Here is a 57,370-nt window from a genome sequence, read left to right as displayed (position 1 = left end):
GTTTGCAATGGCATACTTGCTCAGCCCCTGGGCGCAACCCAGCCAAATCGGTTAGCCTCGGGGAGCAGATTGGCCAGTTGGGGGATTGCTATGGCAAACGATCTGAGAGTGGACCCGGGGGCGCTTCGTGCGGGGGCCACTAGCAGCGAGCTGATCGCTGCCGAATTGGGGGTATCGCCTACCCGTCCGGATGCCGGGGGCTACCCGAGCAGTACTGGTGTCTCGGCGATGGATGACGCGGTGATCACCGCGCGAGCTTCCCAATCGGGTCGCGTCAGTGCGCAGGCGGGGCACCTGTCTGCGGCTGCACATCGATACGCCGCGATCGACGAACAACACGCCGGGGGCCTGGCGGAGTTGATGTGAATGATCTGCCCGTCGCGGGTCAGCCTGGTAGGGCGCTGACCCGTTCTCAGTTAGAAGCCTGGGACACAAGCTATCTCGCGGACGCTGCCGCACGCTGGCGTCAGCTGGCGGCCGAATCCGAGGAGCTGTTCGAGTGGCATCGGCGAAACGTTCACGCGCCCGGTGGGGCGGAGTGGTCGGGTACCGCCAGTGAGGATGCCGGTGAACAGGTCAGCGCCGACGCCGTGGTGGTCCGCAAGCAGGGGGACATTCAGCGGGAGGCGTCCGAGATCGCCGAGAACGGCTGCCGTGACATCCGCCTCGCCGTGGGGCAGGTGCTCGAGGCCATCACGGCTGCCGAGGAGGGCGGGTTCCAGGTGTCCGAGGACCTCACGGTGCGCGACACCCGCCGCATCGACGTCAGCACCATGGCCGTGCGCTACACGGCGTCTCGGGAACATGCCGAGGACATCCGGTGGTACTGCGAGCGGCTCGTCCAGGCCGAGATCTATCTGGGCCAGCGGCTCGAGGGCAAGGCCCTTGAGCTCGCCGCCATCCGCTTCTCGTTGTGACCGAGGGTTGTTCAGTTACAGCTGCGCCCAGATCGACTTGGTCTTGAGGTAGCCGTCGATGCCCTCGTAACCGAACTCCTTGCCGATGCCTGACTGCTTGTAGCCTCCGAACGGCACGTTGTGGTCGAAGGTCAACTGGCAGTTCAGCCCCACCATGCCGGCCTGCAGACGCTTGCCCAGGCTGTGCGCGCGAGCCAGGTTGGTGGTCCAGACGGTGGCGGCCAGGCCGTAGCTGGTGTCGTTGGCCATCGCGATGGCTTCGTCGTCGTCGTCGAACGGCAGGATGGTGACGACGGGGCCGAAGATCTCTTCCTTGTACAGGCGGCTGGTGGCGGGGTCGATGTTGGTGACCACGGTGGGCTTGACGAAGTAGCCCTTGCGGTCCAATCGGTATCCACCGGAAACGATTTCGGCGCCGTCGCGCTTGCCCTGGTCGATGTACCCCAGCACGCGGTCGAGCTGCTTCTGGCTGACCAGCGGGCTGATCATCGAGCCCTCGTCCTTGGGGCCGCCCAGCACCAGGTTGTCTCCAATCATCGCGATGCCCTGCACCACGCGTTCATAAACGCTGCGCTGCACAAAGATTCGTGACCCGCACACGCAGCCCTGCCCGGAGTGCACGAAGATGCCCATCGAGGCCATCATGATTGCCATGTCGAGGTCGGCATCTTCGTAGATCAGCACCGGCGACTTACCGCCCAGTTCCAGGGTCACCTTCTTAAGGTTGTCCGCCGAGTCCCGCATAATCTGCTTGCCGACCTCGGTCGAGCCGGTGAATGCCACCTTCTCGACGTCGGGGTGCGCGGTGATCGCGGCACCAGCGGTAGCGCCGTAGCCGATCACGAAGTTTGCCACGCCGTCCGGCACCCCGGCTTCACCGATCAGGCGTTCCAGCAGCACCGCCGACAGTGGGGTCTCTTCGGCGGGCTTGACGACACTGGAGCAGCCGGCGGCCAGGGCCGGGGCGATCTTGGCGCAGGCGTTGAACAGCGGGCCGTTCCACGGGTAGATGAGGCCTACCACGCCATACGGCTCCGTGGTGGTGTAGGCGTGCAGGTTGGAGTAGTTGCTGTTGACGCCGCCCTCCATCTGCACCTGGTAGCTGCTGCCGTTGAGTTTGGTACACCAGCCCGCGTAGTAGCGGAAGAACTCCGCGCAGGTGGAGACGATCATCTCGGCCTGCACCGGGGGCATCCCGGCGTCAAGAGACTCCAGTTCGGCGAATGCCTTGGCGTGCTCGTCGATCAGGTCGCCCAGCTTCCACAGCACCTTGGCGCGCTGACGGGCCGGGATGTCAGTCCAAACCCCGGACTCGTAGGCGGTTTTCGCGGCGGCCACGGCCTCGTTGACCGCGTCGGCCCCGCAGTCGCGGAACTCGGTGATCTGCTCCTCGGTCGCGGGGTCGATGACCGGAATGGTCTCGCCTGTGCCGGGTCGGTTGCGGAGTTCTTCCAAAACCGTCTGCAGTGCCATAGTGTCCCCTTCGTCGTCGAAATGCTGAGCACCTGCTTAGCAGTCGCAGTGAGGGGCGGTCAAGACCGCACATGCGGATTGAAGCGGGCAATACTCCTGTGTTTGCGGTTGTTGAGCCGATGTCGTGTCGATACGCTGTCGCGGTGCCAGACATTCGGGTCCGCGAGGCGGCCGAACTGCTCGGGGTCAGTGACGACACCGTGCGACGCTGGATCGACGACAGGTCGCTGCCGGCGCATCTCGACGGTTCCGGGCGCAAGGTGATCGACGGGGCCGCATTGGCCGCGTTCGCGCGCGCCAACGCCGCTGCGGCGCCCCGAGATCCGCTCGGCATCGGCAGCTCCGCGCGCAACCGCTTCGCCGGACTGGTCACCAACGTCGTCGCCGATGGGGTGATGGCCGAGGTGGAGATCCAGTGCGGGCCGTTCACCGTGGTGTCACTGATGAGCAGCCAGTCAGTACGTGAGCTCGGCCTTGCCCCCGGCAGCGTCGCTGTCGCGGTGGTCAAGGCCACGACCGTGATCGTGGAAACCCCGAAAGGACAATCGTGAACAGAGTCCGGATGTGTGCGTTGGCGCTCAGCGCGATGGCCGCGACCGCCCTGATCGGCGGCTGCACCTCGGCCGAGAAAGCCGCGGCGCCCTCCAACACCGAGGGCGGCTCGATCACGGTGTTCGCCGCGGCCTCGCTGAAATCGGCGTTCACCGAGATCGGCGAGCAGTTCAAGACCGACAACCCGGGGAGCTCGGTGGAGTTCTCGTTCGGCGGATCCTCGGACCTGGTCACCCAGCTCACCCAGGGTGCCGACGCCGACGTGTTCGCCTCGGCCGACACCCGGAACATGGACAAGGCGGTGGCCGCGGGCCTCGTCGAGGGCGGCCCGGTCAACTTCGCCACCAATACCCTGACGATCGCCGTCGCGCCGGGAAACCCGAAGGGCATCAAGTCGTTTGCCGATCTGGCCAAGCCGGGTACCAGCGTCGTGGTGTGCGCCCCGCCGGTGCCCTGCGGCGGCGCGACCGAAAAGGTCGAGAAGGCCACCGGGGTGACGCTGTCGCCGGTGAGTGAGGAGACCTCGGTCACCGACGTGCTGGGCAAGGTGACCAGCGGGCAGGCCGACGCCGGCCTGGTCTACGTCACCGACGCCGCCGGAGCCGGGGACAAGGTCAGCAGTGTTGCCTTCCCCGAAGCGGCCCAGGCCGTCAACACGTACCCCATGGCCGTGCTCAAGGAGTCCGGGCACGCGCGGTTGGCGCAGCGGTTCGTCGACCTGGTGACCGGGGAGGCCGGTCAAAAAGCGCTCGCCAAGGCTGGATTCGCCAAGCCCTGACCGAGCCCGTGGCGGCGCCGTAGCCTGGGACCGTGGCCGATCTGACCGAGATCAGTGCCGACGACCTGGCGGCACTGGAATTCTTCGCCGGATGCCGGCCGTCCGTACTGGCGCCGTTGACCACCCTGCTGCAGCCGCTGTCGGCCTCGGCGGGGCAGGTGCTGATCCGGCAGGGCGACCCGGCGCTGACGTTCATGCTGATCGCCTCCGGGCGAACCCAGGTGGTTCATGACGGGCCCGACGGACAGGCCGTCGTCGCCGACCTGGAACCGGGTCTGATCATCGGTGAGATCGCGCTACTGCGCGACGCGGCGCGCACGGCCACGGTGACGGCTCTCGACCCGGTCGCGGGCTGGGTGGGTGACCGCGAGGCGTTCGAGGTCCTGCTGCACCTGCCGGGGATGTTCGACCGGTTGGTGCGCATCGCGCGCCAACGCCTCGCCGGGTTCATCACGCCCATCCCGGTGCAGGTGCGCACCGGCGACTGGTTCTATCTGCGGCCGGTTCTGCCCGGTGACGTCGAGCGGACCATGAACGGGCCCGTCGAGTTCTCCAGCGAAACCCTTTACCGGCGTTTCCAATCCGTGCGCAAACCGACCAAGGCCCTACTGGAGTATCTGTTCGAGGTCGACTACGCCGATCATTTCGTCTGGGTGATGACCGAGGGCGCACTGGGGCCGGTGGTCGCAGATGCCCGCGTGGTCCGCGAGGGCCACGATGCGACGACGGCCGAGGTCGCGTTCACCGTCGGCGACGACTATCAGGGTCGCGGCATCGGCACCTTCCTGATGGACGCGCTGGTGGTGTCAGCGGACTACCTTGGAATTGAACGATTTACCGCGCGGGTGCTGAGTGACAACTACGCCATGCGGCGCATCCTGGATCGGCTCGGAGCGGTGTGGGAGCGTGAGGATCTCGGGGTGGTGCTCACCGACGTCCCGGTGCCCGCGGTCGACACGCTGAGTCTGGAACCCGAGCTGGCCGCGAAGATCAAAGACGTTACCCGTCAGGTGATCCGGGCGGTGAGCCAGTGAGGCCACCACTCAGCAAGGACACGCTGATGTGCATCTCGCTGGCGGCCCGGCCCAGCAATATCGGCACCCGCTTCCACAACTACCTCTACGACGAACTCGGCCTGGACTATCTCTACAAGGCTTTCACCACAACCGATATCGCCGCGGCGATCGGAGGCGTGCGGGCGCTGGGCATCCGGGGCTGCTCGGTGTCGATGCCGTTCAAGAAGGACGTCATGGCCCTCGTCGACGAGATCGAACCGTCGGCCCTCGCGATCGACGCGGTCAACACGATCGTCAACGACCTGTCGGTGCCCGGCGGCCGCCTCGTCGCCTCCAACACCGACTATCTGGCCGTGCAAGAACTCGTCGAGCAGTTGGACCCGGCCGATGCGGTATTGATCCGGGGTAGCGGCGGCATGGCCAAGGCGGTCGGGGCAGCATTGCGGGACAAGGGATTTCGTAAGGGGACCGTCGTCGCGCGTAATGCCGAAGCCGGGCGCGCGCTGGCTGAGGCACTCAGCTACGACTATGCGCCAGAGGTCGGCACATTGACGGCGCCCATCCTGGTCAACGTCACCCCGATCGGGATGGCCGACGGGCCCGACGAACACCGCAGCGCATTCGAGCCGGCCACGATCGAGGCAGCGGGTGCCGTGGTCGACGTGGTGGCCATGCCCGCCGAAACCCCGCTGATCACCGCGGCCAGGGCTGCGGGCCTGTCGGTCATCACCGGCGCAGAGGTGATCGCGCTGCAGGCCGCAGAGCAGTTCGAGCGCTACACGGGAGTGCGGCCGACGCCTGAGCAGGTGGCCGCGGCTTCGGCCTTCTCGCGGCAGTCGGCTATGGCGTGATGACCGTCTGCTCGTCGATCAACGCAGTTGCGTCCATCAGCGGGCCCATCTGATCCTCGGTGCCATCGGCGTTGAACTGCAACACAAACAGCCCGTCGGCCCCGGGGATCACCACGGTCTTCTGGGCGATCAAGCGGGTGGCACCGTCCTTCACATAGGTGCCGCCGATCTGGTACGCCTCGAATCCGCTCAGTTCCCCCGCCGAACCGTCGCCCTGGTTCTCGTAGCCCGGCAGGTTCTTGATCTCGTTAGGGGCGTACTCCAAGATCTTGGCCGGGTCCACGTTGCCGGTCAGCTTGGACATCAGTGCGATGATCGAAGGCGGATCTGCGGCGAACTCCGGATCGGTGGATACGATTGCGCCCCATGCCCATTCGGGAGCCGACGAGGTTGCGTCCGCCCAGCCTTCGGGAATCGGCAGGTCGAACCGGGGTGTGCCCGGATCACCCCGGTGAACCGGGGTTTCGGTGATCTTGTTGTCACGGATGTAGTCGACGATCGTGTACTGGTGCCCGGCCGTCGGCCTGCCCGTGTCACCGGCTTTCGTCGGTTCGGTGCTGGTCTCGCCGGCCCCGGTCGCCTCGATCGCGGTACCGGACACCGTCTTGCCGCCGCAGCCGGTCAGCATGACCCCCAGCGCGACGGCAGCGATGGCGATTCCGCCGGCCCTCATTGAGGTGGTCATCGGTCTCCAATCGGTTGGACGCCCCGGTGAGGCGCAACTGATTTGCACGATAAACGCTTTCCTGGGTCATAGCTGGCAGAAGGCGCAGTCCGCCGCCGCAATCTTTTGCGCAGTGAAATGTTCGGGTCGCTGACGTTGGACGCCTTCAGCAATTCGCGGACAGGTACACCGTTCGTTCGAGGATCTGGGCCGGGCGCACCGACGAAACGGTGCACCGGTCCAGCGGAGCAGTCCCGGCGCGGTAGATCACGACGTCGAAGCCCTGGCGTTTCAGTTCGTTCGCCGTGTCCTGCGCGGATCCGACCCCCGACGGCGCGGCCAGTGTGGCGGCGGGAAAACCCAGAGCCAGGGCCGACAGTGCCCCGCCGGCCAGCGCCGCCCCCGCCAATCCGTACACCGTTCTGCCCTTCATCGTCCTGCACGTCCCGTGGGTGGCAACCAGACCTGCGACCATTAAATTCCGCTGTATCCCAACACTTGTCGCGATGTCGACGTCCAGAAATCAGTTGACAAACAGCGCCCCGGCCGTTCTCGACAGCAAACCCGGGCTGTGGTATCAAAACCCGTGCGCCTTTTCGTCGTCCCGGCGGTCCTGCTGGTCTGCACCCTGGCTTGCGGGGTGGCATGCGGACCGCGGTCGGCACCAGGACCGACGCCGGCGTCGTCAACGCCCCAGGCCTCCGGCGGTGCCGTCACGGTGAACCCGGCCCGCATCGACCGGGCGCGCCAGGACCTGCCGCCCGGCTACGAGGTGGTGGCTATCGAACCGCAGGCGACCCCCGTATCGCTGTGGGGTTTCGGCCCGGAGTGGACGGCCGACCCGGCGGCTTGCGGGGCGCAAGCTGCCCGCGAAATCGAGCCGACCCGGGGTTGGTCGGCCTCCGGGCCCGGCGGCATCGTGTATGCGGGCGTCGCGAAGCTGGGGCCGGGTGTACCCGTGGAACTGCGCCGCGACCCACAATGTGAGCAGTGGAGTGTGTCGGGCGGGCATTCCGTCGGAACCGTCACCGCCGTCACGGCCCCGCCGATCGAGGGTGCGGTGACCGCAGGGATGTCCACCGCCGTCACCACGACCGTCGAAGGGGGCACCGAAACCCGATCCCACGCCGACACGTTCACCGCGGATCTGGGCGGCGGCTACCACGTCTTCGTCAGTGTGATCACCGACCCCGGCTCACCGAATCCCGCGCTCGGCCCCGCGTTCGCCTCCGACCTGCTGGTGAAAACGGTTTCGGCATTACGCGGCTGAGTCGGCGGTGCCGGGTATGTTGACGAGCGATGTGGAACCGCAACGTGTTACTCGCCAGCGTCGGCGTTCTCGCCTGCGCCTCCGGATTGGTCGCCTGCGGTCAATCGGACCAGTCGAATTCCGCCCAGGCGGACATCGCCAACGTCGCCAAGGTGCGCTCCACCTTCGGCCCGGAATTCAAGGTCACCGATGTGGCCCCGACCGGGATCGACCCGAAAATGCTGGCGCCGCAGAAGATGCCGCCCGGGGTGAAGGTCGACCCTGCCGATTGTGCGAAATTCGCCGAGGGGCAGTCATTGCCGGAGGGGCTGAAAGGCAACATGGCCGCCACCACGGCCGAAGGGGCGGGCAACCGGTTCATCGTGATGGCCGTGGAGACCTCTGAGCCGGTCCCGTTGAACGACCCGGGCGATGCGTGCAAACAGGTGAAATTCCTGGGCCCGGGCATGCGCGGGCAGGTGGACGTGGTCGAGGCCCCGCAGATCGACGGGGCCCGTACGACCGGAACCCACCGCATCGTGCAGACCGTGGTGGGTGGCCAGCCCCGCACCGGCGAGCTGTACAACTATGTCGCCAGCTTCGACACGTTCATGGTGATCGTCACGGCCAACCCATTGGTGGAGCCGGGCAAGCCGGTGGCGCCGGTGGACGACAAGCGGGCCCGCGATCTGCTCAGCGCCGCCGTGGCCGATGTAAGAGGCTAGAGACCCTCAGCGCACGTCGTGCGGACGGAACTGGATGCTGATCCGCGGCCCGACCAGGCTGGTGGTCTTCGGTATCGAATGCTCCCAGGTGCGTTGGCACGATCCGCCCATCACCAGCAGGTCGCCGTGGCGGTGCTGTAGCCGCAGGGCGTGACCGCCGCCGCGTGGGCGCAATGCGAAAACCCTTGTCGCGCCGAGCCCGACGATGGCCACCATGGTGTCCTCGGTGCGGCTGCGCCCGATGGTGTCGCCGTGCCAGGCGACGCTGTCGTTGCCGTCGCGGTACAGGCACAGGCCCGCGGTGGTGAACGGTTCGCCGAGCTCACCGCCGAAGGTGTCGTTGAGCCTGCGGCGGATCTGTTTGAGCCTGGGGTGTGGCACCGGTTCGTTGAGCAGGTGGTGAAAGCTGACCAGCCGCGGCACCGCCACCACCCGGTCATACATCTCGCGTTCCTCGGACCGCCAGGGGATCCCGTCCATCAACTCCTCGAACAGCGAGTCGGCGTCGGGCAACCAGCCCGAGCGCAGTTCAACCCAGGCGTCGTTGCCGAGTCGACGACGTTCAGCGTGCTCGAACAGTGAGCCTTGCAACGCCAGCTCCATGCGCGCGAGTGTATCGCACAGACGTTCGAGTGCGTTAGAGGCGAGATGCGCCCGGACCGCTCTCGGCGAGGACGTCGCCCGGGTTGGTCAGCTGACAGGTCTTGAGGCTCAGGCAACCGCAGCCGATGCAGCCGGTCAGGTTGTCGCGCAACCGTTGTAGGTGCAGGATGCGGTCGTCGAGGTCCTGACGCCAACCGGCCGAGAGTCGGGCCCAGTCCTTGCTGGTAGGAACCCGGTCATCGGGCAGGCTGGACAGTGCCTCGCGGATGCGGGCCAGCGGTATGCCCAGGCGCTGCGACATCCGGATGAATGCCACGCGACGCAGTGTCTCGCGCGCGTAGCGGCGCTGGTTTCCCGATGTACGGCGGCTGGCGATCAAGCCCTCGCGCTCGTAGAAGTGCAGTGCGGACACCGCCACGCCGCTGCGCAGCGACATCTCGCCAGGAGTTAACTCGTGCGTCTCCATACACCTAAACCATAGTTGAGTTAACGTCATGACGTGGAGACTGCCGCGTTCGGTTCCAACTCTGAGGTAGGCACACTGCGTGCCGTCATCCTGCACCGTCCGGGCCCGGAGCTGCAGCGGCTGACCCCACGCAACAATGACGCCCTGCTGTTCGACGGCCTGCCGTGGGTGGCCAAGGCGCAACGTGAGCACGATGCCTTCGCGGCCGTGCTGCGCTCCCGCGGCGTGGAGGTGATGCTCCTGGCCGATCTGCTGACCGAGGCGCTGGCCAGCGGTGCCGCACGGATGCACGGCATCTCCGCAGCCGTCGACGCACGACGGCTGGGTGTGCCATTGGCCCAGGAACTTTCGGCCTATCTGCGTACCCTGCCGCCCGCCGATCTGGCGCACATCCTGATGGCCGGGATGACCTTCAACGAGGTGCCCTTCCACGGGGCCGAACTGTCACTGGTGCGCCTGATGCACCACGGCGGCGATTTCGTGATCGAGCCGCTGCCCAATTTGTTGTTCACCCGGGATTCGTCGTTCTGGATCGGCCCGCGGGTGGCCATCACCTCGCTCGCGCTGCCGGCCCGGGTACGCGAAACCTCGCTGACCGACCTGATCTATGCGCACCATCCGCGGTTCCTCGGCGTCCGGCGGGCCTACGAGTCGCGCTCGGCGCCCGTCGAGGGCGGCGACGTGCTACTGCTGGGGCCCGGCGTGGTGGCCGTCGGGGTGGGGGAGCGCACCACACCGGCCGGCGCGGAGGCATTGGCGCGCAGCCTGTTCGACGACGACCTGGCCCACACCGTGCTGGCGGTGCCGATCCGCCAGGAGCGTGCCCAGATGCACCTGGACACCGTGTGCACCATGGTCGACGTCGACGCGGTGGTGATGTACCCGAACATCGTGGACTCGTTGTCGGCGTTCACCATTCACCGCACCGAGGCCGGTATCCGGATCGATGACGAAGTGCCCTTTGTGCAGGCCGCCGCCGAGGCGATGGGGATCGAGCAGCTTCGGGTGATCGACACCGGGCTCGATCCCGTCACCGCCGAACGCGAGCAATGGGATGACGGCAACAACACCCTGGCCCTGGCGCCGGGTGTGGTGGTGGCCTACGAACGCAACTCGGAAACCAATGCCCGGTTGGCTGATTCGGGTATCGAAGTGCTGCCGATCGAGGCTTCGGAGCTGGGCACGGGCCGCGGCGGGCCACGCTGCATGTCGTGCCCGGCGGCGCGGGACCTGCTCTAGGTATTGCCGTTTGAGTGGACGCCGTTTTCTACACCACGGTCGCTAGACCAGGCTTTTGCAACCCTGGCGTAGAAAACGGCGATGGGCGGCCGCAATTTCAACGGGCGGCACGCACGGGGAACGCACACCTACCGCCAGCTCGGCAGCCAGATCTCCAGATTCCAGGTCGACTGTGAAATCGGGATGCCCGTCAGGATCGGGTACAGCCACGCGAAATTCGCGATCACGAGCGCCACGTAGAAGCACACCACCAGCAGCCCCAACGTTCGACGCTCGGGGTTCTGTCTGGGTTGGTACAGGATGTCGCCGAGGATCAGTGCGATCGCCAGCACCAGGAACGGTGCCATCACGGTGGCGTAGAAGAAGTACATCTGCCGGTCGATGTCGAAGAACCACGGCAGGAAGCCGGCCGAGTAACCGACCAGCACCACGCCGTAGCGCCAGTCCCGCCGCACCAGGGCCCGCCACAGTGCCCACCCCAGCACCGGCACCGCGATGAACCACATCGCCGGAGTGCCCACCAGCATCACGGCTTTGACGCAGGACTGTGCGCCACAGCCGGCCACATCGTGGTTGTCGATCGCGTAGAGCACGGGCCGTAGCGACATCGGCCAGGTCCACGGCTTGGATTCCCACGGGTGGTGGTTGCCGTCGGCGTTGGTCAGCCCGGCGTGGAAATGGTAAGCGGCATAGGTGTAGTGCCAGAGCGACCGCAGGGCGTCGGGCAGCGGGATGATGCCGTTCTCGCCGATGGACTGGCCGGCTTCGTAGCGGTTGATGCCGGTCTCGGAGGCGAACCACGGCCCGTACGACGCCAGGTATACGGCGAGTGGAATGAACCCGAACACGTATGCGGCCGGCCCCACATCACGGCGCAGCATGCCCCGCCACGGTGCCTGCACGTGGTACTGCTTGCGCGCGATCGCGTCGAGCACGAGCGTCATGACGCCGAAGAACGCCACGTAGTACAGCCCCGACCATTTGGTGGCGCAGGCCAGGCCGAGCAGCACGCCCGCACCGAACCGCCACCACCGCACGCCCAGCCGGGGACCCCACGGCGTCTCGGCGATGCGACCCTCCATGAACGCGACGTGCATGCGATGGCGCACGTCGTCGCGGTCCACCATCAGGCAGGCGAATGCCGCGACCACGAACACCACCAGGAACACATCCAGCAGGGCCGTGCGGGCCGAGACGAAACTGACCCCGTCGGCGATCAGCAGCAGTCCGGCGATGCCGCCGACCAGGGTGGAGCGGCTGATCCGGCGCGCGATCCGCACCACCAGCAGCACGATCACCACACCGCACATCGCCCCGGAGAACCGCCAGCCCAGCCCGTTGTAGCCGAACAGCGCCTCGCCGATCGAGAGCAGTTGCTTGCCCACCGGCGGATGCACCACGAGCCCGTAGCCCGGGTTGTCCTCGACCCCGTGGTTGTGCAGCATCTGCCACGCCTGCGGCGCGTAGTGCTTCTCGTCGAAGACCGGGGTGCCGGCATCGGTGGGCGAGCCCAGGTTCAGGAATCGACTTATGGCGGCCAGTGCGGTGATGATGGCCGTCATGAGCCAGCCCTGTAGCCGGTCCGTCGGCCCGAAATCCGGGGCCGGGATCAGCGGCGCCGGGCTGATCAACGGGACCGAGCGACCAGCCGTCGGCGATTCGGTGGCGGTGGCGGTCACGCAAGCGATCGTAGGCTGTCGGTCGTGACACCCGGCAAACTACTGATCGGCGCCACGCCGCTGGGCCGGCCCGACGACGCGTCCGCGCGGCTGGTCGAGGCACTGCAGACGGCCGACATCGTGGCGGCCGAAGACACCCGACGCGTGCGTGGTCTGGCCCAGTCGCTGGGCGTCCAGCCGACGGGCCGGATCCTGAGCTTCTTCGACCAGAACGAGGCGAGCCGCGTGCCCGGCCTGGTGGAGGAGATCGCGGCGGGTGCGACGGTGCTGGTGGTCAGCGACGCCGGTATGCCGTTGATCAACGACCCGGGCTACCGCCTGGTGGCGGCCTGCGCCGAGGCGGATCTGCCGGTGTCCTGCCTGCCGGGCCCGAGTGCGGTGACGACGGCGCTGGCGGTGTCCGGGCTGGCCTCCGACCGGTTCTGCTTCGAGGGCTTCGCCCCGCGCAAGCACGCCGCCCGGCTGGCCTGGCTGCAGACGCTGGCCGCCGAACCGCGCACCACTGTGTTCTTCGAATCCCCGCGCCGGCTCGCCGAGACACTTCGCGACGCCGTCGACGTGCTGGGCCCGTCGAGGCGCGCCGTGGTGTGTCGTGAGCTGACCAAGACGCATGAGGAGATCCGCCGCGGCAGTCTGGGCGAGCTCGCGGAGTGGGCCGCCGACGGCGTGCTGGGGGAGATCACCGTGGTGTTGGCCGGGGGCACCCCGACCGTCGAACTGCCCGATCTGGTGGCCGAGGTCGAGGAACTGGCGGCCGATGGGATCCGGGTCAAGGACGCCTGCGCCCAGGTGATCGCGGCGAACCCGGGGGCGCCGTCACGGCGCGAGCTCTATGACGCCGTACTGCGTGCCCGCGGCTGAACGATCGAGGCAGCCTTGTGCAGGCACTCCTCCCATTCCGCGTCGACTTCGGAATCGGCGGTGATACCGCCGCCCACCCCGAGAACCGCCGACCCGTCGGGGCCGAACTCCACGGTGCGGATCGCCACGTTGAGCTCACAGCCCGCCACGGGCGAAGCCAAACCGACTGTGCCGCAATAAACTCCGCGTCGTGCAGGTTCCCACTGCCGCAGCAGCTGGCGGGCCCGCCGCTTCGGGGTGCCCGTGACCGAGGCCGGCGGGAAGGTGGCGTCCAGCAGCGCGCTCATCGGGAGGTGCGCGGGCACCTCGGCGGTGACGGTCGAGACCAGGTGCCAGACCCCGGGCGCCGGATGCACTGCGAGCAGTTCGGGCACCGTCACGCTGCCGGTGGTCGCGACGCGTCCCAGGTCGTTGCGGACCAGGTCGACGATCATGACGTTCTCGGCGACATCCTTGACCGAGGCCAGCAGTGCGGCCGGATCAGCCGAGCACGGCAGCGTGCCCTTGATCGGGCTGGAGGCCACCGCGGTGCCCGCCCGGCGCAGGAACAATTCCGGTGACAGCGAGGCCACGGCACCCCAGTCCCCGGACACATACGCGGCCCGCGCAGGCGCAGTCCGGGCCACTGCCTCGGTGAAGAAATCGATCGGCTCGCCGTCGATGCGGCCGGTGAACCTGGTGCACACACAGGCCTGATACACCTCGCCCGCCGCGATGGCCTCCAGGCAGGCCAGCACGCCCCGACGGTGATCAGCGCGATCGGGGGCCACCCAGGTCAGGGTGGAGGCGTGTGGTGGCGCAGCCGCCGGCTCCAGTGCTCGGAGCCAGGTGGGAAGTGCTGCACCACTGAGACTTTCGAACCACCAGAGGCCGTCGGCGTCCTGGCGCAGCACGCAGTCCGACCAGCCGCCGGCCGCCACCGGGATGCGCGGCGGTGCGCCGTCGGCACCCGGGTCCGGGTAGCAGAGGTAGCCGAACCATCCGCCACCCACACTGCCTGCCGGTCCCGAGGCGTCCTGAGCTACATCGAAGACAGCCGCCGGCGCCACGGGGGCCACCGGTACCGAGGGCGCGATCACCGCACGTGAGCCGAACCAGTCGCCGATCACTGCGGCCGGCGGCGCCAGGCCCGCGGCACGTGCGGCCGCGGCGACACCACGCAGCACCGCCGGGGCATCCCCCAGCGCGCCGAGCCTCTCGATCCGCATGCCATCAGCTTGCTTCCTCCCGCGAGCAGACGCAAAACTGCCCATTCCCGCGTGAAAATGGGCAGTTTTGCGTCTGGCCGCGGGGAGATTCAGCGGCTGATCACCCGCGGGACGTCGACACCGGTCAGCTTGTCCGGATTGCGCATCGCGTAGAAGTGGGTGATCTTGCCGTCGGTGACCTCGACGGTGACAACGCCCTCGAAGCTGTCTTCGAGGTACATCTTGAACGCGGGGGCGTTGTTGTACGTCGTGGGCTCGAAGTGGCCGCCCTGCGCGACAAACCGCATCAGGCCCATGACCAGCTTGGCCACCGATTGGGCCCCGGACACCGGCCTGCGGGCGGCGCTGCGCTTACCGTCGCTGTCTGCTGTCCACACCACGTCCGGCGCGAGCAATTCCAGCAACACGTTCATGTCGCCGGTCGTCGCCGCGGTGAAGAACCGCTGGGTGATCTCGGTCGACACCTGCGGATCGACGGGTTCGAACCGCTTGCGCCGTGATTGCACATGGTTGCGGGCGCGGTGCGCCATCTGGCGCACCGCGCTCGCGGATTTGCCGATCGCCGAGGCGATCTCGTCGTGGCTGAACCCGAACACCTCGCGCAGCACGAACACCGCGCGCTCATCGGGTGTCAGCGTTTCGAGCACCACCAGCATCGCCATCGAAACCGACTCGGCCAGAACCACATCCGCTGAGGGATCGCCCACGCCGCTGATACTGTCAGCCAGCAGCAGCGGCTCGGGCAGCCACGGACCCACGTACTCCTCACGGCGTCGCGACTGGGCCCGAAGGGCATTGAGCGCCTGGCGAGTGACGAGCTGGGCCAGGAACGCCTTGGTATCGCGCACCGTGTCCAGATCGACCTCGGCCCAGCGCAGGTAACTCTCCTGCAGGACATCGTCGGATTCCGTTGCCGTACCGAGGATCTCGTAGGCGATGGTGAACAACAACGGCCGCAGCAGCGTGAACCGTTCGGCGTGTTCGTTCGAGTTACCTGCACTGGGGGCGTTCATCAGGCGAAACTCTCCTTGCGTGCCTCGGCGAGCTGCCGTGCCCGGTTGTCGCCCTTGAACCAGAAGTACGACCCCGGCTTGACGCCCTCCTTGCGCAGGAACGTCACGGTCGCGCGGCACACCTGCTCCTTGAAGAAGGCGGCCGTGCGCCCGCCGATGAAGACGCGGCGCGGGCTGTCGTCGGAGTGGCAGAGCTGCACCGTGCCGTAACTCCGGCCGACGCTCACGCACTGTCCGGCGAAGGCCTGGTTGATGACCTTGGGCTCGGCGCCCGCGATCCGGGCCAGCACGGTGTTGGCGGCCTGGACCCCCATCGGGCCCGCCGACTGGCAGCTCATCCGCAGCGGAACCCCCGACGGTGAGGCCGCGTCTCCGGCCGCGACGATGCGCGCGTCGTCGATGCTGGTCAGGGTTTCGTCGGTGAGCAACCGGCCCAGCTCGTCGGTGCGCAGCCCGCTGGCCGCGGCCAGCCCGGGAACCCCGAACCCGGTGGTCCACACCGTGACCGCACTGGGCAGCCGGTTCCCGTCGGCCAGCGTGACGGCATCGGGCTCGACCCCGGTCACCAGGATCTCGGGTCCGTCGACGATCGAGACACCGAGTTTGGTCAGCGCCTTGACGACCGAGCGACGGGCACCGGTGCCCAGTGACGCCCCGACCACGTCGGTGACCAGGGTGACCGCGCGGCCCTGCTCGGCGAACTCGCCCGCGGCCTCGATCCCGGTCAGGCCGCCGCCGACGACGACCACCGGGGCCGACATCGGGACATCCTGCAGGCGGGCGTGCAGCCGCTGGGCCTGCTCGAGTTCCGAAAGCGGATAGGCGAATTCGGCGGCCCCGGGCACCGAGGCGGGCACTCCGGCGGTGCTGCCGACGGCATAGACCAGGTAGTCGTAGTCGAGCACCTCGCCGGAGGCCAACTGCACCTGACGGATGTCGGCGTCGATGAACTCGGCGCCGTCGACCAACAGCCGGACCCCGTTGCCCAGCAGTTCGTCGTAGGCCGTGGTGGCACCGCGGTTGCCGACCGCGAGCTGGTGCAGCCGGATGCGCTCGACGAACTCGGGCCGCGGATTGAGCAGCGTGACAGCCACTCCCGGAGTGCCCTGCAGTCGGTTGGCCGCCAGCACCCCGGCGTAACCGCCGCCGATCACGACCACTCGGGTGTTCTGCGCAGTTCTTTCGGTCATGGGAGCGTCTCCTGTTCTCAAAGGCTTGTGCCCTCAAGACACCGCGCATCCCCGATATGTGACAGCAGACCCGCGCGATGTGGCCTACATCACTCGAACGGCTAGACCAGCCCCAGAGCGAGCATCGCGTCGGCCACCCGGATGAAGCCGGCGATGTTGGCGCCCGCCACGTAGTTACCCGGCTGTCCGTACTCGTCGGCGGTGGTCAGGCACCGGTCGTGGATGCGCCGCATGATCTCGGCCAACCGCGCCTCGGTGTCGTCGAAGTTCCACGAGTCCCGCGAGGCGTTCTGCTGCATCTCCAGCGCACTGGTGGCCACGCCGCCCGCATTGGCCGCCTTGCCCGGGGCGAACCGCACCCCGGCCTCCTCGAAGAACTTCACGGCCTCGGGGGTACACGGCATGTTGGCGCCCTCGGCCACGATCTGGCAGCCGGACTTGATCAGCATGGTCGCGTCGACGCCGGAGACCTCGTTCTGGGTGGCGCACGGCAACGCGATGTCGCACGGCACCTCCCACACGCTGCGCCCGGTCACGACCTCTGCCGCGCCGCCACGGGCCTCGGCGTAGTCCTCGATGCGGCCGCGGCGCAGCTCCTTGACCTCCTTGAGCAGGTCGAGGTCGATGCCCTTGTCGTCGCGTACGTAGCCGCTGGAATCCGAGCAGGCCACCACGGTCCCGCCGAGCGAGTGCACCTTCTCGATCGCGTAGATCGCCACGTTGCCCGAACCGGACACCACGACCTGCTTGCCCTCGAAGGACTGCCCGCTCGACCGCAGGATCTCGTCGACGAAGAACACCGTGCCGTATCCGGTTGCCTCGGTGCGGACCTGGGATCCGCCCCAGGTCAGGCCCTTGCCGGTGAGAACGCCGGATTCGTAGCGGTTGGTGATCCGCTTGTATTGGCCGAACAGGTAACCGATTTCGCGCATGCCGACGCCGATGTCGCCGGCCGGGACGTCGGTGTACTCGCCGATGTGGCGGTACAGCTCGGTCATGAAGGACTGACAGAACCGCATCACCTCGGCGTCGGAGCGGCCCTTGGGGTCGAAGTCCGATCCGCCCTTGCCGCCGCCGATCGGCAGGCCGGTCAGCGAGTTCTTGAAGATCTGCTCGAAGCCCAGGAATTTCACGATGCCGAGGTAGACCGACGGGTGGAACCGCAGGCCGCCCTTGAACGGTCCGAGTGCCGAGTTGAATTCGACCCGGAAGCCCCGGTTGATCTGCGCGGTACCGGAGTCGTCGAGCCAGGGCACCCGGAAGATGATCTGGCGTTCGGGCTCGCACAGGCGGCGGATGATGGCGCCGTCGGCGTAGTCGGGGTGCTTGGCCACCACCGGCCCGAGGCTGGTCAGCACCTCGTAGACGGCTTGGTGGAATTCCTTCTCGCCGGCGTTACGTTGCGCGACTTCCTCGTAGATCGCCTGCAGTTTCTCGTGTAATACAGCCATCTCAGTCCATCTGGTAGCGGGGGAAAACCCCGGTGGGCGCGGGCAATTCGGTACCTGGCTTGAGCCGGGTCCCGATGGAGTCGAAGTCGCGTGCGTCGGTCGGCTGGCCCAGCAGGTCGAGCAGCTTGGCCGTCGAGTCCGGCATCACCGGCTGCGTCAGCAGCGCCGCGATTCGCACTACCTCGAGCGTCGTGTAGAGCACCGTACCGAATCGCTGTTGGTCGGTTGGATCGTCGGACTTGCGCAGAACCCAGGGCTCCTGGGCGGAGAAGTAGCGGTTCGCCGCGCCGAGTACCGACCAGATCGATTCAAGTGCGAGGTGCATCGCCGGCACATCGTAGTGCGCGCGCACCTGTTCGAGTAGGGCATCGGCGGCCCTCAGCATGGCCGTGTCGTCGTCGGTGAACGCTCCCGGGTCGGGCACCACGCCGTCGAGGTTTTTGGCCACCATCGACAGGGACCGTTGCGCCAGGTTGCCCAGTTCGTTGGCCAGGTCGGCGTTGATCCGGCCGATGATGGCTTCCTCGCTGTAGCTGCCGTCCTGGCCGAAGGACACCTCGCGCAGGAAGAAGTAGCGCACCTGATCGAGTCCGAACGTGTCGACGAGTGCGATCGGGTCGACGACATTGCCGACCGACTTGCTCATCTTCTCGCCCTTGACGTTGATGAAGCCGTGTGCGAAAACCCGCTCGGGAAGCGCGATCCCGGCCGACATCAGGAACGCCGGCCAGTACACGCTGTGGAACCGGATGATGTCCTTGCCGATCATGTGCAGCTTGGCGGGCCAGTACTTGCCGAAGGTCTCTGACGCCGTGTCCGGATATCCCACCCCGGTCAGGTAGTTGGTCAGTGCGTCCACCCACACGTACATCACGTGGTCGGGATGGTCGGGGACCGGCACGCCCCAGTCGAACGTGGTCCGCGAGATCGACAGGTCCTTCAGTCCGCCGGAGACGAAGCTGACGATCTCGTTGCGGCGCACATCGGGTCCGATGAATTCGGGGTGGGCCTCGTAGTGGGCCAGCAGGCGCTCGGCATAGGCCGACAACCGGAAGAAGTAGGTCTGCTCCTCGGTCCAGGTGACCGGTGTGCCCGTCTCGATCGCGGTGCGGGTGCCGTCGGGTCCCTCGGTGGTCTCGTCCTCGGCGAAGAAGCGCTCGTCGCGCACCGAGTACCAGCCGGAGTAGGTGCCCAGGTAGATGTCCCCGGCCTCGAACATCGCGCGCCAGATCGCCTTGGACGCCTCATAGTGGTCGGCGTCGGAGGTGCGGATGAACCGGTCGAAGGAGATGTTGAGCTTCTCCTGCAGCCGCTGGAACACGTCGGAGTTGCGGTTGGCCAGCTCTGCTGCCGAGATGCCCTCGGCAGCGGCGGTCTCGGCCATCTTCTGGCCGTGGACGTCGGTACCGGTCAGGTAGCGCACGTCGAAGCCGTCGAGTCGCTTGAACCGGGCGATCGCATCGGTGGCGATGTACTCGTAGGCGTGCCCGATATGCGGCGCACCGTTGGGATAGGCGATGGCCGTAGTTATGTAGAAAGGCTCACTCATTTGGTCCCACCTTATTGTGTTGCGGTGGGTTCGAAACGCACCGCCAGGGAGAAACCGCCAGCCCCGGAGCCTTTGGGTCCGCTGGTCGACGCACACACTCACCTCGACGCCTGCGGTGCCCAGACCGCTGAGGATGTCCGCGCGATCATGGACCGCGCGGCCGCCGTCGGGGTGGTCCAGGCGGTCACCATCGCCGATGATCTGGACTCGGCACGCTGGGTGACCACGGCCGTCGAAGCTGATGAGCGAGTTTTCGGGGCGGTGGCGCTGCATCCCACCCGGGCCAACGTGCTCGACGATGTGGCCCGGGCCGAGTTGGAGCGGCTGGCCGCCCATCCGCGGGTGGTCGCGGTCGGGGAGACCGGGATGGACCTGTACTGGCCGGGCCGGTTGGACGGCTGTGCGACGCCGGCCGAGCAGCGCGAGGGTTTCGCGTGGCACATCGACCTGGCAAAGCGCACCGGTAAGCCGTTGATGATCCACAACCGCGACGCCGACGCCGAGGTTCTCGACGTGCTTCGCGCCGAAGGGGCGCCCGAGACAGTGATCTTCCACTGCTTTTCCTCCGGACCGGAGATGGCTCACACCTGTGTGGAAGCCGGCTGGGTGCTGAGCCTTTCGGGCACGGTCAGCTTCAAGAATGCCGCTGAGCTGCGGGAAGCCGCCCGGCTGATCCCTCCCGGTCAGCTGTTGGTCGAGACTGACGCGCCGTTTTTGACCCCGCACCCGTTCCGCGGAGCACCGAACGAGCCGTACTGCCTGCCATACACTGTGCGGGCACTCGCAGAGTTGCTGGACCGACCTGCCGAAGAGGTCGCGTCCGAGACCGCGGCCACTGCGGCGCGGGTGTACGGACTTAACGGGAGTTGCCGGTCGTAGGCCGATTCGTTACCGTCTTGTGATCAAAGCTCAACCGCCGGCGGTGATGCATGCCGTCCGAGCCGAAAAGCGAGAACTGTGGACGCTCTGAACAAACTTCATGAATCCCGATCACCGCTGCTGCGAGGCGTGGTGGGGGCCTTACTGGTCACGCTCACCGCGGCCGGGGGCTACGCCGTCGGATCGCACAAGACCGTCACGCTGAGCGTCGACGGCGCACCGATGACCGTGACGACGATGAAGTCCCGGGTGATCGATGTCGTCGAGGAGAACGGATTCTCGGTAGGCGACCGCGACGATCTCTACCCCGCCGCCGACGAGTCCGTGAACCAGGCCGACACCATCGTCCTGCGCCGCAGCCGGCCGCTGCAATTGTCGTTGGACGGTAACGACAGCAAGCAGGTCTGGACCACCGCCTCGACCGTGGATGAGGCCCTGGCGCAGCTGAAGATGACCGACAAGGCACCGGCCGCGGCGTCCCGCGGCAGCAGGGTGCCGCTGGGCGGTATGGCACTGCCCGTGGTGAGTGCCAAGACAGTGCGGATCGACGACGGCGGCAACGTCCAGACTGTGCATCTGGCTGCCCCGAACGTGGCCGGTCTGCTCGCCGCTGCGGGGGCACCCCTGGAGCAGAACGACACCGTGGTTCCGGCGGCATCGACCCCGGTCACCGAGGGTATGCAGCTTCAGGTGACCCGCATGCGTATCGAGAAGGTCACCGAGCGGGTGGAGCTGGCCCCGGGCAACAAGCGCATCGAAGACCCCGAGCTGAACATGAGCCGCAAGGTCGTCGAGGACGCCGGCGCCCCGGGCACCCAGGACGTGACCTACGCGGTGGCCAAGGTGAACGGTGTGGAGACCGGCAGGCTGCCAGTAGCCAATGTCGTGATCGATCCGGCGCGCGACGGCGTGCTGAGGGTCGGAGCAAAGCCGGGCACCGAAGTTCCGCCGGTTAGCAATGGGGCTGCCTGGGACGCGCTATCGCAGTGCGAAGCCGGAGGTAACTGGGCCATTAACACTGGTAACGGATTTTTTGGCGGGGTCCAATTCGACCAGAACACCTGGGAGCGACAGGGTGGTCTGCGGTATGCTCCGAGAGCCGATCTGGCGACTAGAGAAGAGCAGATTGCGATTGCTACGGTGACGCAGGCCCGGCAGGGTTGGGGAGCTTGGCCAGTGTGTAGTGGGAGGATTGGGGCGCGCTGACTATTCGACTCCTCGGGCGGACCGAGATACGACGCTTGGCGAAAGAAATCGACTTTCGGCCACGCAAGGCCTTTGGCCAGAACTTTGTTCACGATGCCAATACCGTTCGGCGCATTGTGTCGGCCTCCGGGATTCACCGGAACGACCATGTGCTCGAAGTAGGACCCGGTCTCGGGTCGTTGACTCTGCCCCTGTTGGACCGCGGCGCCAGGGTGACCGCCGTGGAGATCGATCCGGTGCTGGCCAAGCAATTGCCGGCCACCATCGCCGATCATTCCCACAGCGAGATCAACCGGCTCACGGTGATCAATCAGGACATCCTGACGCTGATGCCGTCTGATCTGACCGAGCAGCCGACCGCGTTGGTGGCGAACCTGCCGTACAACGTGGCGGTGCCCGCACTGCTGCACCTGTTGGCCGAGTTCCCGTCGATCCGGACGGTGATGGTCATGGTCCAGGCCGAGGTGGCCGAGCGCCTCGCGGCCGACCCCGGCGGCAAGGACTACGGCGTACCCAGTGCCAAGGCGCGTTTCTACGGAAACGTGCGCAGGCACGGGATGGTGTCGCCGACGGTGTTCTGGCCGATCCCGCGGGTGTACTCCGGACTGGTCCGCATCGACCGGTACGAGACATCGCCGTGGCCGACCGACGCCGAGTTCCGCGATGAGGTGTTCAAGCTCATCGACATCGGATTCGCGCAGCGGCGCAAGACCTCTCGCAACGCATTCGCGGACTGGGCGGGCTCGGGCAACGAGTCGGCCGAGCGGCTGCTGGCCGCCAGTATCGACCCGTCGCGCCGTGGTGAGACGCTGGGCATCGCGGACTTCGTCCGGCTGCTGCAGCGGGCCAAAGAGGCTGAGGGTGAGGCCGCGGCCGAAGTTGAGGCGGCACACTAGCCACCTGCGCTGAACGTGAAGAAGATCGCGAGATTGTTCGACAATCTCGCGATCTTCTTCACGTCGGAGGCTCGATCGCTTCGATCACCAGCCTGACGAACTCCGAGCACGATGCGTGGCGCCGGTCCGGTTCCTTGGCCATCGCCTTGGCGATGATCGAGTCCGCCCCACGTGGAATCCAGCTGCAGCGCTGCGATATTCGTGGCGGACGGCTGTACAGCTGCTGATCGATCAGGGCCACCGCGGTATCCGCGGTGAACGGGGGCGACCCGGTCAGCAGTTCGACCGTCGTGCAGGCCAGTGCGTACTGGTCCGTCGCCGCCGACGGCGTCCTCCCGACGAGCAGTTCGGGCGCCGAATAGGCCAGTGACGCTTGGATGTTCGGATGCGGCTGGAACGCCTGACGGGTGATGCGCCGGGCGGGGTCGAGGCTCATCCGTGAGCGATCGTGGGACAGGCGCGCGGCGACGTCCTCGGCCATCGAGTGCGCCACGCCGAAATCGATCAGCACTGCCCGCGAGAATGGTTGATCGACAAGGATATTGGCGGGTTTGACGTCACAGTGCACGATTCCGCGCCGGTGGGCGAGGTCGAGTGCCCCCGCGATCTGGGTCAACGCGGTGAGCCGCTCGGGTATGCCGGGCAGGTGGTTCGCCGTGCCGCCGAGGAGCTCCATCGCCAGCCAGCCCGGGCCTGCGGCATACACCGTGACGATGTTGGGATGGGTGAGCTGACGGGCGAAGTCGAACTCGCGTTGCAGCCGGGCCAGGTGGGCGGGTTGGCGGTGCTGATCATCGAGAACCTTGAGCGCGACGGTGGCCCCGTCGGGGTCGCGGGCCAGGTATACGACGGCTGAGCCGCCGGTCCCCACGACTTTCACCGCGGTGTATCCCGCGACGATCACCTCGGGTGAGGGCACCGTCTCAGCTTAAGTTCACCGACAACCGCGGGTGAGCGGCGATAGTGTCGTGGCCGTGTCAGCATCCGACGGCAGTACCGCATCCGAGTGGGTCCCCACCGGTTCTGTCACCGTGCGCGTCCCCGGCAAGGTGAACCTGCACCTGGCCGTCGGCGATGTGCGCGACGACGGTTACCACGACCTCACCACGGTGTTCCACGCAGTGTCGCTCCTGGACGAGGTGACGGTGCGCAACGCCGATATGTTGTCGCTGACCGTCGAGGGGGAGGGCGTGGAGTCGGTGCCCACCGACGAGCGCAATCTGGCTTGGCGCGCGGCCGAGCTGCTGGCCGAGCATGTGGGCCGGTCGCCGGACGTGGCGATCAGCATCGACAAGTCGATCCCGGTGGCCGGTGGCATGGCCGGCGGCAGTGCCGACGCGGCCGCGGTGCTGGTGGCGATGAACACGCTGTGGGAGCTCGGGGTGCCCAGGCGCGATCTGCACGCCCTGGCCGCTCGGCTGGGCAGTGACGTGCCGTTCGCGCTGCACGGCGGCACGGCGCTGGGCACGGGGCGCGGTGAGGAACTGGCCACGGTCCTGGCCCGCAGTACCTTCCACTGGGTGTTGGCGTTCGCACACAAGGGTCTGTCCACCCCGAAGGTGTTCGGTGAGCTGGATCGGCTGCGTGCGGACACCTCGACCGGCGGCCCGCCCAGGGCCGAGGAGCCCGAGCCCGTGCTGGCCGCGCTGGCGTCCGGTGATCCGGCCGAACTCGCCGCACTGCTGGGCAATGACCTGCAGCCGGCGGCGCTGAGCCTGTACCCGGACCTGCGCCGGACGTTGCGTGCCGGGGTGGAGGCCGGCGCGCTGGCCGGCATCGTGTCCGGATCCGGGCCGACGTGCGCGTTCCTGTGCCCGTCCTCGACGTCGGCGGTGGACGTCGGCGCCGAGTTGGCCGGGGCGGGGGTGTGCCGGACAGTGCGGGTGGCCAGCGGTCCGGTGAGCGGTGCCCGGGTCGTCCCGGAGCCGTCGACCTCGGCCTGACACTGTGACGCAGACCTCAATTAACGCGAGGGTTTGGCCAGTTACTTAAGGGTCTCTTAAGATGAGCGACGGTGAATGCTAGCGATCTTGCATCGGGTACGACTTGTGCGCCCGCCGCCCGTAACGGTGGGCGGCCGCGAAGCTGTATTCCCGGTTCTGGGGCATCACCTTTTCGAGACATAACTGCTCCCCAATCGTGTGCGCGCGCCTACCCAAAAGCGGTGTGCAGCGGGCGGAGCATGGATAACCGGGCAACTGCACCTGGCGCACTGTCGCTGGTGCCGGGGCCGCGGAAGCCAAGGAGGTCGTCGTGAGCAGATTCACCGAGAAGATGTTCCGCAATGCTCGTGAGAGCAAGCGCGGGATGGTGACCGGTGAGCCGCATGAGCCGGTTCGCCACACCTGGGGTGAGGTTCACGAGCGCTCCCGCCGCATCGCAGGCGGCCTGGCGGCCGCTGGTATCGGCCACGGCGACGCCGTCGGTGTGCTGGCCGGTTTCCCGGTGGAGATCGCGCCGACCGCCCAGGGCGTGTGGATGCGGGGCGCGAGCCTGACCATGCTGCACCAGCCGACTCCGCGCACGGACCTGGCGGTGTGGGCCGAAGACACCATGAACGTGATCGGCATGATCGAGGCCGACGCCGTCATCGTCTCCGAGCCGTTCCTGGTCGCCATCCCGGTGCTGGAGGAAAAGGGCATCAAGGTGCTCAAGGTCGGCGACCTGCTGGCGGCCGACCCGATCGACCCGGTGGAAACCGGCGAGGACGATCTGGCGCTGATGCAGCTGACGTCCGGCTCCACCGGCTCGCCCAAGGCCGTGCAGATCACGCACCGCAACATCCACTCGAACGCCGAGGCGATGTTCATCGGCGCGCAGTACGACGTCGACAAGGACGTCATGGTCAGCTGGCTGCCCTGCTTCCACGACATGGGCATGGTCGGCTTCCTGACCATCCCGATGTACTTCGGCGCCGAGCTCGTCAAGGTCACGCCGATGGACTTCCTGCGTGACACCCTGCTGTGGGCCAAGCTCATCACCAAGTACAAGGGCACCATGACCGCGGCGCCCAACTTCGCCTACGCGTTGTTCGCCAAGCGGTTGCGCCGTCAGGCCAAGCCCGGCGAGTACGACCTGTCCACCCTGCGGTTCGCGCTCTCGGGCGCCGAGCCCGTGGAGCCTGCCGATGTCGAGGACCTGCTCGACGCGGGCAAGCCGTTCGGCCTTCCCTCGTCGGCGATCCTGCCGGCCTACGGCATGGCCGAGACCTGCCTGGCGGTGTCGTTCTCCCCGTGCGACGCCGGCCTGGTGGTCGACGAGGTCGATGCCGACCTGCTGGCCGCGCTGCGCCGTGCCGTGCCCGCAACCAAGGGCAACACCCGGCGGCTGGCCTCACTCGGCCCGCTGCTGAAAGACCTTGAGGCCCGTGTCGTCGACGAGCACGGCGACGTGATGCCGGCCCGCGGCGTCGGCGTCATCGAGCTGCGCGGCGAATCGCTGACCCCCGGCTACATCACCATGGGCGGCTTCCTGCCGGCCCAGGACGAGCACGGCTGGTACGACACCGGCGATCTCGGTTACATCACCGAAGAGGGCAACGTCATCGTGTGTGGTCGCGTCAAGGACGTGATCATCATGGCCGGGCGCAACATCTACCCGACCGACATCGAGCGCGCCGCCGGTCGCGTTGAGGGCGTCCGCCCCGGCTGCGCCGTGGCGGTGCGTCTGGACGCCGGGCACTCGCGTGAGACCTTCGCCGTCGCCGTGGAGTCCAACGCCTGGCAGGACCCGGCCGAGGTGCGCCGCATCGAGCATCAGGTGGCCCACGAGGTGGTCTCCGAGGTCGACATGCGTCCGCGCAACGTCGTGGTGCTCGGGCCGGGCAGCATTCCGAAGACCCCGTCGGGCAAGCTGCGCCGCGCCAACTCGGTCTCCCTGGTCACCTAGCCTTTTCTGGCTTCCTGCGCCGCGAGCGTGCGTGTCTGCTGGTCGACACGCCGCTGGCGGCGCAACATTTTGCGCACCCTCGCGCACTTCTGAGTTGAGCCTCTCTCGACACACCGGGTTTCGGCGTGCATTTCGCAATGTGGGCACTGCGGGTACCTGCGACGTCGATCAAAAGCCATGACAGCACAGTCAATTTGCTCATCGTTAATGCAATGTTTGCGTATTCTGTCGCAGAAAGCACTTTGAAGAGAGGACCGGAATGGTCAAATCCCGATGGGTTTCGGCGATCCTCGGCACAGGCGTTATTGCTGCCGGGATTACCGCGGGCACCGCGTGGGCGGGTGGCCCCGGTGGTTACGTCGAGGACCCCGAAGACATTTTTGCTGCCGTCGGCACCGGCGAATTCATCGACACTATAGCGGGTTTCACCGCTACCGGTGATACGAGCGAAGAGGCCTCGGCGGCGGTGATCGCGGCCTGCCAGAGCGCGGGAGGTGTGGAGTGCACCGCTGACGAGGTGACCAACGACAACCTCTGCATCGTGTCCGTCGCGAGCCCTAGCAACCACGCGGTGGCCGGCGGTGCCGGGGCGACGGTCGAGGCTGCCCGCCAGGACGCATTCAACCGGGCGGCGGCGAACAACACCCCGCTCGATGCGGATTCCCCCGTCGTCGTATCGGCCTGCCCGTGATGAGCGGGCGGATGTCGGCGCGTTCGGCGCATCGCAGTTCGGGTGTAGCGGTCGTAGCCCGGAAAGGGAAGGACAAGATGACTGGTCGCGGCAAGTTTGCATTCTTGATGGCGAGTTTGGCTGCCGTATCGGTCGTTTCGGCACCGGTTGCCAGTGCTCGGCCGACCTGCCAGGACACGGCCACCAAGACGATCTGCACGACCAATGGCAGCACCTCGATCAAGGCGCGACCAGGAACGACGGCGCCGCCGGCCAATCAGCCGGTGTTCCCGTGGTTGGGGATGCCTGGGGCTCGCCGCTAGTTATTCGCCGAGTCGGTACCAAGCACCCGCGAGCGGGCGTGTCATTCGTGACGCGCCCGCTCGTAGTCGTTATGGCGCCGTCGAGCATGTCCGACATCATTTGCTGCGCTGGGTATTTGCGGTCTTGTCGGCTTGCATCCGGTTGTAGACCCGCCACCAGATCATCTCGTGGTCGACGGCGGTGATCTCGCCGCGGGCGAGGCACTCGTCGGCATGTAGGAGTTCGGCGGCCAGCACGACCAGGCGCTCGCGGGCGGCCGCAGATCCAGGATCGTCGTAACCGGCCATCGTCGTGGCGCACAGCGTTCGCACGCCGTGGAACGCGCTGCCGGCCAGGCCGAGCGCAACGGCTCCCGCGGCGAGGAACACCGCGGTGGAAATCCCGAACGCGGGCCAGGGTGACATCTGCCCGCCCAGCCACAGCTGGCACAGCAGCCACACGAACATTCCCCACAGCGGCCAGCCCCGTGCCAGCCGGACGAGGCGGCGTTCAGCGGCACTCAGGCCGGGCGGGTACACCACCAAGCGGTAGTAGGTGATGCCGAAACGGCCGGGCCTGACCTGCACACAGCCCCACGCCCGGGAGCCGTCGAGAAGCGGGTGCAGTAGCCGGTTGCCGTCCATACCTCGGGTGTACCCGCTACGTAGGTGCCCGCATCGCGCCCGAACGGTTTCTTTACGCCCACGAGCTGGATTCTTGCGTGCTGAGTATAGATAACTATACTCAGCCTGATGACGCCGAAACTCCCACCTCGCCTGGCCGACCACCCGACTGTCCGCGCGGTGCGGGCCCGTGCGGACACAGCTGTTCCGGACGTAATCGACGCCGATTGGCTGCGGGCATTGTGCCTGGACGCCGGGGCCGACGACGTGGCTTTCGCCAGTGCGGACGACCCCGCGCTGGCCTCGGAGCGCGAACACGTCGAGGCCGCACTGCCGGGGGTTCGCAGTTACATCTCGCTGGTGGTGAAGATGAACCGCGACAACGTACGTTCGTCCACCCGCAGCGTGGCCAACCAGGAGTTCCATCGCAGCGGCGAGATCATCAACGAGGCGGCGCACCGGATCACCCGGGCCCTGGAGGATGCCGGCCATCGTGCGGTGAACCCGTCGGCGACCTTTCCGATGGAGATGGACAGGTTCCCCGGGCGGATCTGGGTGGTGGCGCACAAGCCGGTCGCGGTGGCCTCAGGGCTGGGGGTGATGGGCATCCACCGCAACGTGATCCACCCCAGATTCGGCAACTTCATCCTGCTGGCGACGATTCTGGTCGGTGCGCCGATCAGCAGTTACGGCGTGCCGCTGGACTATTCGCCGTGCCTGGAATGCAAGCTGTGCGTGGCGGCCTGCCCGGTCGGGGCGATCGGCAAGGACGGTGAGTTCGACTTCGTCGCCTGCTCGGTGCACAACTACCGCGAGTTCATGGGCGGGTTCACCGACTGGGCGCAGACCATCGCCGACAGCAGCGATGCCGCCGATTTCCGGTCCCGGGTCAGCGATTCCGAGAATGCGTCGATGTGGCAGAGCCTGTCGTTCAAGGCCAATTACAAGGCGGCCTACTGCCTGGCGGTATGTCCGGCGGGCGAGGACGTCATCGAGCCCTACCTCGATGACCGCAAGGAGTTCATGGACCGGGTGCTCAAACCCCTGCAGGACAAGCGCGAAACGCTGTATGTTCTGCCGAACTCGGCGGCCAAGGCCCACGCCGAGAAGCGGTATCCACACAAGACCGTCAAGGTGGTGGACAGCGGAATCCGGGGTCTGTGACCGGCCGATGGAATCACCGTGAGTACAACGCCCGGCCGGTCATCCCTCGGCGGCTAACGTGGCGCGACGATGGCGACACAGCAGGGTGACTTTCGGCTGTGGGCATTTGGTGATGCCCACGTCGGGACCGACAGGCAGTTCGGCCGGGAGAGCCTCGCCGAGGCCATCCGACAGTCGGAATTCGGTGGAGCGCAGGGCGGTCCGCCGTTCGGCTGGGACATCGCCGTCGACGTCGGCGACATGTCCGGCGCGCATCACAGCCTGCCCGACGATGCCGAGGGGCAGGAGGTCCGTCGGCAGCTCTCGGCGCTGCGCAAACACCGGCGTGAAGACGTGTACTCGGTGTGCGGAAACCATGACCGCAGCGGTCTTTCCGAACCCGACGCCTGGTGGTGGCAGAAATGGATCGATCCGCTGGGCGCGCACCCCGCACATTCCGGTGTCGACGCCGCGGCCCGGAGATATCGGGTCAGCGGTACCTGGGAACGCTATTCGTTCCGGGTGGGCAACCTGCTGTTCCTGATGCTCAGCGACCGCAACGAGCCGTCGCAGGCCGTGGGCCGGGGCACGCTCGGCGGTAACCCCGGTGGGGTGGTCTCCGCCGAGACGTTCGACTGGTGGGCGAACATGGTTGAACAGAACCGTGATTCGATCATCATCACGGTGCACCACTACGTGCTCAAGGACACGACGGTGGCGTCAGGGGAGTGGGAGGGGGTGCGCCGCGACGCGGACGGAAAGCTCCACGAGCACTACCATCGCCCGTTCCTGGAGGGGACGCCGCAGGGCGCGTCCTACCTGTACTGGGTCGGCGGCAAGCCGGACTCCGGGGCCTTCGAGCGGTACCTCACCGAACACCCGGGTGCGGTCGCGCTGTGGCTGGCCGGTCACACCCACACCAATCCCGACGATTCCCACGGCGGCAAGACCCATATCGAGCAGGCTTGGGGCGGAACCTATTTCATGAATGTGGCGTCATTGAGTCGCCATCACATGCCGATCACGACCCTGCCGATCAGCCGGCTGCTCACATTTCGTCCAGGTAGCGCAGAGGTGCGGGTGCAGTGCTATCTGCACAGCGACCAGCATGCGCCGCAGGGCTGGTACCCGCCGGCGGAGCGCACGCTCACTTTGGAGAAGCCGTTCACCTGGTGATGCAAGATCACCAGGCGTGCACGGTGTTCTGGGCCGGCTCCAGGCCCTGAGCGATCAAAAGCTCGGTGGCATCGGCGGCCTGCTCGCAGATCGTCGGCAGTTCGGCGCGTTCGGCGGCGGTGAAGGCCTCCAACACGTATGCCGCCGGATCCTTACGACCCGGCGGGCGGCCCACTCCGATGCGGACCCGTTGAAATTCCTTGCTGCCCAAGGCTGATGCCACCGAACGCAGCCCATTGTGGCCGCCCTCGCCGCCACCGACCTTGAGTCGGATCCGGCCGAAGTCGATGTCGAGCTCGTCGTGGATGACCACGATCCGACCCGGCGGCACCGAATAGAACTTGGCCAACGGCCCGACCTGACGGCCGGACTCGTTCATGTAGCACCGAGGCTTGGCCAGCACCACCGGAGCTCCGGCGAGCCGGCCGGTGATCACCTCGGCACCGGATTTCTTGTGCACCTTGAAGGCCGAGCCGATGCGGGCGGCCAGTACATCGGCCACCATGAACCCGACATTGTGCCGGGTTTTGGCGTAGGCGGGCCCGGGATTTCCCAGGCCCACCACCAGCAGCGGCTCGGCCATCGAGGCAGTGTCCTACCTGGTTACTCGGCGGCTTCGGCAGCTTCGGCGGCCGGCTCCGCGGCCGGGGCCTCAGCGGTCTCGCCGGCACCCTCGGACTCGAGGTCCTCGGCGCTCGGGGCCTCGACGACGTTGACCACGAGCATCTCGGGATCCGACACCAGCGAAACGCCGGTGGGCAGCTCGATCTGGCCGGCCAGGATCTGGGTGCCGGCCTCGACGCCCTCGATCGACACGGTCAGGTGCTCGGGGATGGACAGGGCCTCGGCCTCGATCTCGATGGTGTTGGCGTCCTGGGTGACCAGGGCACCCGGAACGGCGTCGCCCTCGACGGTCACGGTGACCTCGACGTGGACCTTCTCGCCCCGGCGCACGACCAGCAGGTCGGCGTGCTGGATGTTGCGGCGGATCGGGTGGATGTCCAGCGCCTTGGTCAGCGCCAGCTGCTCCTTGCCCTCGATGTCGAGGGTCAGCACGGCGTTGGTGCCCGAGTGGCGCAGCACCGCGGCGAACTCACGGGCGCTGATCTCCAGGTGCTGGGGCTCGGTGCCGTGGCCGTAGAGCACGGTGGGGACCTTGCCGTCGCGGCGTGCCTGGCGCGAGGCACCCTTGCCGGTGCGGGTACGCACGGCGGCGGTGAGCTTGTTGGGGACGTTCTTGGCTGCGGCCTTGGCCATGATGTTGCTCCTCTAATTGCGGTACTGCGGTCAGATCGTCAGCACGGCAAGGGTCACAACACTTGAAGAAGTTCCCGCCGATAACGGTGGTCCAAAAGGTCCACCCTCGCCGTGACGCCAGGTCAGGGTAGCAAAAACCGGGCCGCTCCCAAAAATCGGCGCCGGCGAGCTACAGCGGATACGTGGTCTTGGTCAGCTGCTCAGACAGCTCCCACAGTGCCTTCTGGGTGTCCACCCGCCTGGCCAGCGGGCTGCGCCCGACCGGCTGGCTGGGGCCGAACTGGCCGAACCGCGGCCCGATGAAGCTGTCACCGGGGACGTCCTGGGACGCCGCGAACAGCGTCTGACGGGCGCCGAACGACGGATCGCTGGCGAAGACCCGGTTGGCGGTCGCCATCAGCCGGGCGCCGAACTTGTTGCCGGTCTGGCCCTGCAGGTTGGTGGCCGAATACCCGGGGTGGGCGGCCAGCGCACGCACCTGCGAGCCCGATGCCGTCAGCCGGCGCTGCAACTCGGAGGTGAACATCAGGTTGGCCAGTTTGGACTGCCCGTAGGCCAGCCACGCCGAGTACGGCCGCGATTTCCAGTTGAGATCCCGCAGGCTGATCTGCCCGAACAGATGCATCAGCGACGACACCGTCACCACCCGGTCGGCGATCTTGGGCAGCAGCAGGTTGGTCAGCGCGAAATGGCCGAGGTGGTTGGTGCCGATCTGGCTCTCGAAGCCATCGACGGTCCGGCTCAGCGGGACGGCCATGATGCCGGCGTTGTTGATCAGCACGTCGACGCTCTCGACCGTGTCGGCGAACTCGTGCACTGAGGCCAGGTTCTGTAGGTCGAGCTTGCGTACCTCGACCTGCCCGCCGGTCATCGTCGCCGCGGCTGCGGTGCCCTTGTCCAGGTTGCGGACCGCGACGGTGACCTTGGCGCCGACGCGGGCGAGCTCGCGGGCGGTGACGAGACCCAGTCCACTGTTGGCGCCGGTGACGATCACCCGGCGGCCGGTAAACGAGGGCAGGTCGGCGCTGGTCCATCCACTCATGCTGACCACCCTACGGTCGCGCCGGCACTTCTTCGCAGGTTCACTTCTTGGCGATGTTGAAGCCCGCGATGATCGATTCGATGTCCGGTCCCTGCGCGGCAGCCTCGTCGGCGTAGGTCGTCACGGTCAGTTGGACCAGATAGCGCTGCGGGGGCTGCAGCCCGTCGTTCGCGATGACGACGCGGTTGTAGCTCTGCATGCGCTTGCCGTTGAGGTCGTAGCTGCCCTCGATCATCGCCGACGGGAAGCTCTTCCAGTCCGCGTTGGATGCGTTGAGCTGCTTGAAGTTCTCCGCCAGTTGGGCATCGGCGTAGCCGTGGTCTTTGAGGGCCTTGGGTACGTCGAAATCGCCGTGCAAGGTGAAGGCCAGCATCATCGCGGTGGGGTAGGTGTTCCCCTTGGCGATCATCCGGGTACCCGGGGCCAGGTTGGGATTGTTGTAGGTGTGCCAGCCCGGCGGGTTCGGCATGGTGACGTTCAGGTGTGGGATCTTCTCGGGTGCGATGGGCTCGCCGACGACGCCGGAGTCCTCCAGGTACTGCCACAGGGGTACCGGCTGGTTGTCCGCAGGGGCGGCCGGAGTCGTCGAACTCGTGGTCCAGATCGACTTGTAGTCAGGCGTTTCGGCGCCACAGCCGGTGACCAGGACCGCCATCGCGGCGCCGGTGGCGAGCAGCCGCTTCACAGAATCTCGCGCACCGAATCGATCGGCCGGGCCAACCGGGTGCCGTTGTCGGTCACGACGAACGGCCGCTCGATCAGGATCGGATTCTCGGCCATCGCATCGAGCAGTTCCTCGTCGGATGCGTCGGCCAAACCGAGTTCGGCGTAGAGGGATTCGCGCTTGCGCACCGCAGTCCGCACGTCGATGCCGGCGTCGGCGATCAGTTGCTTGATCTCGTCACGCGTCGGCGGCGTCTTGAGGTACTGCACGACCTCCGGCTCGATCCCGTTCTCGCGCAACAGATCCAGGGTCTTGCGCGAGGTCGAGCATTTCGGATTGTGGTAGATGCGGGCCATCTAGGCGGACCCGTCGAACAGCCCGGTAACCGAACCGTTCTCGAACACCGCACGGATGGTGCTGGCCAGCAGCGGCGCGATGGACAGCACGGTCAGCTGCGGGAACTGCTTGTCGTCGGTGATCGGCAGCGTGTTGGTGACGATCACCTCGCGGGCACCGCAGTCGGCCAGACGCTGGGCGGCCGGGTCGGACAGCACGCCGTGGGTGGCGGCGATGATGACGTCCTTGGCACCGTCTTCGCGCAGCAGCTTGACTGCGCCGGCGATGGTGCCACCGGTGTCGATCATGTCGTCGGTCAGGATGCAGGTCTTGCCCTTGACGTCACCGACGACGCGGTTGGCCTTGACCTGGTTGGGCACCAGCGGGTCGCGGGTCTTGTGGATGAAGGCCAGCGGGACGCCGCCCAGCGAGTCGGCCCATTTCTCGGCGACGCGCACCCGGCCCGAGTCCGGCGACACCACGACCACGTCGCTGTCGGCGTAGTTCTCGGCGATGTAGCCACACAGCAGCGACTGGGCGCGCATGTGGTCCACGGGGCCGTCGAAGAAGCCCTGGATCTGATCGGTGTGCAGGTCGACCGAGACGATGCGGTCGGCGCCGGCGGTCTTGAGCAGGTCGGCGACCAGGCGGGCCGAGATGGGCTCGCGGCCGCGGTGCTTCTTGTCCTGGCGTGCGTAGGGATAGAACGGCAGGATCGCGGTGATCCGCTTGGCGCTACCGCGCTTGAGCGCGTCGATCATGATGAGCTGCTCCATGAGCCACTGGTTCAGCGGCGCGGGATGGCTCTGCAGCACGAACGCGTCGCAGCCGCGCACGGACTCGTCGAACCGGACGAAGATCTCGCCGTTGGCAAAGTCGCGGGCGGTCTGCGCGGTGACCTCGATACCGAGTTCCTTGGCCACTTGTTCTGCCAGTTCCGGGTGCGCGCGCCCCGAGAACAGCATCAGGTTTTTTCGATTGTCGGTCCAGTCCGTGGCCACTTGGCTGCCTTCGCGGTTGGGGATCGATACGGAGCAATCGTACGTAGCGTTTCTGGTTGTTCGTAGCCGGGTTACCAGATTGCCAACACGAAACGTCGGATTGCCCGGCCCAGCGGTGCCGACTGTGGCGTTCCGGCACGCGTTTGCCACGGATTTCGTGCACACGCGCCACGCTCGGCCCCGGTGGTGGCCGGTGGTGGCCGGCCTACTCCTCGGGGGCCTTGCGCGCGGCCTCTTCTGCTGCCGCCGCTGCCGCCGCAGCAGCCGAACCCGGGCGCTTGCGTTGCACCCAGCCCTCGATGGTGCGTTGGGCGTTGTCCGAGACCGCCAACGCGCCGGGCGGGACGTCGTCGCGCAGCACGGTGCCCGCACCTGTGTAGGCGCCGTCGCCCACGTTGACCGGGGCGATGAACATCGTGTCGGAGCCGGTGCGCACGTGCGAGCCGATGGTGGTCCGGTGCTTGGTCTCGCCGTCGTAGTTGACGAAGACGCTGGAGGCCCCGATGTTGCTGTGGTCGCCGATGTCGGCGTCGCCGACGTAGGTCAGGTGAGGCACCTTGGTGCCCGTGCCGATTGTGGAGTTCTTGGTCTCGACGAACGCGCCGAGCTTGGCGTCGGCCCCGAGGATCGTGCCCGGCCGCAGGTAGGTGAACGGGCCGACGGTGGCTCCGGCTCCGATCACGGCGAGCTGACCATGGGTGCGCACCACCGATGCGCCGTCACCTACCTCGACGTCGGTCAGCGTCGAGTCCGGGCCGATCTCGCAGCCGGCGCCGATCTCGGTCGTGCCGAGCAGCTGGGTGCCGGGGCGCACGACGGTGTCGCGGCCGATGGTGACGTCGACATCGATCCAGGTGGTGGCCGGGTCGATGATCGTGACGCCGGCCCGCTGATGGCGGGCCACGATGCGGCGGTTGAGTTCAGCGCCCAGATCGGCGAGCTGCACCCGGTCGTTGACGCCGGCCACCAGCGCGCTGTCGTCGACATGCATGGCCCGCACCGTCCGGCCGTCCTGCCGCACGATCGCGATGACGTCGGTGAGGTACAGCTCCTGCTGCGCGTTGTTCGAGCTCAAGCGGCTCAACGCCGAGCGCAGGTCGGCGATGTCGAAGGCGTACACCCCGGCGTTGACTTCGCGGATCGCCCGCTGCGACTCGGTCGCGTCGGCCTGCTCGACGATGCCGATTACCTCGTTGTCCTGGGTACGCAGGATGCGGCCGTAGCCGGTCGGGTCGGGCACGGTGGTGGTGAGCACAGTGGCAGCAGCCGTCGCGGCACTGTGGGTCTCGATGAGACCGGCCAGCGTGTCCGCATCGAGCAGCGGGACATCACCCGAGGTCACGACGACCGTGCCGGCGAATTCGTCGGGCAGCGAGCTCAGGCCACAGGCCACGGCGTGGCCGGTGCCCAGCTGCTGGTCCTGGATGGCGACGTCGATGGTGCGGCCCAGCTTCTCCGCCAGCTCACCGACCGCGGGGGCGATGCGCTCACGGTCGTGGCCGAGAACGACCACCAGATGCTGGGCAGCCGCATTGGCCACGGTGTGTACCGCGTGGCTGAGCATGCTGCGGCCGGCCAGGGTGTGCAGCACCTTCGGGGTGTCCGAGCGCATTCGGGTCCCGGCACCTGCTGCCAGTACGACGACGGCGGCCTCGGTGGTCGACACAGGTGCCCCTTTCTCGCCGAGCGACCGTGTCTGTACGCCGACAAACCGTCAACACCGGCATTCTGCGGTCGTTCGCGGGATCGTGAGCTCCGTCGCCAGGACTCGAACCTGAACTATCTGAACCAAAATCAGAGGTGCTGCCGATTACACCACGACGGAATGTCCGGGAGAGACTCTAGTCGAACGGTCTAGCCTTATATGCGTGGCAGCACCCGAGAAGGAAGTGCGGGCCCCCCGGGCCCGGATGACCGGCAACGAACGGCGACAGCAGCTCATCGAGATCGCCAAGTCGCTGTTCGCTGAACGGGGCTATGACGGAACCTCGATCGAGGAGATCGCGCAGCGCGCCAACGTCTCCAAACCAGTGGTCTACGAGCACTTCGGCGGCAAAGAAGGCCTGTACGCCGTCGTCGTCGACCGGGAGATGTCGGCTCTGCTGGATGGCATCACCTCGTCGCTTACCAACAACCGGTCCCGGGTGCGGGTCGAACGCGTGGCGCTGGCCCTGCTGACCTACGTCGAGGAGCGCACCGACGGCTTCCGCATCCTGATCCGCGATTCACCCGCCGCGATCACCTCGGGCACCTACTCGACGCTGCTCAACGACGCGGTCAACCAGGTCTCCTCGATCCTGGCCGGGGATTTCTCCCGGCGCGGGCTGGATCCCGAACTGGCACCGCTGTATGCCCAGGCGCTGGTCGGGTCGGTGTCGATGACCGCCCAGTGGTGGCTCGACGTGCGCGAGCCCAAGAAGGAAGTGGTGGCCGCCCACGTCGTCAACCTGATGTGGAACGGGCTGACCCACCTGGAGTCCGACCCGATCCTGCACGAGGAGTAGCGGGCTCATTCGTTCGCTCGCCCGACGGCGAGTCGGTAGGCAACACCAACTGCAACTCGGGGGTTGCAATACCGGGGATCTATGTGCAACTCTTGGGTTGCAACAATCCCGGCGGAAAGGACCCCCGATATGACCACCGACTACGACCGCATCGAGCGCGAGATCACCATCGACGCACCGGCGCAACGCGTCTGGGACCTGGTGAGCGAACCCGGCTGGTACATCAATGAAGAGCGGATCACAGAACACCACATCGATCGTGACGGCGACGTCGCCGTTGTCACCGATCCCACGCACGGGAGGTTCGCGTTCCGAACAGTCTCACTCGATGAGCCGCGCTACGCGGCCTTCCGGTGGCACATCGACGCCGACGACCTCGACAGCTCCTTCACCCTCGTCGAATTCTGGATCACCCCAGCGCCATCCGGCGTGGTCCTGCGGGTCGTCGAGAGCGGGTTCGCCTCGCTCGACGAGCCCGAGGCCAACCGCCGGTCCCGGTTCGACGATCACTGCGGAGGCTGGCCGGTCGAGCTCGGCCTCGCCCAGAAGTATCTGGTGGGGGCCGCCGCCGATGCATGAAAATGCCTCACCGGTGCAGGTTTTCGCTGCACTTGCCGATGACAGCCGGTGGCAGGTTCTCGTTGCACTCGGGCGCCGGCCCGCGTCGGCCTCGGCGCTGGCCGACGAACTCCCGATCAGCCGTCAGGCCATCGCCAAGCATCTGAAAGTGCTCACCGACGTTGGCCTGGTGGTAGCCACCCGGGCGGGGCGTGAGATCAAATACGAGGCGGTAGGTGCTCGGCTCAGCGAGGTGGCGAGACGGCTCGACGGAATAGCGGCGGGTTGGGAACGCCGGCTCGCCAGGATCAAGGATGTTGCTGAGCGGGATGCCTGACGGCAGCTCAGCCGAGCCGTTGGGTCTTCGCGCAAGCGCTCATCCCTGATCCCGCGCGAGCAGGTCCGCCGTCGTCTCCCGACGCACCAACACCCGCGAAGCGCCGTCGCGCACCGACACCACGGGCGGGCGGCCCACCATGTTGTAGGTCGAAGCCATGCTGTGTTGGTACGCGCCGGTGCAGGCCACGGCCAGCAGGTCGCCGGCATGGATGTCGGCGGGCAGCTCGACGTCGTGCACGATCTCGTCACCGGCCTCGCAATGCCGTCCCACCACGGTGGCCACCATGGTCGGTCCGAGCGGATGTCGATTGGCCAGGGCCACCGTGTATTTCGCTCCGTACAGGGCGACCCGCGGGTTGTCGCTCATGCCGCCGTCCACGGCGACGAACGTGCGCCCGCCGGGTTGGGACTTCACCCCGCACACCCGGTACAGGGTCACCCCGGCCCGTGCGCTGATGGCGCGGCCGGGCTCGACGACCAGACGTGGCCGCGGGAACCGTTCGGCCGCGCACGCCGCGGTCAGTTCATCGTCGAGGACGGCGGCCAGCGCTCCGATGTCGAGGGCTGCGTCGCCGCGGACATACGGAACCCCATGACCGCCACCGATGTTGAGCTCGGTCAGCACCAGGCCGTGTTCGGCGCGGATGTCGGCCATCGCGCCGATCAACCGGCGCACGGCCACTCCATAGGGCGCGGGGTCGGTGATCTGCGAGCCGATATGGCAGTGCAGGCCGACAAGATCGAGGTTCGGGGTGGCCAGGATGCGGGCGGCGGCGCGGGCGGCGCGGCGATCGGCCAGCGCGAATCCGAACTTCTGGTCCGTCACCCCGGTGGTGACCGCACGATGACCGTGGATGTCGATGTCGGGTGTGACCCGGATCAGTACCGGCTGGGGCCGACGCGCCAACCCGGCCAGGTAGGTGATCTCCATCGGGGAGTCGACCACTATCCGGCCGACCCCGACGTCGATCGCATCGCGTAATTCGTCGCATGACTTGGCGTTGCCGTGCATCACGATGCGCGCCGGGTCGACCCCGCCCGCCAACGCTGTCGCCAGCTCGGCGGCCGAGCAGACATCCAGTCCGAGGCCTTCCTCGGCAACCCAGTGGGCAACGGCGGTGGTTAGCAGTGACTTGCCCGCATAGACCACCTCTGCCTGGCCGAGGGCGGCGCGGTAGCGCCGGGCGCGGGTCCGGAAATCGGTCTCGTCGAGCACGTAGGCCGGAGTGCGGTATTCGTCGGCGATGTCGGTCAGCGGCACCCGGCCGACGGTGATCCTGCCCTGCTCGTCGACCCCTGTGGTCAGCGGCCAGATGTTCGGATCGAGTCGTGGTCGGGTGGCGCCGCGAAGTGAAGGCAGGATGTCCAGCAAGGTCATGACTCCACAGTCGGCCGTGCCGGGGCCTGCGTCATCGGGCTTGACGGTTCCTTGACGCTGCAGGGGCGGATCCTGACGCGAACGCGTCGGAGTTCAATCTGCAGGCGCCGATATTTCACTGAGTAGCAGTACGACTCGTTGCAGCGAGCGAACCGCACCATCTGCGTCCTCACCGATAGCGGCAGCGGCTGTTGCCAATTCGGTCCCGGCGACTGTCATTCCGGCGGCGCTGAGCCCTTCCGCGAGGCCGGCCAACCGCTCTCGCGCTGCCCGACTCTGATGACGCAACCCGCGGCGCAACCAGCCGGCGAGTTCGAGGCGGGCGCGTTCGAGTGGCCCGGCCGGCGCGTCGGGAGGGGCCGGCGGGAGCTCACGGCCAGAGGCCGCCTCGGTCGCGAGCACCAGGGCACGGTCTTGCGTCAACACCGCCAACGGTTCGCATATCAGCCGTCCGGCACGCCGGTGTACCCGGACGCTGACGCGGTGCAGGTTCCCGGCTTCCAGGACATCGGCGAGTGCGTCGACCGCGCCCGGCGCCGCAGCTGAATGCCCCAGCACCAAGCGGGTGTCGCCATCCGGTCCGGTCACGTCAGCCACCAACTGTTGTGCCGCAGCGTCAAAGCCCCAGTCGTGCACCGCATCCACGGTCAGCACCCGGATGCCGTCGCCGAGCCGGCGGGGGCACACGAACGCGGGCCACGATTCGTGGCCGATACCGTGCGGCAGTGTCCCGGCATCCCAGGCGGCGGGGCTCAGATCGTGCAGCGAGGTGCGGCCCCGCTCGGCGCTGATCTCGATGAGGCCCAAAGCTCGGCGCCGCGCGCCCGTCGTGACCACCTGCCCTTGCGCCACCCGCTGCAGTCTCGTGCCCAGGATCCGGCGTTCGGCGGCCGGTTGCAGGCCCGACCAACGGCGTTCCAGCACTGACACCGAGCCGGTGTCGGGATCGGCGAGATAGACCCGGGCGCCGACGCCGTGTTCGTCGCGCCATGACTCGGCGCCCAGCGAGATCAGCCGCAGGTGGGCCAGCTCGGTTTCGCCGGGCACCCCGACGCCGAGAATCTCCCCGGCGGTGCGTTGCGGTGCATCCAGTTCGCCGGCGGCCGCGGCGGCGCGCAGCCGGGCCGGGGCCTCGGCCACCAGCGTGAGCAGCGCCTCCGGATCTGCGTCGGTACGACGCTGGTGCAGGGCCTCGCGTTGCCTGCACAGTTCCTCCAGGTCGGCGGCCACCCAGCTCCACCCGGCGCGACGGGCCTGTTCGGTCAGGGCGCCCAGCCGGGCGTCGAGACCGGCGTCCTCGGACGAGGTCCCGTCCGACCACAGCGAAACGATCAGCGCATCGAGGTCGGCGGCGAACCCGTCGACTTCGGGTCGGCGATCCGTGTCACTACCGAGGGAGACCACCATTTCGCGGGCCATCGTCGAGCCGGCATCCCCGGCCGCTCGAAACGCCCACACTGCCACGGCCAGGTGGGCGCAGCCGCTGACGTCGCGGCAGTCGCAACGGGCATGGGCCAGCGCGGACGGCGAGAAGAACTGCACGGTGTTCAGCGGCAGGCGGGCGGTCGGAATACCGTCCGGTGCCGACAGGCGCACCGTGCCGCGTGCCATCCGCCGCGCCGCGGCCAGCGTCGCCGGAGCCAGTGCCTGCGTCAGGCTTTCATCAGTGAATTCTGCTGGGCTCCAATGGCCTTTGGTCTCCTTCGGGGCGTCATGGTGCCCGTCCTGGTACGCCAGTACCAGCATCACGCGGTGCCGGCACCAGCCGCTGGCCGGACAACTGCACGCGGCATCGCGGACGGCCGTCCCCACCGGCAGCGTGGTGACGACGCCGTCGTCGAAGCGTGCGGTGACCGCGCCGTCGTCGCCGATATCGAGGATGGGCCCGCGGCCCGCGTCGAGATCCTTCCGTGCGCGTTTGACGAAGCCGGGGTTGGCCAACGCGGTGAGCGCGTCGGTGGTCAGGTCGAGCAGATCGGCCCGGGCGCTCATTCGCGAACTTTCTCGGCGAGCCAAACGGCCAACTCACCCGGGGTCATGGCGGCCACCTCCGCACCGGCCGCCACCAGTTCCCCGGCCAGCTCGTGGTTGTAGGCCGGGTTGGCGTGGCGGTCGAGGGCGGCCAGCCCCAGCACCTTCGTCCCGCCGGCCACCAACTCGCGCACCCGGCGGACCAGCAACGGCGCCGAACCGCCTTCGTAGAAGTCGGAGATGACCACCACGACCGAACGATGCGGGCTACTGATCCGTCCGGCTGCCCAACCCACGGCTGCGGCGATGTCGGTGCCGCCGCCCAACTGGACTTTCATCAACAGCTCGACAGGGTCGACCAGCTCGTCGGTCAGGTCCACCACCTGGGTGTCGAACGCCGCCAGGCTGGTGTCCATGCCGGGTAGTTGCCACAGGCAACTGGCGAGCACCGCCGAGTGGATCACCGAATCCACCATGGACCCGCTCTGATCCACCAGCAGCACGATCCGCCACCGTTCGGTGTGCCGCTGCGTGCGGCTGGAGAACAGCGGCCGCTGCAGGTAGAGCCGCTGCCGCTGCGGGTCCCAGCGGTCCAGGTTGGCTTTGACGGTGCCGCGGAAATCGAAGTTGCGGGCGATCGGGACGGGTGAGCGCCGGCGACGGTCCAGGCTGCCGGTGAACGCCCGGCGCACCTCGGTGTCCAGTTCGGCCAGGAGCCGACGCACCACTTCGGCGATCAGTCGCCGCGCCGCCGCCAGCACCTCCGGATTCATCAGGTGCTTGGTCTGCATGACGGCCCGCAGGAGCGACTCGGAGGGTTCGATGCGTTCCAGCACGTCCAGTCGCGTCACCACCTCGGTGATGCCGAACCGCTCGACCGCATCGCGTTCGACCCGTTCGATCACCTCCTGCGGAAACAGCGTGTGCACGGCGTCGATCCAGTCCGGCACGCTCAGCGTCGAGTCCCCCTGACCGCCGGACCGCTCACCCCGTTCGGCGCGGTCCGGATCGCGGCCGTAGAGCCACTCCAGTGCGGCATCGGCCGCGCCGAGCTCTCCGGTGGCAGAACCGAGCGCGCCGTCGGCGGCCGCGCCCAGGAGTAATCGCCACCGCTGCAAGGGTTCTGGGACGTCGATCACGGCCACACCCCCCAGGACCGCAGCCGGTCGACGGCGCGGCGTTCGTCGGCAGCGGCCGCGGCCACGGCCTGTGGATCCGCGTCGAGACGGCGTAGCAGCACGCGCCGCGACACGTTGGCCGCGCCGTGAAGCTCCAGCACCGCGTCGGCCACGTCGCCGCGTTCCCGGGGCGGCAACCACGCGAACGCGGCGCGCAGGGCGGGGAGGGCGCCGACGAAATCGTCGCCGTGCAATCCGCCGATCAGCCTGTCGAGTCCGGCCACGAAGCCGGCATCGGAGATCAACTCCTCGCGGGCCAGCGCGAGCAATCCCGCCAGCGCATCGCCGAGCCGGGCCACCGAGACCGAGTCCAGCACGGCCAGCGGATCGGCGTCGGCCGCTGAACCGAGGCTGATCACGGCGCCGAGCGCCGCGCCCCGGCTCGCCGGATCCGACCGGTGCGACGCCGCCTTGCGGTGCAGCACCGCCACGATCCGATCGTCCATGGAGGCGAACAGCTGCGCGCGCACCAGATCTCGTAAACCGATCATCAACCGGAGGTGACCGTCGATCTGTGCGGGGGCCACGGCAGCAGGCGGCTCCAACAGCCACACCGCACGGTCGGCGATCGCCTCGACGGCGTCGAGACATCCGGGCACGTCGTCGAGACCGAGCAATTGCGGATTACGGGCCAACGGCAGCAGCACCCGCAGCGCCGCGCCCAGTGCCCCGAGATCGGTCTCGGCGGCCACCGTCTCGCGGAGTCGGCCGATCACATCGGCCTGTACCGAGCCCAGCCCGGCCGCGGCCGCAGCGTCTACCGCAGCGGCGAGTTCGGCAACGCCGATGTCGGGGCCGCTGATCATGGAGCCCCATTTGTTGCGGGCAGCGTCGAGCAGGGTGGCCCCCCACGCGCCGGCTTCGATGAGTGCGGCCAAGCGGCTGGGCGGATCGCCGAGGTGCCACTGCTCGGTGGGTTCGCGGCCGGCGTCGAGGGCCCATCGTGGTCCTGCACGGCGCTGGGTTCCCGGTATGTCCAGCAGCGCCAGGCGGTGCAGCACCCGGCTGCGCCGACGGTCGTTGTCGGACAACAGGTCCAGGGTGACTTCACCTGTCCCGGGCAGGTCGTGGGCGGCCAGTTCGGCGGCAACCGCCGCCACCAACGGCGGCTGCGGCGTACCCGCCGCGAGGGCACCGACCGCCTCGCCCGAGAGCACGTCCATCACCTCGACCAGCACCGGATCCGTGCCGGGCGCCAGCGGGCCGGGGTAGCTCCACGGCAACGGCACCACGAGCGCCTCGGTGACCCAGCAGGCCGCGACCGAGTCCAGCCAGTCACAGCGCAGCGGAACCTGGTGCCCACGCAGCCGGGCCAACCCGTGCGCGTGCGTGTACACGTTCTGCAGGGACGCGGTCGACACCGGTAACTTCTTGTTCCGCAAGCGGTCTCGCGTACGGTGTAAGAGCTGTCGCCCTGCGGCCGCGACACCGTTCTCCCAGGCCCACTGGTAATAGGAGGGCGACGGCATGCCCGATGCGTACCCGGTGAACGCATCGAGTTGGTGGAAGCTGAACGGCACCAGATACGAGCCGTGCCGGGAATCCGCTTCGGGGACGGGAACTGCCGGCGGTGTCTCGGATTCCGGTAGTCGAGGCCACAGCTGGGCCAGTGCGGGTGCGTGATAGCCGCCGCACACCACGAGAACCGGACCCTCATTCCGGCGGACGGCCCACGCGATCCAGCGCGCCATCAGGTCTTCGCGGGCGGCATTGCCCGTCGATCCGGGATCGTCGCCGCGCAGGCCCGTGAACCACACCGACAACCGCTGCGCCACCACCGCGGGATCTTCTTCGGATTCGAACAGGTGGTCCCACAACGCATCTCGACTGTCGATGCCGAGTTCGCGGGCTACCGCCGCAGTGTAGTCCGCGGCGCGGTGTTCGGACGCTTCGTCGGGGTCGTCGGCGTACCGGTTGGTGAATTCGGCGAAGGCGTCGTGCCACGCGGGTAGGTCGATGAACCGGACCTGCGCGCCGACGCGGCGGCCCGTCCGTAGCGCCTGCCACTCCGGTGAGTGTTCGGCCAGCGGCGACCATGAGCCGCGATGCACTCCTGGCGCGGACAGGTAACTGTAGATCGCGATCGGCAGCCGGTGCGCGGCGTCGAGTTCATCGATCCTGCCGTTGAAATCGCATGGTCCCTCGATGAGCACGTGCGCCGGGCGCAGCCGCTCGATCTCGGCGACCACCATGCGGGCGCATGCCGGCGAATGATGGCGCACTCCAACAATTCTGGGCTCATCAAGGGCTGCCATGGTCACGGCAGCAGGTCGCGCGCGGCGTAGAACTCCCGCCAATGCCGCCCTCGGCGTTCGGCGACCTTCTGTTCGAAGTAGCGCCGCAGCTTCGCCCGGTCGTCGGCGTCGTCTTTCACCACGGTGCCGCCGATGCTCTCGGCCAGATCGGCTGGACTGCCCTGGCGTTGGCCCAGATACCAGGCTCTGACCCCCACGGCATGCGCGACGTTGACGGCCTCGGCGGTCGACATCACCGCGCTCAGCCGGTCCATCGCACTGCCCCCGTCGTCGCGCAGGTCACGGAACGTGCGCACCAGCAGTTCGAGTACGGGCTCGGGCACCGTCACCGGGACGCCGCTACGTTCCAGCAGCGTCTGCGACGCGCGGGCCACCAGGTCCAGCTCGACATCGAAATCGAGGATGGGAAAGACGGTTTCGAAGTCGAACCGGCGCTTGAGCGCCGCGCTCATCTCGTTGACGCCGCGGTCCTTGGTGTTGGCCGTACCGATGATGTTGAAACCTTCGCGGGCATAGAGCATGCCGTGTTCACCCGCGAGCTCCGGCACCGCCATGACCCGGTCGCTGAGCATGCTCAGCAGACTGTCCTGCACTTCCAGCGGGGTGCGGGTGATCTCCTCGAACCGCACCACTTTGCCCTCGCGCATGCCGGTGTACAGCGGGGCAGGGACAAGAGCGTTGAGGCTCGGACCCTCGTTGATCAGCAACGCATAGTTCCACGAGTACTTGATCTGGTCCTCGGTGACCGACGCCCCGCCCTGGATGGTCAACGTGGAACACCCGCTGATCGCGGTGGCCAGCAACTCGGACAGCAGCGACTTGGCCGTGCCCGGCGCGCCGACCAGCATCAGGCCGCGCCCGGTGGCCAGGGTGACGAGCATGCGTTCGACCGCGGCGACCGGCACGACGACCTTTGCGGTGATGCCACGCGCCCGCTCGCCCAGGACGAAGGCGCGTGCAGACCGCAGCCCCATGCTCCAGCCGGGTGGCCGGGGTTCGGAAGTGTCTGCGGTCAGCCTTGCCAGCTCGGCGGCGTAATCGATCTCGGCCGGGGCACGTTGCAAGTTCTGGTCAGCCACGTAGGCCCTCCAGGTCACGGATCAGTTCACTCGCGGTGATCTCGTCGAGCTTGCCGAAGGGCTTCGCGTCGACGGTCCACTTCCCGGGAGTACCGACAACGACGCCGTCGATGCTCTGTTCGGGGAAGAAATCGAGGGCCCCGACGGCAAGGCCTTCGGAGAGCCCGGCGACCGCTCTCCAGCCACCCGGCAGCGGCTTCTCCATTTCGTGGATCACGCCGGCATCCTGTGGCATACCGCGTTCCCAGCCGCGATTGGTCAGGCCGAGGATCTTTCCGGTGGGGACGACGATATTGCTCCACCGGGTGAGTTCGGTGCTGGACTTCTCGGCCTCGGTGAGTCGGTAGGTGTCGCGGCCGAGCTGGGTAAAGGGCTGCAGCAGTTCGTAATCGGTGAACAGCTGACCGAAACCGCCGGCGTCGGCCTCGGGAAGCTCCAGTGCGTGCGGCAGTCCGATGACGGCATCGTCGGCCAGCGTGATCGGCTCGTCGTCGGCGTCGGTGTACTGACCGTCTTCGGCGACGCGGAAGCACCGGTCGATTCCGGCGTCGGTGTAGGTGGCCCACACCAGCCGCTGCACCAGGTGCCGCACCAACGGATGGCCGGCCAGGAACTGCTCGAACACCGGCACGCTCCAGCGGCGGCGTGCACACATCGCCAACTCGAGGCGCAGCACCTGCTGCCCCGCAACGGTGCGGGCGTCCTTCTTGAGTGCCCTCCACCGGGCCGTGGCGGCGGTGGCCAACTCGGCGTCGTCGTCACGACGCGCCTTGGGAAGCTCCTTGAGCCGGGCCCCATCGCTGTCGCGCACAAACGGTTTGAGGGCTTCGTCGAAGCCGACCCTGAACTGCCGCGGACCGAAATCCAGCAGCATGGTGCCGTCCGGTTGCAGCCCCAGGTCGGGCGCCAGGCGGTCTTCCAGTTCGGCGGTCGTCAGGCCCCGGTCGTCGGCGATCTGAGTGATCTTCTCCCGGGCGTGTTCCTGCAACGCCTTGAATTTGACCTTACTGGCGATGCCGTTGAGCATCATCAGCGCGACATCGGAGCCGATCCCGGCCAGCACGTCCAGGCCGACGACGGCTCGCTTGTGCTGAGATTCGCCGGGCCAGGCCCGCACAAACGGCGTGAACCGTCGCGCGGTGTCGTCGTTGCCGAACAACCCCAGGCTGGTCATGGCCCAGCTGTCCTTGCTGGGTGCACCCGCAGCCAGCCACGCCGAGAACAGGTCCCAGCCGAAGTCGGCCAGTGAGTCCGCGGTGCAGGCGTCGACGACATGGCCGATCCCGGCGTAGACGCCGTCCCCGGTGGGGAAGGCCAGCATGGTGCCGAGGTGGTCGACGGCGTTCAGCGGTAATGGCTTGCCGGAGTGCAGTTTTGGTCGCCGCCATGCGGCCGGTGCCCAGTAGGCCGGCAACTTGCTGCGCTTCGTCGGGTACAGGTCGGTGGGGTCCTCGTCGAGCATGGCCGTCACGGCTGCGGTCACGTCGTCGCGGTGGTACGCCGCCGCGGTGGACAGGATCAGCTCGCGGTGTCCCTGGACAGCCATGGCCCGCAAGGCTGTTGCGGCATTGTCCCTGGACTCGCCCGGTTTGCCGATGGCCGCGGGGATCAGCCCGGCGGCAGCGTGTTCGGGGTGGGTGCGCAACCAGGTGTCGGCCTCGCTGCGCAGGGTTTTCGAGAGACGGAAGGCGCGCGCGGCCAAGGGGGCAAGCTCGACCGCGCCGAAAACGATTGCCGTGGAAAGGTGTTCGGAGGGACGGCGGCGCACGACCGAAACCAGCCCGGGCAGCGCGTCGACTCCGTGCTTGGCCAGTACGTATGTCTCGCCGTAATCGGTTTCCACGGTCCCCGCCAGCGCATTCCACAGTCGTAACCCGAACCCGGGGGTGATGCGGTCGAGTACGTCTGCGTGGTCGCCGCACAGCGACTCGCCGCGGACAGCCACCGAGGCCCACCGTGTGGTGTCCCGGTAGGCCTGGGCCCAGGCATGGAAGGCCGCGACGCTTGCCGTGACGTCGCCGGTCTGCAGTGCCGCGGCGACATTCTGCACCAGCTGCGGCGGGACGTCGCTGGTCGAGTTCCAGGTGTAGCGGGCGCTGCACATCGCCTCCGCTACCTCGGCCACTTCGGCGGCGGTGACTTCGCCCCGAACGCGCGTGTTCAGCTTCTGAAACAGACCCCGTAATCGACCTTGGTTCGCGCCACCGGACGTCGGATCGTCTTGGCGGCTGGGTGTGCCGTATCTCGAACGTCGTGCCCATCTTTCGCGTTCACCGTCGCGCCAGCGCGCCACGGGCGCCAGCGGCAGTGGCTCCAGACCCTCGACCAGAAGCTGTTTCCGCTTGGGCCGCAACCAGGGAGGATCGGCCAGCACCTGCGGCAGTTCGTCGGGTGCGGCCTCATCGTGATGGCTAGTGAGCTGCTCGGTGACGCTGTCGAGCGCGTCGGCGGCACTGCCCGTCAACCAGGGCCGCACCGCTTCCGCCAGCTCGCGATGCTTCGCCACCAGGCCGCTGAGCAGGATCCGGGATGTGGCGGCGTCGCGACCACCGTCGCCGACTGCCTGGGCGAGCCCGGCGATAGTGGCTGCCGGCCAGCGGTCGACGGCGGCGCGCAGCCGTAGTTGATTGGGTTTGCCCGCGTTGGCGGCACCGGCCAGCGCCCGGATGGACTCGGGCAGCCCGATCCGCGCCAGCGCGTCGCCCGCCGGGTCGATGGTGGCGTGGGGGATCAAAGTGCTCAGCGCCGCGGATCCCCGGTTGACCACCAGGGCGTTGACGTGGCGTGGCGTGCGCTCGAAGGCCCAGTATTCACTCCGCTTTCGGGGCCGGACCCGGTCGATCAGCTCCGGATCGGTTGCGGTGGCCTGCAGCCAGGGCAGCGATTCCTCACCCGAGCCGGCGAGTTCGGCGATCAGCTCGTGGCTGAGGTCCGGGGCATCAGGCAAGGCCAAGGCAAAGCCCGCGCGGCGCACGGGTGCCAGGTGCGTCGCGGCCGCCTGTACGGTCGCGACGATCTGCGCGTATTCCTCCTCGCTGGCTATGCAGGCCAATCGGCGCAGCATCTCGAAGTCGACGTCGGAGCTGAAGGGGTCGCGCGGGTCCTGGGGACCGTGCCAGGTGTCCGGGTGGTCGAGCAGATGGACTCGATAACTCCGACTGGAACTGTCCCAGTCAGAGATGCGGTTGACGCGCAGCGATTCGATCAGGGTGTGAACGGCCTCCAGAAGCCCGTTCTTGGCCGCGATCGCATGCAGCAGACCGCCGTGTCGGGTCGCGGCCAGCAGCACGGCGTTCTCAGCCCGGGTGTGCTCGTTCGGCTGCCGGTTCAAGGCCGAGATCACGGTGTCGCGGATCGCCGGATCGGTCTGATCCAAGTCGATCGCTTCCCGGCATTGTGCGATCGCCTCGGCCGCGGCCTGCCAGTCGGGTTCCGGAATGTTGGTCGGTGGGTGGGCGCGGGTCGGGAGCGCTACGGCGGTGAATTTATCGTCGAGAAGAACGGGGTCGCCGTCGGCCAGCCAAGGCGGGACGTCCCGGTGTGACTCATTGCTGTGTGACTCCACTGCATTCCCCTCATCCGCGGCGCTGTTCGCCACCGGGAGTTAAGCATCCCGAGGACGCCCAGACGGGTCCGATCGCGGAGAATTCCGGCCCCGCTACGGGTTTCGTCGAGCTTGCATATCGCTACTTGGGTGCGGCTTCGCGTGCCTTGCGCTTGTTCTCGGCGGTGAGGTAGCAGCCGGTCACCACCTGCAGGACCGCGTTGGTCTGCGAGCCGAACGACAATCTGCCGTCCTCGCTGTCGGTGATGGTCAGATCAGTCGACTCGTCGCCGACGGGGTTCTCGGTCCGTCCGGTCACGTTGGTGTAGCCATGCCTGGCGGCGATGTCGATGACGGCCTGCGACGCCTGCTCCCACAACGTGGCGGGCACCGGGACCTCGGAGACGAAGTTCTGGCCGAAGTAGCGTTCGCCGTCGGTGGATCCGAACTCGCCGCAGTTGCTGCTGCGCTCTTCTCGATGGGGTAGCCATCGCGACCCCGGCACAATCCGCGACAGCTCGGTGGTGATCTCGGTGATCATCTTGTCGCGGTCGGCGAGGACCTCTTCGGCGTCACGGCGGCCCAGCAGGGTGCCGAGTTCCTCAGGGGTGCCGAAGCCGTAATCGCCTTCGGCGGGACCTTTGTACTCGGACTCAAACATCGGACCGCAGCCTGTCAACGTGAAGGCCAGCAGCAAAGTGATCACCAGACGCCACATCAATCCTCCACCTTCACAAAGTTCTTGTCCTGTCCCAACCCTGCCACGACGACGGCCTGGTTGTAGAGCGCTGTGGTGTCGACGAACGAGTACTTGCTGTGGCCCGTCGACTCGTTGCGGGGGCCCAGCGCGGTGGTCTCGGAGTTCGTGGACAAGTCGATGAAACCGGGCAGGCTCGACGGGATCGAGGAACCGAATCGGCCCAGGTCGGCGACGATGTCGTTCTTGGCATGTTCGACGAACACGTGGCCCTCGGTCAGGTGCAGATCCGACGGTGTGGTCTGGCCGAAGAACTGCCACGGATTGGTCTCCAACCCGGGTGACCCCATGAACACGGCGTCGTCGGCGGCCGTGCCGCGCTGCAGGGCCTCGCTGGCCAGGGTCGAACCGTAGGAGTGGCCGAGGACGGTGAGATGCGGGTCGGTGTCGCGGGAGCTGTCGAGCCCGTTGATGAACGACGCGAGTTTGGGTGCGTTGTCGTCGGCGTAGTGGGCGCTCCCGGCCTGGGCCAGATTGGACGGCGGCTCGTAGCCCAGCCAGGCCACGGTGGCGACGGTCTCGTTGCCCTTGCCCGCCTTGTCGAGCACGCGCTCGGTCTCGCTCTTCAGCCATTCGGACTGCTCGATGTACGTCGGCAGGTCATTGCCCTCGTTGGGCTTGTCGTAGGTCACCGAACCGGTTCCCGGCACATAGACGCTGACGTGGTCGGCGGTGTCGACGTTGCCGGTCGCGACCGCGACCTTGGGGTGCTCGCCGTCGAAATCGAGGACAAGAAGCTGCCGGTCGTTCTTGGACAGGGCGTCGTCGATCGCGGCGATGGTGCCCTTCTCCTCGGAGGTCAGGTTGGGGTCGTTGCGCAACTTGGCGAGCCGGTTGCGGTTGGCCGAGTCGCGCGCGGTACCGGGCACCCCGTCGAGATTTCCGACCCAATCTGGCCGCTCGACGATGATGCGGTTCTGCTCCTCTTCGCTCAACGAGTCCCACCACTGGTTCACCTCGGTATCGGTGGCCCCATCGGGCGGCTTCAGGGTGTCGAGATCGCGCTTGAACGGCGATGCCGGCGGGTCGCCCAATATGTTGCTTGCCTGCGGGCCATCGTTTGAGGAACCGGTTTTGAGGGCGTTGGCCGTCGCTGCGTCGACCGAGTCGAATTGCTGGAGAAGGGCTTTCAGCGTGGCGGTGTACGCCGCGGCCAGCTTGGGTGTCATGAGTTTGCCGGCGCCAGTGACGGTGCCGTCGTCGGCGACGGTAGCGCCCAGGCTCACCGCTTGTTTGGCGACGTTGAGGATCTCGGTGCGTAGCGGCGTGAGGTTGGCTCCACCCACCTGTAACGCGGCCTGGGAGTTCTGCAGGCGGGTCCGGAGGCGGGTCTGATCGTCCAAGTTCTTGTTGCCGCGGGCAATTGCCGCGTCAGAAGCGGTGCCTTTCCACGCACCGGCCAGATCAGTCAGGGTGTTTCGTTGGCTGTTGATCAGCCCGTCCAACTGATCGATCTTGCCCTGCAATTGGTTTGCGGCATCAGACAGCGCGGTCGGATTGCTGGCGGTGACGGTGGAGATCGTGACGGTCATCGGCGAGCTCCGCCCATCACTACTCCTGTCTGAAGATCTGCTGTCAGAACGCTAGCAGCATCCGGACGGGGCTCGACGCGCCAAAATCAGGTCCTACCGAAGGGCCTCGTGTCAGTGGTGGTGGCGATGAACCCGTTGCCCTTCTGCGGGTCGGCCATCCGGCAGGCCAACAGAATGTCGTCGGTGTGGATGCACGTGGCGTTGCCCAGATCGAAGCGTTGGCCCGCGGGCAGCATCGGCGCCTCGTCCTCGGTGATGCCGTCGACCGGGCTGAGTGGCTCTTCGGTGCGGGAGAAACTCATCGGAATCGCGCCGTTGGTGGTGCCGTAGCTGAACAGGTGCGCGAGGTTGGCGTCGTTGGGGGCGCCGACGAACGGCCCGCGACAGTCCAGCGCGTACATCGCCCGGTGCTGGGTGGTCATGCAGACGAAGCCCTCGGGCGTGCGGAACCCCTGCACCGGAAATCCTTGGTCCTCGCGCAGGACGTACTGCGCCGCGTCGACGGCGGGGTAGGCGGCGAAGTCAGGTATGCCGTCCGGCCCGAGATGCGTCGGCACCGACTCGTGCTGGGAGTCCGACGTGTGCCGGCTGGTGAGCCAGATCACCGCGAACACCGCCGTCAGGACCACAACGAGCGCTGCCGCGAAACGCTTCATCGCTCCATGATCGCCCGGGACCGATCGGGGCGGAGCCGAAATCCCGGGCCCGTAGAATGGCCCCATCATGACCGCACCGGGGCACAACCATGTTCAGACCCCGATTGCGGGTCTCGTCGAGCTGGCATTAACCGATCCGTCCCTGCAGGACGTCCTTCACCGCGCCGCCGACCGGCCCGCCGATCTCGCACTCGTCGGGCCGGCCAGTGCCCGCGTGCTGGTGGCGGCCGGGCTGGCCCAGCAGGGCCCGTTGCTGGTGGTCGCCGCCACCGGCCGGGAAGCCGACGATCTGACCGCCGAGTTGCGCGGCGTGTTCGGCGACGCTGTCGCCCTGTTCCCGTCCTGGGAGACGCTGCCGCACGAGCGGTTGTCCCCGGGTGTCGAGACCGTCGGTGCCCGGTTGTTGCTGCTGCGTCGGCTGGCCCATCCCGAGGACACGACACTGGGCTCGCCGCTGCGTGTGGTGGTCACCACGACCCGTTCACTGCTGCAACCGATGGCCCCCGACGTTGTGGGCACCGAGCCCGTCACCCTCACCGTCGGTGCCGAAGCGGAGTTCGAGGCGGTCATCACCCGGCTGGTCAACCTGGCCTATACCCGCGTCGACATGGTCGGCAAACGCGGGGAGTTCGCCGTGCGCGGCGGCATCCTCGACCTGTTCCCGCCCACCGCCGAGCACCCGGTGCGCGTCGAGTTCTGGGGCGACGAGATCTCCGAGATACGGATGTTCTCGATCGCCGACCAGCGCTCGATTCCTGAGATCCCGGTGCAGAACGTGGTCGCCGTGCCGTGCCGCGAACTGCTGATGACCGCCGATGTGCGCGAGCGTGCCGCGGTCCTGTCCGCCGAGCACCCCACCCACGAGAACAGCGTGACGGGAAGCGTGCCCGACATGCTGGCCAAACTCGCCGAGGGCATCCCGGTCGACGGCATGGAGGCGCTGCTGCCGCTGCTGCATCCGGTGCAGCCCACGACGTTGACGCATCACCTGCCCGACGGGGCCCCGGTCCTGCTGTGCGACCCGGAGAAGGTGCGGACCCGGGCGGCCGACCTGATCAAGACCGGGCAGGAGTTCCTCGAGGCATCGTGGTCGACGGCCGCGGTCGGCGGGGATGCGCCCATCGACATCGAGGCACTGGGCGCGTCGGGATTCGTCCCGTTCGACCAGGCGCGTGAAGACTCCGTCGCCGGTGGGCACCCGTGGTGGACGTTGAGCCAGCTGCCCGACGGCAAGGCCATCGAACTCGACCTGCGGCCGTCGCCGTCGGCGCGCAGCCAGCAGAGTCTCGACGAGATCTTCGCCATGTTGCGCGCCCACGTCGCCACCGGCGGGTACGCCGCGGTGGTCACCCCGGGCGCCGGTACCGCACACCGCGTCGTCGAGCAGCTCGGCGAATCCGACATTGCGGCGACGATGCTCGAGCCGGGTGCGGCACCCAAGGCCGGCGTGGTCGGGGTGCTCAAGGGACCGCTGCACGACGGTGTGATCCTGCCCGGGGTCAACCTCGTGGTCATCACCGAGACCGATCTGACCGGTAACCGGGTGACGGCGTCGGAGGGTAAAAGGCTTGCGGCCAAACGGCGTAACGTCGTCGATCCGCTGGCGCTGTCCGCCGGGGATCTGGTGGTGCATGATCAGCACGGCATCGGCAAGTTCGTCGAGATGACCGAGCGGGTGGTGGGCGGAGCCCGCCGCGAATACCTGGTGCTGGAGTACGCGTCGTCCAAACGCGGTGGTGGATCGGACCGGCTGTACGTGCCGATGGATTCACTCGATCAGCTGTCGCGGTACGTCGGCGGTGAGGCGCCGTCGCTGTCCAAGCTCGGCGGAAGCGACTGGGCCAACACGAAAACCAAGGCGCGCAAGGCTGTTCGTGAGATCGCCAGTGAACTGGTCGCGCTGTACGCCAAGCGGCAGTCGGCGCCCGGGCATGCGTTCGGCCCAGACACTCCATGGCAGAACGAGATGGAGGACGCGTTCGGCTTCACCGAGACCATTGACCAGCTGACCGCGATCACCGAGGTCAAATCCGATATGGAGAAGCCGGTTCCGATGGACCGGGTGATCTGCGGCGACGTGGGTTACGGCAAGACCGAGATCGCGGTGCGAGCGGCGTTCAAGGCCGTGCAGGACGGTAAGCAGGTGGCGGTGTTGGTGCCGACGACGCTGCTGGCCGATCAGCACCTGCAGACCTTCACCAACCGGATGGCCGGTTTCCCGGTGACGGTCAAGGGGTTGTCGCGGTTCACCGATCCGGCGGAGTCGCGGACCACGATGGAGGGCATGAAGGACGGTTCGGTCGACGTCGTGATCGGCACACACCGGCTGTTGCAGACCGGTGTGACCTGGAAAGACCTGGGTCTCATCATCGTTGACGAGGAACAGCGGTTCGGCGTCGAGCACAAAGAGCACATCAAATCGATGCGTACGCATGTCGACGTGCTCACGATGAGCGCCACCCCGATCCCGCGCACCCTGGAGATGAGCCTGGCCGGCATCCGCGAGATGTCGACGATCCTGACCCCACCCGAGGAGCGTTATCCGGTGCTGACGTACGTCGGTCCGCATGACGACAAGCAGGTGGCCGCGGCGTTGCGTCGTGAGCTGCTGCGTGACGGGCAGGTGTTCTACATCCACAACCGGGTGCGCACGATCGACCAGGCTGCGGCGCGGATTCGTCAAATGGTGCCCGAAGCCAGGGTCGTCGTCGCGCACGGGCAGATGAACGAGGAGACGCTGGAGAAGACCGTCGAGGGCTTCTGGAACCGGGAGTACGACATCCTGGTCTGCACCACGATCGTCGAGACCGGCCTGGACATCTCGAACGCCAACACGCTGATCGTCGAGCGGGCCGACACCTTCGGGTTGTCACAGCTTCATCAGCTGCGCGGCCGGGTGGGCCGCAGCCGCGAACGCGGATACGCCTACATGCTCTATCCGCCCAATTCACCACTGACCGAGACCGCCTACGACCGGCTCGCCACGATCGCGCAGAACAACGAGTTGGGTGCCGGCATGGCCGTGGCCATGAAGGATCTGGAGATCCGCGGTGCGGGCAACGTGCTTGGCGCCGAGCAGTCCGGCCACGTGGCCGGTGTGGGATTCGATCTGTACGTGCGGCTGGTGGGCGAGGCTGTCGAGGCGTATCGAGCCGCTGCCGACGGGAAAACCGTTGCCACAGCGGAGGAGCCGAAGGAAGTGCGGGTCGACCTGCCGGTCGACGCACACCTGCCCCCGGAGTACATCGGCAGTGACCGGTTGCGGCTGGAGGGCTACCGACGGCTGGCCGCGGCTTCGGATGAGGACGCTGTCCGGGCCGTCGTGGACGAGCTCGTCGACCGGTACGGCCCGTTGCCCGAGCCTGCGCAGCGCCTGATTGCGGTGGCGCGGTTGCGGCTGTTGTGCCGGGAGTACGGCATCACCGAGATCGGTGCGATGTCGGCCTCGACGATCCGCTTGTCGCCGCTGGTGCTTCCCGACTCCGCGCAGTTGCGACTCAAGCGGATGTACCCGGGCGCGCACTACCGGGCCACCACCTCGGTGGTGCAGGTGCCGATCCCACGCGAGAGCGACGGAATCGGCTCGCCGCGGATCCGCGACCTCGACATTGTCCAAATGGTTGCCGGTCTGGTGCTGGTTCTTCATGGCAAAGGCCAGTCGGATGTTGATATAACGAAGTTCTCGCAGGTAACTGGGGAGGTATGACCATGACTGTTGTTCTGGTTGATCCCCGCCGCCCCTCGCTGGTCCCGGTCGAAGCGATCGAATTCCTGACCGGCGACGTGCAGTACACCGAGGAAATGCCGATCAAGGTGCCGTGGACGCTGCCCGCGGCCCGGCCCATCTACGGCGATGACGAAGACAACCCGGCCCCGGTGCTGCTGTCCTCGGATCCTGAGCATCCGGCGGTCAAGGCCCGTTTGGCGGCCGGCGACCGGTTGATCGCGGCTCCGCAGGCGCAGGCGGGGGAGCGGCTCGTGGACGCCGTGGCGATGATGGACCAGCTGCGCACCGACGGGCCGTGGGAGAGCGAGCAGACCCACGATTCGTTGCGTCGCTATCTGCTGGAGGAGACCTACGAGCTGTTCGACGCGGTGCGCGGCGGCAATGCCGACGAACTGCGCGAAGAACTCGGCGATGTACTGCTGCAGGTGCTGTTCCACGCCCGCATCGCCGAGGATGCACCCGTTCATCCGTTCAACATCGACGACGTCGCCGATTCGCTCGTGCGCAAGCTCGGCAACCGCGTGCCGGCAGTGCTTGCCGGAGAGTCGATTTCACTGGACGAGCAGCTGGCCCAGTGGGAGGAGCGCAAGGCTCAGGAGCAGAAGGTGAAGGCCCGCGGGTCGTCGATGGATGACGTGCCCACCGGGCAGCCGGCTCTGGCTCTGGCGCAGAAGGTGCTGGCCCGGGTGGCCCAGGCCGGGCTGCCCGCAGACCTGGTACCTGCCGCGCTGACCTCGGTGGTGGTTTCGGCGGATGCTGATGCCGAGAATGACTTGCGCAGTGCGATTTTGGAGTTCATGGACACCGTCCGAGTGGTGGAGTCCGACGTGGCCGCCGGCCGGCGGGGCGAGGACGTTCCCGAGGAACTCGACGTGACACCGCTGGGTTCGATCACCGAGGACGAGTGGCGGGCGTACTGGCCGGGTGCGGTTGTCGAGCTCGAGCCTGAGCCCGATGCGGACGACGAGTTCGAGGCGGATGACGAGCTTGACGCCGAGCCCGAGCCCGCGGTGGAAGCCGCGAACGACGAAGACGCAGAGGCAGAAGCTGAGTCCGCGTCCGACGCCGACGCGGAGGGCCCGGCCGCGGATGAAGCGGCTGAGGATGAATCGGCTGACGAGGGCGAGTCGGAGTCTGAACCCGACGAGGACGATCACCCCCGCGACTGACGGCGGACGCGTCGCTGCCAAGTCGAGTCTGCCGCGCGCGTAACGCCAGGGCGAATTCGAGCCGGCAGATTCATACGGTCAATGCAATTTCCGTGACTAGGGAGGTTGCAGGTGCCGCCGGCTTATCCACGTGTGATGCGGCGAGAGTTTTTCGA

51 protein-coding genes and 1 tRNA gene are annotated in these 57,370 nt (G+C 67.4%); 22 read left to right on the top strand and 30 right to left on the bottom strand.

Annotation, left to right across the window (positions count from 1 at the left end):
- Positions 1-362 precede the first annotated feature (362 nt).
- A complete protein-coding gene (locus ACWEFV_RS31035; protein ID WP_135457896.1) occupies positions 363-917 on the top strand; it encodes a hypothetical protein in 555 nt (184 codons plus the stop codon).
- A 15-nt stretch (positions 918-932) separates the two neighbouring features.
- On the opposite strand, the gene ACWEFV_RS31030 is transcribed toward ACWEFV_RS31035, so the two are convergent.
- Positions 933-2,390: an aldehyde dehydrogenase family protein gene (locus ACWEFV_RS31030; RefSeq protein WP_450073010.1), complete on the bottom strand. Its 1,458-nt coding sequence runs from the start codon at positions 2,388-2,390 to the stop codon at positions 933-935.
- Positions 2,391-2,533: 143 nt separating this feature from the next.
- Between ACWEFV_RS31030 and ACWEFV_RS31025 the strand changes: the two genes are divergently transcribed.
- Genes ACWEFV_RS31025 through ACWEFV_RS31010 form a run of 4 tightly spaced genes read left to right on the top strand, consistent with a single transcriptional unit; the run spans position 2,534 to position 5,587 of the window.
- Positions 2,534-2,941, top strand: a complete 408-nt coding sequence (locus ACWEFV_RS31025; RefSeq protein ID WP_450073009.1) for a TOBE domain-containing protein — start codon at positions 2,534-2,536, stop codon at positions 2,939-2,941.
- A gap of 11 nt (positions 2,942-2,952) precedes the next feature.
- Positions 2,953-3,720, top strand: a complete 768-nt coding sequence (gene modA / locus ACWEFV_RS31020) for a molybdate ABC transporter substrate-binding protein (protein WP_450073029.1) — start codon at positions 2,953-2,955, stop codon at positions 3,718-3,720.
- Positions 3,721-3,752: 32 nt separating this feature from the next.
- The gene (locus ACWEFV_RS31015) at positions 3,753-4,754 is read left to right on the top strand and encodes a GNAT family N-acetyltransferase (protein ID WP_450073008.1); all 1,002 of its coding nucleotides are present in this window, start codon (positions 3,753-3,755) and stop codon (positions 4,752-4,754) included.
- The gene (locus ACWEFV_RS31010; protein WP_450073007.1) at positions 4,751-5,587 is read left to right on the top strand and encodes a shikimate 5-dehydrogenase; all 837 of its coding nucleotides are present in this window, start codon (positions 4,751-4,753) and stop codon (positions 5,585-5,587) included. The genes ACWEFV_RS31015 and ACWEFV_RS31010 overlap by 4 nt, the downstream gene beginning before the upstream one ends.
- On the opposite strand, the gene ACWEFV_RS31005 is transcribed toward ACWEFV_RS31010, so the two are convergent.
- Together ACWEFV_RS31005 and ACWEFV_RS31000 are read right to left on the bottom strand one after the other, a co-directional pair.
- A complete protein-coding gene (locus tag ACWEFV_RS31005) occupies positions 5,577-6,272 on the bottom strand; it encodes an LpqN/LpqT family lipoprotein (RefSeq protein WP_450073006.1) in 696 nt (231 codons plus the stop codon). The genes ACWEFV_RS31010 and ACWEFV_RS31005 overlap by 11 nt on opposite strands.
- Before the next feature lie 145 nt (positions 6,273-6,417).
- Positions 6,418-6,684: a hypothetical protein gene (locus ACWEFV_RS31000; protein WP_450073005.1), complete on the bottom strand. Its 267-nt coding sequence runs from the start codon at positions 6,682-6,684 to the stop codon at positions 6,418-6,420.
- A 153-nt stretch (positions 6,685-6,837) separates the two neighbouring features.
- Here ACWEFV_RS31000 and ACWEFV_RS30995 point away from each other — a divergent pair, with 153 nt between their 5' ends.
- Together ACWEFV_RS30995 and ACWEFV_RS30990 are read left to right on the top strand one after the other, a co-directional pair.
- A complete protein-coding gene (locus ACWEFV_RS30995; RefSeq protein WP_286175127.1) occupies positions 6,838-7,521 on the top strand; it encodes a DUF5642 family protein in 684 nt (227 codons plus the stop codon).
- Positions 7,522-7,550: 29 nt separating this feature from the next.
- A complete protein-coding gene (locus ACWEFV_RS30990; RefSeq protein WP_135457881.1) occupies positions 7,551-8,225 on the top strand; it encodes a DUF5642 family protein in 675 nt (224 codons plus the stop codon).
- A gap of 6 nt (positions 8,226-8,231) precedes the next feature.
- Here the strand turns inward: ACWEFV_RS30990 and ACWEFV_RS30985 are convergent, their stop codons facing one another.
- Positions 8,232-8,828 carry an alpha-ketoglutarate-dependent dioxygenase AlkB gene (locus tag ACWEFV_RS30985; RefSeq protein WP_135457879.1) on the bottom strand — a complete coding sequence of 199 codons (597 nt, stop codon included), beginning with the start codon at positions 8,826-8,828 and terminating at the stop codon, positions 8,232-8,234.
- A 34-nt stretch (positions 8,829-8,862) separates the two neighbouring features.
- Positions 8,863-9,294, bottom strand: a complete 432-nt coding sequence (soxR, locus tag ACWEFV_RS30980) for a redox-sensitive transcriptional activator SoxR (protein ID WP_450073004.1) — start codon at positions 9,292-9,294, stop codon at positions 8,863-8,865.
- A gap of 33 nt (positions 9,295-9,327) precedes the next feature.
- Here soxR and arcA point away from each other — a divergent pair, with 33 nt between their 5' ends.
- Positions 9,328-10,533 carry an arginine deiminase gene (gene arcA, locus ACWEFV_RS30975; RefSeq protein ID WP_450073003.1) on the top strand — a complete coding sequence of 402 codons (1,206 nt, stop codon included), beginning with the start codon at positions 9,328-9,330 and terminating at the stop codon, positions 10,531-10,533.
- Positions 10,534-10,661: 128 nt separating this feature from the next.
- Here arcA and ACWEFV_RS30970 read toward each other — a convergent pair whose 3' ends face one another.
- Positions 10,662-12,212, bottom strand: a complete 1,551-nt coding sequence (locus tag ACWEFV_RS30970; RefSeq protein WP_450073002.1) for a dolichyl-phosphate-mannose--protein mannosyltransferase — start codon at positions 12,210-12,212, stop codon at positions 10,662-10,664.
- A 24-nt stretch (positions 12,213-12,236) separates the two neighbouring features.
- Here ACWEFV_RS30970 and rsmI point away from each other — a divergent pair, with 24 nt between their 5' ends.
- Positions 12,237-13,073, top strand: coding sequence for a 16S rRNA (cytidine(1402)-2'-O)-methyltransferase (rsmI, locus tag ACWEFV_RS30965; RefSeq protein WP_450073001.1), 837 nt, complete (start codon positions 12,237-12,239; stop codon positions 13,071-13,073).
- On the opposite strand, the gene ACWEFV_RS30960 is transcribed toward rsmI, so the two are convergent.
- From ACWEFV_RS30960 to metG, 5 genes are all read right to left on the bottom strand, one after another.
- On the bottom strand, positions 13,043-14,281 hold the full coding sequence (locus ACWEFV_RS30960) for an aminodeoxychorismate synthase component I (RefSeq protein ID WP_450073000.1): 1,239 nt from the start codon (positions 14,279-14,281) through the stop codon (positions 13,043-13,045). The two genes, rsmI and ACWEFV_RS30960, sit on opposite strands and share 31 nt — an antisense overlap.
- A gap of 89 nt (positions 14,282-14,370) precedes the next feature.
- Positions 14,371-15,294, bottom strand: coding sequence for an RNA polymerase sigma factor SigJ (gene sigJ / locus ACWEFV_RS30955; RefSeq protein WP_450072999.1), 924 nt, complete (start codon positions 15,292-15,294; stop codon positions 14,371-14,373).
- Positions 15,294-16,484, bottom strand: a complete 1,191-nt coding sequence (locus ACWEFV_RS30950; protein ID WP_450072998.1) for an NAD(P)/FAD-dependent oxidoreductase — start codon at positions 16,482-16,484, stop codon at positions 15,294-15,296. Before ACWEFV_RS30950 ends, sigJ begins: the two co-directional genes overlap by 1 nt.
- A gap of 101 nt (positions 16,485-16,585) precedes the next feature.
- Entirely contained in the window at positions 16,586-17,935 is a 1,350-nt protein-coding gene (gene gdhA / locus ACWEFV_RS30945) for an NADP-specific glutamate dehydrogenase (protein ID WP_135457864.1), read from the bottom strand.
- Position 17,936: 1 nt separating this feature from the next.
- Entirely contained in the window at positions 17,937-19,484 is a 1,548-nt protein-coding gene (gene metG, locus ACWEFV_RS30940) for a methionine--tRNA ligase (protein WP_135457862.1), read from the bottom strand.
- Positions 19,485-19,508: 24 nt separating this feature from the next.
- On the opposite strand from metG, the gene ACWEFV_RS30935 reads away from it, so the two are divergent.
- The 3 genes from ACWEFV_RS30935 (at position 19,509) to rsmA (ending at position 22,465) form a co-directional block, all read left to right on the top strand.
- A complete protein-coding gene (locus ACWEFV_RS30935; RefSeq protein ID WP_450072997.1) occupies positions 19,509-20,363 on the top strand; it encodes a TatD family hydrolase in 855 nt (284 codons plus the stop codon).
- 78 nt (positions 20,364-20,441) lie between these two features.
- Positions 20,442-21,569 carry a transglycosylase family protein gene (locus ACWEFV_RS30930; protein WP_450072996.1) on the top strand — a complete coding sequence of 376 codons (1,128 nt, stop codon included), beginning with the start codon at positions 20,442-20,444 and terminating at the stop codon, positions 21,567-21,569.
- Positions 21,566-22,465: a 16S rRNA (adenine(1518)-N(6)/adenine(1519)-N(6))-dimethyltransferase RsmA gene (rsmA, locus tag ACWEFV_RS30925; protein ID WP_450073028.1), complete on the top strand. Its 900-nt coding sequence runs from the start codon at positions 21,566-21,568 to the stop codon at positions 22,463-22,465. Before ACWEFV_RS30930 ends, rsmA begins: the two co-directional genes overlap by 4 nt.
- A 58-nt stretch (positions 22,466-22,523) precedes the next feature.
- Here the strand turns inward: rsmA and ACWEFV_RS30920 are convergent, their stop codons facing one another.
- Entirely contained in the window at positions 22,524-23,384 is an 861-nt protein-coding gene (locus ACWEFV_RS30920; protein ID WP_450072995.1) for a serine/threonine-protein kinase, read from the bottom strand.
- A gap of 55 nt (positions 23,385-23,439) precedes the next feature.
- Here ACWEFV_RS30920 and ACWEFV_RS30915 point away from each other — a divergent pair, with 55 nt between their 5' ends.
- The 3 genes from ACWEFV_RS30915 (at position 23,440) to ACWEFV_RS30905 (ending at position 27,044) form a co-directional block, all read left to right on the top strand.
- The gene (locus ACWEFV_RS30915; protein WP_167857966.1) at positions 23,440-24,408 is read left to right on the top strand and encodes a 4-(cytidine 5'-diphospho)-2-C-methyl-D-erythritol kinase; all 969 of its coding nucleotides are present in this window, start codon (positions 23,440-23,442) and stop codon (positions 24,406-24,408) included.
- A 310-nt stretch (positions 24,409-24,718) separates the two neighbouring features.
- Positions 24,719-26,353, top strand: coding sequence for a fatty acyl-AMP ligase (locus ACWEFV_RS30910; RefSeq protein ID WP_135457849.1), 1,635 nt, complete (start codon positions 24,719-24,721; stop codon positions 26,351-26,353).
- 259 nt (positions 26,354-26,612) lie between these two features.
- Positions 26,613-27,044 (top strand): DUF4189 domain-containing protein, encoded by a 432-nt coding sequence (locus ACWEFV_RS30905; RefSeq protein ID WP_135457847.1) that lies wholly within the window; start codon positions 26,613-26,615, stop codon positions 27,042-27,044.
- Between the two features lie 398 nt (positions 27,045-27,442).
- On the opposite strand, the gene ACWEFV_RS30900 is transcribed toward ACWEFV_RS30905, so the two are convergent.
- The gene (locus ACWEFV_RS30900; protein WP_450072994.1) at positions 27,443-27,970 is read right to left on the bottom strand and encodes a DUF6611 family protein; all 528 of its coding nucleotides are present in this window, start codon (positions 27,968-27,970) and stop codon (positions 27,443-27,445) included.
- Positions 27,971-28,078: 108 nt separating this feature from the next.
- On the opposite strand from ACWEFV_RS30900, the gene ACWEFV_RS30895 reads away from it, so the two are divergent.
- Both ACWEFV_RS30895 and ACWEFV_RS30890 read left to right on the top strand, forming a co-directional pair.
- Positions 28,079-29,113, top strand: a complete 1,035-nt coding sequence (locus ACWEFV_RS30895) for a 4Fe-4S binding protein (protein WP_135457844.1) — start codon at positions 28,079-28,081, stop codon at positions 29,111-29,113.
- A gap of 69 nt (positions 29,114-29,182) precedes the next feature.
- On the top strand, positions 29,183-30,268 hold the full coding sequence (locus ACWEFV_RS30890) for a hypothetical protein (RefSeq protein ID WP_450072993.1): 1,086 nt from the start codon (positions 29,183-29,185) through the stop codon (positions 30,266-30,268).
- A 7-nt stretch (positions 30,269-30,275) separates the two neighbouring features.
- Here ACWEFV_RS30890 and pth read toward each other — a convergent pair whose 3' ends face one another.
- The 8 genes from pth to ACWEFV_RS30850 all read right to left on the bottom strand — a co-directional run bounded on the left by pth (position 30,276) and on the right by ACWEFV_RS30850 (position 36,393).
- Positions 30,276-30,851: an aminoacyl-tRNA hydrolase gene (pth, locus tag ACWEFV_RS30885; RefSeq protein ID WP_135457840.1), complete on the bottom strand. Its 576-nt coding sequence runs from the start codon at positions 30,849-30,851 to the stop codon at positions 30,276-30,278.
- Between the two features lie 20 nt (positions 30,852-30,871).
- Complete coding sequence (locus ACWEFV_RS30880; protein WP_450072992.1) at positions 30,872-31,525, bottom strand: 50S ribosomal protein L25/general stress protein Ctc; 654 nt, start codon at positions 31,523-31,525, stop codon at positions 30,872-30,874.
- Positions 31,526-31,694: 169 nt separating this feature from the next.
- A complete protein-coding gene (locus ACWEFV_RS30875) occupies positions 31,695-32,567 on the bottom strand; it encodes an oxidoreductase (RefSeq protein ID WP_450072991.1) in 873 nt (290 codons plus the stop codon).
- A gap of 40 nt (positions 32,568-32,607) precedes the next feature.
- Positions 32,608-33,252 (bottom strand): LpqN/LpqT family lipoprotein, encoded by a 645-nt coding sequence (locus tag ACWEFV_RS30870; RefSeq protein ID WP_450072990.1) that lies wholly within the window; start codon positions 33,250-33,252, stop codon positions 32,608-32,610.
- Positions 33,249-33,587 carry an arsenate reductase (glutaredoxin) gene (arsC, locus tag ACWEFV_RS30865; RefSeq protein ID WP_135457834.1) on the bottom strand — a complete coding sequence of 113 codons (339 nt, stop codon included), beginning with the start codon at positions 33,585-33,587 and terminating at the stop codon, positions 33,249-33,251. Before arsC ends, ACWEFV_RS30870 begins: the two co-directional genes overlap by 4 nt.
- On the bottom strand, positions 33,588-34,568 hold the full coding sequence (locus ACWEFV_RS30860) for a ribose-phosphate diphosphokinase (RefSeq protein WP_135457833.1): 981 nt from the start codon (positions 34,566-34,568) through the stop codon (positions 33,588-33,590).
- A gap of 205 nt (positions 34,569-34,773) precedes the next feature.
- Positions 34,774-36,234 (bottom strand): bifunctional UDP-N-acetylglucosamine diphosphorylase/glucosamine-1-phosphate N-acetyltransferase GlmU, encoded by a 1,461-nt coding sequence (glmU, locus tag ACWEFV_RS30855; protein ID WP_450072989.1) that lies wholly within the window; start codon positions 36,232-36,234, stop codon positions 34,774-34,776.
- Positions 36,235-36,321: 87 nt separating this feature from the next.
- Positions 36,322-36,393: transfer RNA gene (locus tag ACWEFV_RS30850), tRNA-Gln, on the bottom strand.
- Between the two features lie 85 nt (positions 36,394-36,478).
- Between ACWEFV_RS30850 and ACWEFV_RS30845 the strand changes: the two genes are divergently transcribed.
- The 3 genes from ACWEFV_RS30845 to ACWEFV_RS30835 all read left to right on the top strand — a co-directional run bounded on the left by ACWEFV_RS30845 (position 36,479) and on the right by ACWEFV_RS30835 (position 37,967).
- Positions 36,479-37,072 (top strand): TetR/AcrR family transcriptional regulator, encoded by a 594-nt coding sequence (locus ACWEFV_RS30845; protein WP_167858178.1) that lies wholly within the window; start codon positions 36,479-36,481, stop codon positions 37,070-37,072.
- A 129-nt stretch (positions 37,073-37,201) separates the two neighbouring features.
- The gene (locus tag ACWEFV_RS30840; RefSeq protein WP_450072988.1) at positions 37,202-37,651 is read left to right on the top strand and encodes an SRPBCC domain-containing protein; all 450 of its coding nucleotides are present in this window, start codon (positions 37,202-37,204) and stop codon (positions 37,649-37,651) included.
- A complete protein-coding gene (locus tag ACWEFV_RS30835; protein WP_450072987.1) occupies positions 37,644-37,967 on the top strand; it encodes an ArsR/SmtB family transcription factor in 324 nt (107 codons plus the stop codon). The genes ACWEFV_RS30840 and ACWEFV_RS30835 overlap by 8 nt, the downstream gene beginning before the upstream one ends.
- 39 nt (positions 37,968-38,006) lie before the next feature.
- Here ACWEFV_RS30835 and lysA read toward each other — a convergent pair whose 3' ends face one another.
- The 9 genes from lysA to ACWEFV_RS30790 all read right to left on the bottom strand — a co-directional run bounded on the left by lysA (position 38,007) and on the right by ACWEFV_RS30790 (position 52,319).
- Positions 38,007-39,347 carry a diaminopimelate decarboxylase gene (lysA, locus tag ACWEFV_RS30830; protein WP_450072986.1) on the bottom strand — a complete coding sequence of 447 codons (1,341 nt, stop codon included), beginning with the start codon at positions 39,345-39,347 and terminating at the stop codon, positions 38,007-38,009.
- 93 nt (positions 39,348-39,440) lie between these two features.
- On the bottom strand, positions 39,441-41,339 hold the full coding sequence (locus ACWEFV_RS30825) for an SWIM zinc finger family protein (protein WP_450072985.1): 1,899 nt from the start codon (positions 41,337-41,339) through the stop codon (positions 39,441-39,443).
- Positions 41,336-42,457, bottom strand: a complete 1,122-nt coding sequence (locus tag ACWEFV_RS30820; RefSeq protein ID WP_450072984.1) for a VWA domain-containing protein — start codon at positions 42,455-42,457, stop codon at positions 41,336-41,338. The genes ACWEFV_RS30825 and ACWEFV_RS30820 overlap by 4 nt, the downstream gene beginning before the upstream one ends.
- Entirely contained in the window at positions 42,454-44,718 is a 2,265-nt protein-coding gene (locus ACWEFV_RS30815; RefSeq protein WP_450072983.1) for a DUF5682 family protein, read from the bottom strand. Before ACWEFV_RS30815 ends, ACWEFV_RS30820 begins: the two co-directional genes overlap by 4 nt.
- A 35-nt stretch (positions 44,719-44,753) precedes the next feature.
- A complete protein-coding gene (locus ACWEFV_RS30810) occupies positions 44,754-45,830 on the bottom strand; it encodes an ATP-binding protein (RefSeq protein ID WP_450072982.1) in 1,077 nt (358 codons plus the stop codon).
- Positions 45,823-49,395 (bottom strand): DUF4132 domain-containing protein, encoded by a 3,573-nt coding sequence (locus ACWEFV_RS30805; protein WP_450072981.1) that lies wholly within the window; start codon positions 49,393-49,395, stop codon positions 45,823-45,825. Before ACWEFV_RS30805 ends, ACWEFV_RS30810 begins: the two co-directional genes overlap by 8 nt.
- Positions 49,396-49,516: 121 nt before the next feature.
- Positions 49,517-50,092: an LppA family lipoprotein gene (locus tag ACWEFV_RS30800; protein WP_450072980.1), complete on the bottom strand. Its 576-nt coding sequence runs from the start codon at positions 50,090-50,092 to the stop codon at positions 49,517-49,519.
- Positions 50,092-51,663, bottom strand: a complete 1,572-nt coding sequence (locus tag ACWEFV_RS30795; RefSeq protein ID WP_450072979.1) for an alpha/beta hydrolase — start codon at positions 51,661-51,663, stop codon at positions 50,092-50,094. The genes ACWEFV_RS30800 and ACWEFV_RS30795 overlap by 1 nt, the downstream gene beginning before the upstream one ends.
- Positions 51,664-51,749: 86 nt before the next feature.
- Positions 51,750-52,319 carry a hypothetical protein gene (locus tag ACWEFV_RS30790; protein WP_450072978.1) on the bottom strand — a complete coding sequence of 190 codons (570 nt, stop codon included), beginning with the start codon at positions 52,317-52,319 and terminating at the stop codon, positions 51,750-51,752.
- A 67-nt stretch (positions 52,320-52,386) separates the two neighbouring features.
- Between ACWEFV_RS30790 and mfd the strand changes: the two genes are divergently transcribed.
- Complete coding sequence (gene mfd, locus ACWEFV_RS30785) at positions 52,387-56,025, top strand: transcription-repair coupling factor (RefSeq protein WP_450072977.1); 3,639 nt, start codon at positions 52,387-52,389, stop codon at positions 56,023-56,025.
- A gap of 2 nt (positions 56,026-56,027) precedes the next feature.
- Positions 56,028-57,215, top strand: coding sequence for a nucleoside triphosphate pyrophosphohydrolase (locus tag ACWEFV_RS30780; RefSeq protein WP_450072976.1), 1,188 nt, complete (start codon positions 56,028-56,030; stop codon positions 57,213-57,215).
- Positions 57,216-57,370: the final 155 nt, after the last annotated feature.

It is taken from the genome of Mycobacterium sp. NPDC004974, from assembly GCF_053600815.1.
The sequence above is the reverse complement of the archived record's forward strand: the minus strand, read 5'-3'. Positions and strand labels throughout refer to the sequence as shown.

Excerpts from the sequence above, each read along its gene's own strand:
- ACWEFV_RS30960 (WP_450073000.1), bottom strand. The coding sequence starts at position 14,281 with ATGCGGATCGAGAGGCTCGGCGCGCTGGGGGATGCCCCGGCGGTGCTG.
- ACWEFV_RS30905 (WP_135457847.1), top strand. The coding sequence starts at position 26,613 with ATGGTCAAATCCCGATGGGTTTCGGCGATCCTCGGCACAGGCGTTATT.
- ACWEFV_RS31000 (WP_450073005.1), bottom strand. The coding sequence starts at position 6,684 with ATGAAGGGCAGAACGGTGTACGGATTGGCGGGGGCGGCGCTGGCCGGC.
- metG (WP_135457862.1), bottom strand. The coding sequence starts at position 19,484 with ATGAGTGAGCCTTTCTACATAACTACGGCCATCGCCTATCCCAACGGT.
- arsC (WP_135457834.1), bottom strand. The coding sequence starts at position 33,587 with ATGGCCCGCATCTACCACAATCCGAAATGCTCGACCTCGCGCAAGACC.
- ACWEFV_RS30780 (WP_450072976.1), top strand. The coding sequence starts at position 56,028 with ATGACTGTTGTTCTGGTTGATCCCCGCCGCCCCTCGCTGGTCCCGGTC.
- soxR (WP_450073004.1), bottom strand. The coding sequence starts at position 9,294 with ATGGAGACGCACGAGTTAACTCCTGGCGAGATGTCGCTGCGCAGCGGC.
- ACWEFV_RS30835 (WP_450072987.1), top strand. The coding sequence starts at position 37,644 with ATGCATGAAAATGCCTCACCGGTGCAGGTTTTCGCTGCACTTGCCGAT.
- gdhA (WP_135457864.1), bottom strand. The coding sequence starts at position 17,935 with ATGGCTGTATTACACGAGAAACTGCAGGCGATCTACGAGGAAGTCGCG.
- sigJ (WP_450072999.1), bottom strand. The coding sequence starts at position 15,294 with ATGAACGCCCCCAGTGCAGGTAACTCGAACGAACACGCCGAACGGTTC.
- ACWEFV_RS30895 (WP_135457844.1), top strand. The coding sequence starts at position 28,079 with ATGACGCCGAAACTCCCACCTCGCCTGGCCGACCACCCGACTGTCCGC.
- ACWEFV_RS31005 (WP_450073006.1), bottom strand. The coding sequence starts at position 6,272 with ATGACCACCTCAATGAGGGCCGGCGGAATCGCCATCGCTGCCGTCGCG.
- lysA (WP_450072986.1), bottom strand. The coding sequence starts at position 39,347 with ATGACCTTGCTGGACATCCTGCCTTCACTTCGCGGCGCCACCCGACCA.
- ACWEFV_RS30985 (WP_135457879.1), bottom strand. The coding sequence starts at position 8,828 with ATGGAGCTGGCGTTGCAAGGCTCACTGTTCGAGCACGCTGAACGTCGT.
- ACWEFV_RS31030 (WP_450073010.1), bottom strand. The coding sequence starts at position 2,390 with ATGGCACTGCAGACGGTTTTGGAAGAACTCCGCAACCGACCCGGCACA.
- ACWEFV_RS30825 (WP_450072985.1), bottom strand. The coding sequence starts at position 41,339 with ATGAGCGCCCGGGCCGATCTGCTCGACCTGACCACCGACGCGCTCACC.
- ACWEFV_RS30795 (WP_450072979.1), bottom strand. The coding sequence starts at position 51,663 with ATGACCGTCACGATCTCCACCGTCACCGCCAGCAATCCGACCGCGCTG.
- pth (WP_135457840.1), bottom strand. The coding sequence starts at position 30,851 with ATGGCCGAGCCGCTGCTGGTGGTGGGCCTGGGAAATCCCGGGCCCGCC.
- modA (WP_450073029.1), top strand. The coding sequence starts at position 2,953 with ATGTGTGCGTTGGCGCTCAGCGCGATGGCCGCGACCGCCCTGATCGGC.
- ACWEFV_RS30900 (WP_450072994.1), bottom strand. The coding sequence starts at position 27,970 with ATGGACGGCAACCGGCTACTGCACCCGCTTCTCGACGGCTCCCGGGCG.
- ACWEFV_RS30845 (WP_167858178.1), top strand. The coding sequence starts at position 36,479 with ATGACCGGCAACGAACGGCGACAGCAGCTCATCGAGATCGCCAAGTCG.
- ACWEFV_RS30875 (WP_450072991.1), bottom strand. The coding sequence starts at position 32,567 with ATGAGTGGATGGACCAGCGCCGACCTGCCCTCGTTTACCGGCCGCCGG.
- ACWEFV_RS30950 (WP_450072998.1), bottom strand. The coding sequence starts at position 16,484 with ATGACCGAAAGAACTGCGCAGAACACCCGAGTGGTCGTGATCGGCGGC.
- ACWEFV_RS30840 (WP_450072988.1), top strand. The coding sequence starts at position 37,202 with ATGACCACCGACTACGACCGCATCGAGCGCGAGATCACCATCGACGCA.
- mfd (WP_450072977.1), top strand. The coding sequence starts at position 52,387 with ATGACCGCACCGGGGCACAACCATGTTCAGACCCCGATTGCGGGTCTC.
- ACWEFV_RS30880 (WP_450072992.1), bottom strand. The coding sequence starts at position 31,525 with ATGGCCAAGGCCGCAGCCAAGAACGTCCCCAACAAGCTCACCGCCGCC.
- ACWEFV_RS30890 (WP_450072993.1), top strand. The coding sequence starts at position 29,183 with ATGGCGACACAGCAGGGTGACTTTCGGCTGTGGGCATTTGGTGATGCC.
- ACWEFV_RS30800 (WP_450072980.1), bottom strand. The coding sequence starts at position 50,092 with ATGTGGCGTCTGGTGATCACTTTGCTGCTGGCCTTCACGTTGACAGGC.
- ACWEFV_RS30990 (WP_135457881.1), top strand. The coding sequence starts at position 7,551 with ATGTGGAACCGCAACGTGTTACTCGCCAGCGTCGGCGTTCTCGCCTGC.
- ACWEFV_RS30790 (WP_450072978.1), bottom strand. The coding sequence starts at position 52,319 with ATGAAGCGTTTCGCGGCAGCGCTCGTTGTGGTCCTGACGGCGGTGTTC.